Origin of the sequence: Orenia marismortui DSM 5156, from assembly GCF_000379025.1 — a bacterium.
GTDB lineage: Bacteria > Bacillota > Halanaerobiia > Halobacteroidales > Halobacteroidaceae > Orenia > Orenia marismortui.
Genome location: NZ_KB900623.1, coordinates 1 through 46,233 on the forward strand (window position 1 = coordinate 1; position 46,233 = coordinate 46,233).

The window sequence follows — 46,233 nt, forward strand, 5'->3', positions numbered from 1 at the left end:
CACCTGTTCCCATTTCGAACACAGCAGTTAAGTCCTCCAGCGCCGATGGTACTGCAGGGGCAGCCCTGTGGGAGCGTAGGTCACTGCCAGAATGTTTTAGCTACTAGCCTCTTGCTATTGCTGTTAGCTTAAAATCTTTTAAGATCTTAACCAGCACTAGAAGCGAGTAGCCAATAGCTAACGATGGGATGTCGCCAAGCGGTAAGGCACAGGACTTTGACTCCTGCATTCGCTGGTTCGAATCCAGCCATCCCAGCCATTTGCCCCCATCGTCTAGTGGCCTAGGATAACGGGTTTTCATCCCGTCGACAGGGGTTCGAATCCCCTTGGGGGTACCAACATACTTTAAGATTTCACGAAGGGTTTTTGTTTTGAAAAACCCGAAGGGGTACCAAAATGCTTTATAATTCCAGTTAGTGTTTTAGATTTGTAAAGCACGGAGGGTAGTGGTAAAATTATAATTCTATTAATATTAGATGATAAAATGGATTTATTACTTGACAATTAAGGTTGAAAGGTATAAAATATTAATTGTATGTTGTAAAAAACCATTAAAAACAAGGGCGAATAGCTCAGTTGGGAGAGCACCTGCCTTACAAGCAGGGGGTCACAGGTTCAAGTCCTGTTTCGCCCACCATTTATTTAGCCATTAGCTACTGGCTATTAGCTTTTAGCAAAATCTTAAAAGATTTAGCCAGAGGCCAACAGCTAGAAGCCAAAAGCTAACAATACGGGGATGTGGTGGAGTTGGTTTACCACGCCGGCCTGTCACGCCGGAGGTCGCGAGTTCGAGTCTCGTCATCCTCGCCATTTACGAGCTAACTTAGCTCAGCTGGTAGAGCAGCTGACTTGTAATCAGCAGGTCGTCGGTTCGACTCCGACAGTTAGCTCCATTTAATTAAGGGCCATTAGCTCAGTTGGTAGAGCATCTGACTTTTAATCAGGGTGTCGGAGGTTCAAATCCTCCATGGCTCACCATTTTAAATTAAATAATTTAATGTCGCGGGGTGGAGCAGTTGGTAGCTCGTCGGGCTCATAACCCGAAGGTCGTTGGTTCGAATCCATCCCCCGCAACCAAAATGATTTTTATAATGGGAATGTTCTAGGTTTAACTGAATATATTTTATTGGAAGTAACCTAGTTTAAATTAATTCCTACTAATTAAAAATTAAATATTAAGCGGGAGTAGCTCAGTTGGCTAGAGCACCAGCCTTCCAAGCTGGGTGTCGCCGGTTCGAGTCCGGTTTCCCGCTCCAAAATTATCGGAGCATGGCGCAGTTTGGTAGCGCACCTGGTTTGGGACCAGGGGGTCGCAGGTTCAAATCCTGCTGCTCCGACCATTTTATTTTTTGTAGTCTCTACTTATTGTAGAGGCTTTTTTTATTTTAATGTAAATTTAGTTTTACATTTAGGGCAAGATTAAATTCAGTTTAAAAAATATGAAGGTAATACAATATTAGTTAGAGAATTATATTATATTCCTATTATTGGAATTATTATAAACTTATAATATAGTCATAGTTTGAATATATATGAGAGAGAATAGTTTATTTGGGAGGTGACAGAATGGATTACTATATTTATGCAACCGATCATGCGATTGAGAGATATCAACAACGCCAAAAAGCAATTAGTCGCCAGAAAGCGATTCATAATATAGTAGAAGGAGTAAAAAGAAGTAGACTAATTGGCTTTGCCAAGGGAAAGAGAGAAATTAGAGAACATCGTGGAGTTATATTTGTTTGTGAATTAGAAGGTGAAACTATGAATGTAATTACTATTTTAAATAGCAAGGCTGAGTTAAGATTTATTGGCTAAAGTAAGTATTTTAATTAAATAATGATAAAAAATATATAATTAGTAGTAAGTATAATTAATAATTATACATAATATAGATATTTTGAATTATTGATATTTCTAATATAAATTTATTAAAGGAGATATGATTATGATAATAAAAGATAATTCTTTTAAAAATATTTTGAAAATTTAAATTATTGATGTGTTAATTTAAATTTTCTTGATTTAAATATTGGAATTTAGTATAATATTAATAATTAATTAAAAAGAGCAAATAGAGGAGATGAGAAGAGTGAAGTTGAGAAGAGTGATTGAGGCAAGTTTATTATTAGCAGGTGGTTTTGTTTTACATCAAATAATGCCACCATTAATAGCAGGAATGAAACCGGATATGAGTTTATTGATGTTATTTGTAGTAGTATTACTATATCCAGAGAAGAAACTAACATTATTATCAGGCTTGGTTACTGGGGTTATATCAGCATTAACAACTACTTTTCCAGGTGGGCAAGTAGCAAATATGATTGATAAACCTATTACTGCATTTTCTGTTTTATTTATGATTTTATTAGCAGAGCATTTAAAGCTTCCAATGAAATTTAAATTGAGTGTGATAGGAGTGTTAGGTACTATTATAAGTGGAAGTGTTTTCTTAGGAGCAGCATCAATGATGGTTTCATTACCACAGTCTTTTGTAGTTTTATTTATGTCTGTTGTTTTACCAGCAGCATTACTTAACACAGGTTTCCTATATGCTATATATCCTATAGTAATACAGGTAAAAAAATTACTTCCTGAATATGATATGGGATCTGAGAAAGAAGCAGCTTAAAAGCTGCTTCTTTTGTATTATAATTATATTTTTAATTTAAAAGATCAATTATATAAATTATTAAAAAAGTAGAATAAAACTTATATATTTGTAAAAAATAATTATGGCAATCCTATCTAATAAATCCTTCAGGAGGTTTGATAGATGATAAAATATCCGAAAGTTAAGGAATCTGTCCAAAGAATTATTACAATTTTGGGGAAATTATATAATTTAAGTGTAGTAGATTTAGATTATTCAGAATCAATTAAATTATATTGCGAGATTATACCTCAAGATAAAAAACATTTAAAGATAAAGGTATGGTTAACAGAAGAAAATCAACTATCTATCTATGAAGATATTAATGGAGGTTTAGAACATAAAGAATATGTTAGTGATATGGGCAGGTATTTAGAAATAGTTGGTAAGCTAGATCTTGGAGAAATTAGAATTGAGAAATGGGATCATAAAGCTAAGAAATATAAAATAGATAAGGAAATATTAAAAAATAATTGTTTTGCCTGTTACTATCGTACTCGACGGGGTTTTTGTGATTTATTACAAAATTGGCATCCTAGAAAAGAAAGTAACTCTGCTTGTGCTTATTGGACTAAAAGAGAAGAATTAGTTATTTAATACTCTAACATTAATCCTAAACTATTCTTTTCTAATTGATTTATAATAAACTCTATTATATAATAATAAAGCATTTCAAATTTTAATTTCATATAATTATAACTTATTGTGAGTTCTTTATAAGGCTCACTTTTTCTTTTGAAATATAATAAAAAGGAGAGTTAATAATGGATTTATCTGTAGACTTAAATGATAAGCAACTAAAAGCAGTAAAAACCACAGAAGGACCGGTATTAGTGTTGGCGGGAGCTGGAAGTGGTAAAACTAGGGCATTGACTTATAGAATTGCTTATTTACTGAATCAAGGAGTTGATCCTTATAATATTTTAACTTTAACATTTACTAATAAGGCAGCTAGTGATATGAAAAGGAAAGTTAAAGAACTGATAGGTAAGATTTCAACTAAGATGTGGATGGGAACTTTTCATAGTGTTTGTGTAAGAATAATAGGACAAAATTTAGAAGAGTTAGGTTATGAAAAAGGATTTGTTATTTATGATCAAGATGAGAGTAAGGCTTTAATCTCAGATATTATTCTAACTTTTAATTTAGATACCGATAAATATGATCCAAAAATAGTTTTGAATATAATTAATAAAGCTAAAATGAATATGTGGAATAAAAGAGATTTAGTTAATAATTTTTTGAAAAATGAAGAAGGTAGTCAAGAATATTATAAAAATATTGCTGATATATATATAAAATATAACGAAGTTTTGAAAGAAAATAATGCATTTGATTTTAATGATTTAATAGCTAAGACCATAGAATTATTTGATAACAATAAAGAGATACTAGAAAAATATCAAAGTAGATTCAAATATATTTTAATTGATGAGTACCAAGATACCTCACCATTTCAATATAAATTAGCTAGTATGTTAGCTAAAAAACATGGAAATATATTCGTAGTTGGGGATGATTATCAGAGTATATATAAGTTTCGTGGAGCTGATATGAGTAATATACTTAATTTTAACCAAGATTATCCTAATTGTACAACTATAAAGCTTGAACAGAACTATCGATCTAAAGCTAATATAATTGAGGCTTCTAATGTTTTGATTGCTCACAATTATCAACAATTTGATAAAAAAGCATGGACTAATAAGGATTCAGGAGAACCTTTAATTATATGTGAGGCTATTAATGAATACAGTGAAGCTGATTATGTAGCAGAGGAGATTGATAATCTAGTTAGATTTAGTGGATACAATTATAATGATATTGCCATTCTTTATCGTTCTAATCATCAGTCAAGAGTATTAGAAGAAGCTTTTATTAGAAGAAGAATACCTTATCATATTGTAGGTGGTCTAGGATTTTATGACCGTAAAGAGATTAAAGATATTATTAGCTATTTAAAGGTAGCTGTCAATCCCCAGGATACTATTGCTATGAAAAGGATTGTTAATGCTCCCAAAAGAGGAATTGGAGCTAAGACTTTGGATAAGTTGATTACTCATGCTCAAGAATATGTACCAGAATTTAATCTTTTAAGCTTTGCTCAAGAAGATAATAATTTAGGGTTATTTGATATAATGAAGGATCCAAGTGGTGTATCAGGTATTGGAAAAGCTACTGCTAACAAGATTAAAAAGTTTAGAAGGGATTTAGAAGATATAATAACAGTCAAAGAATCTAGACTTTCTTTACCAGAGCAAGTGGATAAAATTTTAAAGGTTAGTGGTTATCAAGCTATGTTAGAATTAGATGGATCTGAAACTGCCCTGAATAGGCTAGAGAATTTAGGTGAATTTTTATCATTGACAGAGAATTATTATAATAAAAATCAAAATAGAAATTTAGAGGATTTTGTAAGAGATATAAAGTTGTTATCAGACCAAGATGATATTAATAGTTCAAATCAAGTTAAAATGATGACTGTACATTCATCTAAAGGCTTAGAATATCCAATTGTATTTATAGTAGGTTTAGAAGAAGATAATTTTCCTCATTATCGTAGTGTTAAAACAGGCTTATTAGATGAAATAGAGGAAGAACGCAGGCTATGCTATGTAGCAATGACTCGAGCAGCTGACAGGCTATTTATGAGCTATGCAAGAGAAAGACAGCGTTATGGAGAGACCAGAAGTATGGCTCCATCAAGATTTCTAGATGAGATTCCAGTAGAATATACTTTAGAAAAAGTTCATCATAGAGGTTTATAAAGTAGATTAATATTCTAATTTAGGGAGTAAATATTCTTGAATTTGGGAACATAAGTATAATATAATATTAATAACAACCATAATTCTCTAAGAATAGGAGGATATTAATGGAACAGACTTTAGTATTAATTAAACCAGATGGAGTACTTAAGAAGGTAGCTGGAAGAATTATTAGCCGTTTTGAGGATAAAGGTTTAAAAATTGAGGCTTTAAAAATGGTTTGGATAGATGAGGAATTAGCCAAATCACATTATGAAGAACATATTGGAAAGAGCTTTTTTCAGAGGTTATTATCATATATTACCCAAGCACCATTAATTGCAATCGTAATTTCTGGTCCAGAAGCCATTAAAGTAGTCAGGAATTTAGTAGGAAAGACTAATCCAGTGAAAGCAGAACCGGGCACAATTAGAGGTGATTTAGCTTTAGATTTAGAATCTGGAAATATAGTTCATGCTTCTGATTCTCAAGAAAGTGCTGCTAAGGAAATAGATTTATTTTTTAGCGCTGAAGAAATTTATAGTTATTAGCTAATTATTTTTATATTTCAATTCAAGTAAAAAAGATTATGGATATATCCATAATCTTTTTTACTTTCTCTTTATAATCATAATTAAATCTATTAAAAAGAAATATTATATATAAATAAGATTATAAAATAAGATTAAAGGAATACAATTTATAATAATAGACTAAAATTATGGTTTTAATTTATGCTAAGATAACTTATTTACTAATAAATAAAGGAAAACTTCAATTAGTCTAGAATTTAGAGGAAGAGTAGAATAGAAGGAGGATTTTAAGATGTCATTAAAAGACGAAGCATTATCATTACATAAGAAAAATCAGGGAAAGATTGCTGTAAATAGTAAAGTAGAGGTGAAGAGTAAAGAAGATTTAACTTTAGCTTATAGTCCAGGGGTAGCAGAGCCATGTTTAGAAATTGTAGAGGACAACGCTAAAGTATATAACTATACAGCAAAGGGTAATTTAGTAGCAGTTGTTTCAGATGGAACTGCTGTATTGGGTTTAGGGGATATTGGACCTGAAGCTGCTATGCCTGTTATGGAAGGGAAAGCAGTTTTGTTTAAAGAGTTTGCTGGTGTTGATGCATTCCCTATTTGCCTAGCTACTAAAGATGTTGATGAAATTGTAGAGACGGTTAAGAGGTTAGAACCTACTTTTGGGGGGATAAATTTAGAGGATATTTCAGCTCCAAGGTGTTTGGAAATTGAGGAGAGATTAAAAGAAGAGCTTAATATACCTGTTTTTCATGATGATCAACATGGTACCGCTATAGTTGTTTTAGCAGGATTAATTAATGCTACTAAATTTGTTGACAAGAAATTATCAGATTTGAAAATAGTAGTTAATGGTGCTGGTGCTGCAGGTTTAGCAATTACTAAATTATTATTAAAAGTAGGAGTAGAGGATATAATATTAGTAGATAAATTTGGTGCTTTGGCTCCAGGAGTTGAAGAGATGAATTCTGCTCAGTCTGATTTAGCTGAAGTAACTAATAAAGAAGAAAAAAGAGGAGACTTAAGTCAAGTTATTAGTGATAGAGATGTCTTTATAGGGGTTTCAGCTCCTAATATATTAACTGAGGATATGGTAAAAAGTATGGCAGAGAATCCTATTATTTTTGCAATGGCTAATCCTACTCCAGAGATTAATCCCCCAGTGGCTAAAAAAGCAGGTGCTAAAGTAGTTGGAACTGGTCGTTCTGACTATCCTAATCAAGTTAATAATCTATTAGCTTTTCCAGGGATATTTAAAGGTGCACTAAAAGTGCAAGCATCTGAAATTACTGATGAGATGAAGATCGCTGCAGCTTATGGAATAGCTGATTTAATTAAAGAAGAAGAGTTAGAATCAGAATATATTATTCCTGATCCATTTAATAGAGAAGTTGTAAATAGAGTTGCTTTAGAGGTAGCTAAAAAGGCTGTTGAAGATGGTTTGGCTAATATTGATTTGAATTTAGATGAGTTAGAAGATATATTCAGTAGTTAAAAATAAAAAAGTAAGGACTTATGAATAAGTCCTTACTTTTTACTTGATTAGTATGCTCTTTCTACTTTTCCTGCTTTTAAACAAGAAGTACATACTTTGATTCTTTTAGGAGAACCATCAACAATTGCTTTAACTTTTTGTAGATTAGGTCTTTGTTTTCTGTTTGCAATACCAGTTACATTACGACCAACTCCACCTTCTTTTTTAGCCTTACCTCTACGAGTTACTCTGTTAGCATTATTAGATCCTTTACCACAGATTTCACATATTCTTGCCATCTATAATTGCACCTCCTTTAATCTATATCAAACTTATTATTTTAGCATTAGATCAACCACTTAAACATTTTAACACAAAAGGTGGTCAAGTAGCAAGGATAATTTTTCATTTTATATTAATAAAGAAGGATTTTATTAGCTTGTATTGAATAATAATCAGGTAGGAGGATAGATATGAAGGTTAATAAAGAAATGCCTATATTGGAAATTTTACAAAAGTATCCGGAAGCTAATGAAGTTTTTATATCTCATGGTCTAGGTTGTGCTAAATGTTTAGCTGCTAATTATGAGAATTTAGAGACAGTAGCTAGAGTTAATGAAGTAGATATAGAATTATTACTACAAGAATTGGATAATTTAATTAAAAATAATTGATTTAATACTGATTCGATAAGGAGGAATAAAAGATGAAAACTGGGCAAGAGTTGACAAATGAATTAGGAATGGTTAAAATATCTGAGGATGTTATTTCAATTATTGCTGGTTTAGCTGCTATGGAGTGTTATGGTTTAGTAGGGATGGCCAGCAAAAGTTTTCAAGAAGGTTTAGCAAAATTATTAGGTACAGAACACTTAAGTAATGGTGTTGAAGTTGAAATTAATGAAGAGGGAGTTAAAGTTGATCTATACATTATTGTAGAATATGGAACAAAGATATCAGAAGTAGCACATAATGTAATTGATCGGGTAAAATATACTCTAGAAGAGATGACAGGAGTTAGTGTATTAGAGGTTAATATTAATGTACAAGGAGTGAGAGTGAATAATGCTACCTGAGTCATTAAAAAGGGAAGTTAAAGAAATCAATGCAGAAAAATTTAAACAAATGTTATTAGTAGCTACAAATGTTTTAAAAGAAGTAGAAAATGAAATTAATGATTTAAATATATTTCCTGTTCCAGATGGAGATACAGGAACTAATATGTATTTGACATTATCAAATGCAGTAGAAGAAGTAGAGAATACTACAGAAGATTCAGTAGGGATTATAGCTAATAATTTGGCAATGGGAGCTTTAATGGGTGCCAGAGGAAACTCAGGGGTAATTTTATCTCAACTTTTACGAGGGTTATCTGATGGAATTGGCGATGCGAAAGTATTAACTGCTGAAGTCTTGGCCGATGGATTGGAAAAAGCTGCTAATAAAGCTTATCAAGCAGTTATGAAGCCAGTTGAAGGAACAATATTAACTGTAGCTAAAGATGTAGGAAGAAGAGCACAAGATTTAGCTCATGAATTAACTGTAGCAGAGTTACTAATAGAAGCAGTAAAAGAAGCAGAGAAATCGGTGCTAAAAACTCCTGAATTATTAGATAAATTAAAAGAAGCTGGAGTAGTAGATGCTGGTGGTAAAGGGTATCAAATGTTTTTAACTGGATTATTACAAGGATTAACATCTGATGGTGCAGTTATTACTACTAAAGGATTGACTGGAAAGAAGATACCTGATAGAAAAGAAGGAAGAACAGAATCTGAATTTGGTTATTGTACAGAGTTTATTATAAAGGGTGCTAGAATTGAAGATGATGAATTTAAAGAAATATTGAATAAATATGGTGATTCTATTATTGCTGTTAAATCAAATGACATTTTAAAAGTTCATGTTCATGCTAAAAATCCAGGATTAGTATTAGAAGAAGGATTAAAATATGGACAATTGACCAGAATTAAGATTGAAAATATGTCTGAGCAGCATGAAGAGAGATTAAAAAAAGAGATTGAGAGTGAAGTAGAAGATAAGCAATTACAAAATCTTGATGGAATAGGAGTATTAGCTGTAGCAGCTGGTGAAGGTTTGGAAACTATATTTAAAAAATTAGGTGTGAGCTATGTTTTATTAGGCGGTCAGTCCATGAATCCAAGTATTCAAGATTTATTAGATGGTGTAAATAGGGTTAATACTGATAAAGTTATTATTTTACCTAATAATAAAAATGTTATTTCAACAGCTGAACAGATAAAAGAATTAACAAATAAAGAGGTTGAAGTCATTCCAACTAGAACTATTCCTCAAGGAGTAACAGCAATGATGTTATTTAATCCTGAAGGAGACCTAGGTGAAGTAAGTTCAGATATGAAAGAAGAGGTCGAATTCGTAAAGACTGGTGAAATTACATATGCTGTTAGAGATACTAAGATTAAAGAGATAGAGATTAATAAAGATGATATATTAGGTCTTAATGAAGGAAATATAGAAGTAGTATGTAATGATTATAATCAAGCTACTTTAGATTTATTAGAGGAAATGGTAGAAGAGGATGATTCTTTGATTACTATTTATGTTGGTGAAGAAGTATCAGATAATGATAAAAATGAATTAATTGATAGCTTAGAAAAAACTTATGATGAATTTGATATTGAGATCTATGATGGGGGTCAACCCATTTATTATTATATTATTTCTGTAGAGTAGGAGTGTTATTGATGGGAAAAATAGCAGTTGTAACTGATAGTACAGCCGATTTATCACCAGAATTAATAGCTAGATATAATATAAATGTAATTCCTTTAAAAGTAAGGTTAGGGGAGCATGAATATGAGGATGGCATTGATATAGCTAGGGAAGATTTTTTAACTGAGCTAGAAGAAAGTGATATAATGCCTTCAACATCACAGCCACCTATTGGAAGTTTTCTTGATCTATATAAAAAATTAGCAGAGGAGCATGAGCAAATTTTATCTATACATTTTTCAGAAAAACTGAGTGGAACTATAAAGACTGCTCGTTTAGCTGCTAATATGTTAGAGGATATTGATATTAAAGTTGTTGATTCTAAAACTGTAACAGGGGCTTTAGGACTAATAGTAATTGAAGCTGCTAAGGCTATATCTAATGGTAGTTCCTTAGATGAAACTATTAATTTGATATCTCAATTAAAAGAAAATATTAATACCTATTTTACTATAGATGATTTAAGTTACCTAGAACGTGGTGGTAGAATAGGAAAAGCTACTGCCTTTGTAGGTAATTTGTTTAATGTTAAGCCTATACTTACAATAGATAATGGAGAAATTACTCCTTATAAAAAGATAAGAGGAGAAAGAAAATTATACAAAACATTAACAAAATTAGTTAGAAAAGAGCTTGATGATAATAAAGGACATAAATTAGTCATATTATATGGAAAGTATTTAGATAATGCAAATAAATTAAGGGATATTTTAACAGATGAGTTTGAATGGGAAGAAGTTAGTATGTTACAGTTGGGTTCAATAGTTTCTGCTCATGTTGGCCCAACACCTTATGGAATGGTTATTTATAAATAGATAAATAATAACTAATTATAATTAAGCTATCATATAAGTTATTAACTTATTGACTTATTTTTTAGAAGAATGCATTATTAGAGATTCCTAATACTATAGTATTAGGATTTTTTTCTACTATATAATTATATTATATAGTTTATTTTCTCCAGAAATTGTATTAGGAGCTGAGAAAGATGGATGATGTAAAAAATATATTGAAAAAGATAATTAAACCAATACCAATAGAAATCAAATTACAAGGTTTAAATACATCTGTTTTTGGTGGGTTTGATAATTATATTCTAGGCTGGAGTAAAAAATTAATAGAGAGTACTGAGGATGATATGGTTAAAGAATATGCTCAGAACTTACATAATTTATTTATTGATTATAGTAATATAAATTTAAAGGAAAGACATAATAGGTTAAAAGAGTCTTTAGATATTATAAATAAATTAAGCCAAAAAATAAATGGAAATCAGATTCTTGATTTAAATGATAACAAGCTGCAAATACTCAATAACAGAGTTGATAAGAAGAAAATCATAAGAAAAGATAATGATTCTCAACAGATATCTTTAGATTTAAGAAAAAAGACAAAATTAAAAGACAATAGTAAAGTGAAAAAACAAGTAAAGAAAAAAGAATCTGATAAGCAAGATACAGTATGGAAGCAACCGATTCAATATATCAAAGGAATAGGTGAGTATTGGGCTAAACGTCTAAAAAAATTAGGCATTGAAGAGGTAAAGGATTTACTCTATTATTTTCCAAGAGATTATAATGATTGGAGTAAATTTAAAAAAATATCACAGCTAAACAGTGGAGAGCATATTACTGTTCAAGGGAAAATTGTTAGCATCAATGAAATTAAACCTAGATCAGGATTGAAGATTATTAAAATAGGTATTAGTGATGGAACAGGAGTTTTATATGGTGTTTGGTTTAATCAAGCTTATATTAAAAAGGTATTTAAAAAAGGTGATCTCTTTTTATTTAGTGGTGAAGTTAAGTATAGCTATGGAAATTTTGAAATAAATAATCCCCATTATGAACAGGTAGATTTTCAAGATAATTTAAATACAGCTAGAATAGTACCGATTTATCCAACAACAAAGGGTATTACTCAGAAAAAGTTAAGAAGGGTTATTAAGAATACTCTAGAGAAATATTTAATAGAGGTTGATGATTTTTTACCTGACATGATTATAGATAAGTATGAATTTATAGCTTTGAATGAAGCTATTTCTACAATTCATTTTCCAGAGTCTAAAAAGAAATTAAAAAATGCTAGAAAACGTTTTGTTTATGAAGAATTGTTTATTTTACAGTTGATTTTAGCTTTAAGAAAATCTGAAGCTCAAAGTGAAAAATTAGGAATTAAGCACTTAAAAGAAGATCATTTAGTTGAAAAATTCTTATCCAACTTACCCTTTAATTTAACCGATGCTCAAGCTAGAGTTTGGCAAGAAATTAAGTCAGATATGGAATCTAATAAGAATATGAATAGATTATTGCAAGGGGATGTAGGAGCAGGGAAAACTGTTATAGCTACCTTAGCATTATTAAAGACTGTAGAGTCTGGATTTCAAGGTGCATTGATGGCTCCAACTGAAATTTTGGCAGAGCAACACTATTTGGGATTAAAAGAAGAATTAGAGTTTCTAGATATAGAAGTTGGTTTGCTTGTTGGAAGTCTAAAAACTAAAGAAAAAAGAGAGTTATTAGAAAAGATTAAAAATCATGAAATAGATATTGTAATTGGGACTCATGCCTTAATTCAAGAGGGAATCAACTTTTCTAATTTGGGATTAGCAATTATTGATGAACAACATCGTTTTGGTGTTAAACAAAGAGCTACTTTGCAGGAAAAAGGTAATAATCCTGATGTATTAGTTATGACTGCTACCCCAATACCTAGAACTCTTGCTTTAACTGTATATGGTGACCTTGATGTATCTGTGATTGATGAATTACCTCCAGGTAGAAAGCCTGTTATTACAGAATGGAGGACTCAACAGGCTAGAGATAAGATCTATTCTTTTGTAAGAGAAGAGGTTGAAAAAGGAAGACAAGCTTATGTAGTATGCCCTCTAGTAGAAGAATCAGAAAAGTTAGATATTGAATCTGCTACAGAATTATCTATTAGATTGCAAGAAGAATATTTTCCTGATTTAAAGGTTGGTTTACTTCATGGAAAGATGAAAGCTAGTGAAAAAGAAGAGATTATGGAAGAGTTTAGAGTAGGTAATATTAATATTTTAGTGTCTACTACTGTTATTGAAGTAGGTGTTAATGTTCCTAATTCTTCAATTATGATTATTGAAGATGCTCAACGTTTTGGATTAGCACAGTTACATCAATTAAGAGGGCGAGTTGGAAGGGGTAAATATCAATCCTATTGTATATTGGTATCAGATCCTTCTACAGAAGAAGGAGTAGAGCGTATGAAGATTATGACAAAGTCTACTGATGGTTTTGTTATTGCAGAGGAAGATTTGCATTTGCGAGGTCCTGGTGAATTTTTTGGTACTCGTCAACATGGTATGCCAGATTTAAAGATAGCTGATATTTTGCGAGATTATAAAATATTAGAAATAGCTAGAAAAGATGCTTTTGCTTTGATACAGGATGATCCTAAATTAAAGAAACCAGAAAATAAAAGATTAAAGAAGATATTAACTGATAACTTTAATTATGATTTTGATTTAATTGATATAAGCTGAAAATAATTTATAATTGATAGTTAACAATTTATAATCAAGTTTATTATTAGCTATATGATATAAGTTGTTAGTTAGCTTTTCGGAGGTGCTAGAATGAGAATTATTGCTGGAAAAGATAAAGGAAGAAGGTTAAAATCTTTAAAGAGAAGAGATGTGCGACCTACTACTGATAGAACTAAGGAGTCTATATTTAATATTTTAGGGCCTAATATAGCAGGTACTAGATTTTTAGATTTATATTCTGGTTTTGGTGGTATAGGTATAGAAGCTTTAAGTCGTGGGGCTAAAGAGGTTGTTTTTGTTGAGAAGGATCGAAGGAATATCAAGGTTATTAAAGATAATTTGAATTTAGTAGATTATGAAAAAAATAGCCAAATAATAAATAATGATGTTTTGAGAGCGTTGCCAATATTAAGTGGTGAATTTGATCTGATATTTATGGATCCACCTTATGAAGAAACTGAACTATATACTAATACTTTAAATAAAATAAAATCTTATAATTTATTATCTGATAATGGAATTATAATTATTGAATATGATGCTAAAGATAAAATAGAAATTCCTGAGGGATATAGTATAATTAAACAAAAAAGATATGGAAAAGCAGGTATTATATTAGTTAAAGAGATAAAAGGAAAGGATGAATAGTATTGAGTAATATAGCTGTTTATGCAGGAAGCTTCGATCCTGTAACTAATGGTCATTTAGATATTATTAAACGGGCCAGTAGAATTTTTGATAAAGTAATTGTTGCAGTTTTTCATAACCCAAATAAAAATCCTCTTTTTACGATGGAAGAGAGGATGGAAATCTTAGAAGAGGCTATTACAGATTACGAAGGGGTAGAAGTAGATGGTTTTGAGGGATTATTAATAGATTATATCAGAAAGCATAAAGCAAAAGTTATTATTAGGGGTTTGCGTGCAGTTTCTGATTTTGAATCAGAATTTCAAATGGCTTCTATGAATAAGAAGTTGGCACCTGAAATAGAAACTTTATTTATGATGACTAGTACAGAAAATGCATATTTGAGTTCAAGCTCTATTAAGGAAGTAGCTAGTTTTGGTGGTTGTATAGAGGGGTTAGTACCTGATCCTGTTATCCCAAAACTTATTAATAGGCTAAGAGAAGAAGATAAGATGATATAAATTAATTTTTACTAAACTAAAAAATGATAAGCCCAAGTTTTAAAACTTGAGCTTATCATTTTTTAATTCTTTTCTTAATTTTTTAGTAATTCTTTTAACTCCTACTCTTTTACTGATCTGTAGAGCTTTTTCAAAATTTTCTAAAGCTTCTTTCTTTTTATCTAATTCTAGTAGGATTTCACCGATATATCGATAGGTTCTAGCATGTTTATACTTAACCTCTGTTATATCTTCATAATTTAGTAATTTTTTTAATTTTTTCAAATTGCTTAAAGATTCTTCTTTCGATAATTTCTTTAATCTTGTTTTATTTTCTTCTTCAAGTTCTTCAAATAACTCAGAAGGATCTATATTAGACCAGTCAATATCATTATCTTTTTCTATGAATTCTAATTGATTATTAGATTTACTATTTTCTGATAATTCTTCTTCCCATTGCTCTTGATCTAGAAAATCACCACTAAAATTATAAGAATATTCTTTGTGATCTTTATATATTAGAGTTATTATTTTATTTTCTGTGTCAAAAATATAAGATTCTGCTGGGCCAGGAATAGGAGTAGTTTTCCAAAGCAGTTTATTCTCAATTAAGTCAAAGAATAATAGTTTGTTTGAATCTGCTTCATACTTACTTTTGCAAGTTTGACAAATAGCATATCTACCATCATGGGATATTCCACTATTATAAATATTGGCCTTCAATTCTTCTTTTATGATTTTTACTCCTTGTTTATTGAAAACAGTAAATATTGCACGTAAATTACTAGAAACTCCCCAATTATTTATTATGAAATTACCATTATTAGCTACTAAAGCATGACTAGGTCTTTCAATATTACCATGAATTAAAATTTCTTCTTTTTTTATAAGAACATATTTATTTTTCGGATATTCAGAATAAGCTAGTATGTAAATATTATTGGGGGATTTATTAAATTTCCCGAAAAAATCTAGTTCATCTATATCAATATACTCTCCATGAAATGTTATGTTTTTACGATAAGGTAAATTTCTTCTTTTTATATTACTATTTTGGTTAATTTTATTATTATTTTCGGGGTTTGATATTGATTTATTTTTTTCTTTGAAATCTTCTGTTCCTGTAATTTTTTTAACAGGGTTTTTAACTTTTTTCTTAATGTCTTTTTTATTATTTTTTTTATTGATAAAAAATAGAACTAACACTATTAATAATATTATTAACAGTATTCCTATTAGTAATAGCATCTCTAAGATAACCTCCTATAGAAATAAATTATCCAAAAGAAAAAATCCTTATTAAAGGATTTTACAGTATAGAAAATATTTTTATTATTTGTGTAAGCCAATATTTAATTTTTATTTTCGGTAGAATTTTTTATGTCATTATTTGTTTGATTCTTCAAAGAGTTAATAAAGTTTTCAAATTCATCACTTTGATAAGTTCTATTAAAATTATCTTTCTTACTAATTATATTTTTGTTTATTAGATAGAAAAAAAGCAATATACCAATAATAACTATAAGCAAAACAGATGGACTCATATTTAATCACTTCCTTAGAATTATTTTGAGGATAGGAAGCTTGTACCATTTAATGATAAGATTGTAAATTGATTAATTGTTATGATTATTATTTGGACTAAAAGAAAATAAAAGTTTGCAACCTCCTCTCTTATTTATATATATAATTAACTTTATTATTTTATATTCCTCCTAATATATATAGTATAAAACTTTCCAACATTTTTCAACTATTATTGTCAAAAAAGAAATTTAGGTATATGTTAATAATATAACAGTTAAATTTTGATTATTATAGTCTAGATTCTAAATAAAAGCTTAGGATAAATATTTATCCTAAGCTTTTATTTAGAATGATGAAAAATTACAATTTGTATTTTTCTAATAAAATAAATAGTTAAAGAAGTAAATATTAAAAATCCTATAGCTAAGAAAAGACCAATTGACATCTTTGTGAAATGTGATAGATACCCAATACTATAGTTAAATTGTTCAATATTAGATGTAACAGGTATAATTAGATTTGATGAGATAGCTTCTAAGGGATCAAATAAAAAGAAAGTTATTATACTGGCTGTTATTCCGTGTAGTATTCTAGCCCAAATATAAGGTTTCATTCTTAAATCTGTACCATTAATCATAGTAGCTACTTGAGCATGAACAGAAAGGCCACTCCATGCTATAATACCACTTGTAATAATTAATTTCTGGCTTAAAGGAGCTACAGCTTGGCTAGCAAGGTGAGATCCATTAGTAATTTCAAATAATCCGCTAATAAGTGGTAATACTAGAGATTGTTCAAATCCAAAAGGCTTTAAAATAAATACAATTCCACTAGTGATGATTTTAGTAAAGCCTACTAAAGCTAAAACTCTGGTTAAAACAGAAAATAAAATAATATATCCACCAACTAATAATAAGGTATTAATCGATTCTTTAATTGAATCTCCAATTAATTGTCCTAAGCTTCGGCCATCTTTCTTTCTAGCTTGATATAGTTCACTAAAGGCACGATAAAATATATTTTTATCTTGGTTGCTGCTACTAACTACATCCTTATTATCATTCTTAGGATTATAAAACCTCAATACTACGCCTACAATTAGACAAGAGATGTAATGGGCTAAGGCTAAGGTAGTTCCTAATACAGCATTCCCAAACATCCCTACTGCTACAGCAATGGTAACATGGTTATAAAAAAATTAAGTCTTAAATATGATTTTCATTAAATCTTGTCTCTTAGATAGCTGTATCTCGCTAATGGCTTGGATTAAGATGTTCTTTTTTTTATTAAGAGAGATATCATCATTTTCTAGAGTGTGAATTAATCTGTTTATTTGCTGCTTAAAGCCTTCGTGATCAGTAGAAGTGCTATTAATTGCATCTTCTAATTCGGCTATTCTATCCTCAATTTCTTCTTTTTCTTCCTTCAATCTCTCTTTATATCCTTGCAGCTGTTCTAAATCAATTACTCCAGCTTCAAAGGCTTGCATTTGTTTATCGAAGCGATTATCAAAGTTTTCATATTTCTGTTCTAATTGATTAAGTTCTTTGATCAAATCATTATTATTAGTTTTTGTAATTTGAAGGGTGGATATATCAACTTTATCCCTAATAATTTCTTTTAGATAACTTACAAGTCCTTGCTCAACTTCTTCCATACTCCAATAATTAGGGTAGCAATCCTTAAATCGAACATGTCGAGTACACCTCAGTTTCCTTGTTATTTGCTCCTTATCTGCTCCTACAGGCTTATATCTTTGAGTTAGTTGTGATAGGTTACCTTCGCACTCCATGCATGTCACAAGTCCTTTTAAGAGGTAATCCTTGCTCGCGTTCTTCTTTGATTTTTTGTTTCTTTTTAGTAGTTCCTGGACTAATTCAAATTGATCTTTATCAATAATAGCCGGGTGGTTATTTTCTATCTGAGTATCATTCCAAATATAATTACCTATATAAACTTCATTAGATAAAGTATTACGGATAGTTTTAGGAGCCCAGCTAATCTTTTGGTCATTATGTTTTCCTTTATTATCGATAGCTTTAGACACTTTAAGAAGGGCAGAGTCGCCAAATAAATTCACTCCATTTGCTCTTAAGTCTACTCCGATCTCTCTTAAACTATTACCTTTAATATATTGTTTGAAGATATATCTTACCACTTTAGCCTCAGGCTCATATATTTTGTATTTGCCGGTCTCTCTATCAATAGAGTACCCATAGGGTGGCTCTCCTAAAGCAACTCCTTTCTTGGCTTGCTGATTCATTCCTTTCATAACTTCCTCTGATAGGTTAGCAGAGAAGTATTCAGCAACGGCATCCATCATTCTTTCAGCAAACATACCATGAGGAGTATTGGTATCTATATCTTGAGTAACACAGATTAAATCTATATTTCTATCTTCACGAAGTAATTTCTTATAGACTACAGCATCATACATATTTCTGAACATTCTATCGCCTTTATGGTAGAGGATAACATCAAAAGGCTTAGGATCTTTCTTAGCTTCGGCTATCATTTTTAAGAATTCATCTCGTTTATCTGCTGTTTTCGCAGAGATTCCATCATCTATGTATTTCTTAACTATCATTAAATTATTCTTACTAGCATACTCATGTAGTTTTTCTAATTGAGCAGGGATAGAAATATCTTTATTTGCTTGCTCATTGGAGGATACACGAGCATATATTGCAGCTTCTCTCATTGGAATCACTCCTTTATCATGATTATAAAACAATAAATATAAAAAGAAAACCCCTAAAATGGGGGTTAAAATGTTTATTTAACTTTCTTTGACTTTTTTTATTAGTTTTATCAAATTAAATATAGACTTTATAAAAAATACTATTCCAAAGATAAGGGATATTCTTTCTATCAAAATCAAATTATTATTTGAAACCATTAGCAATAGTAGGACTGATGCAATTATTGAAATAAAATGAAATAGCATGCTTAAATATATTGCGTTATAGTATTTATCTAGATATCCATTTTCATTTAATCTTGCAATTCTAGGTTTATCTGAAACACTTATCATTATACTAAGTCCTGTAAATAAGAAACCGGCAAATATCGAATTAATTGTCAGGAGGTTAAAGTGATAACTACTTTTATTTATTGTGCAATTTAAGTCTATGATATTCTTTTTTATTGCAAAAATAAAGAATAAAGCAGTAATTATCAGGTAAAAGATGTTACCTTTATTTTTCCTTATTGAAGTTTTTAAATCTTGCAAGACATACACCTCCTTAAAGTTAGTCTGCAATGTTTGGTCTTGTATATTTTAGAAGTTCATCTTCTTTTGATATATATATTTCTTTTAACTTGTTTAAGATTCCTTCATTATTATCATATTTAAAAGTAGCTTTTTTTGTTATTTTATTTCGTAGTATATCATATTCGTCTAATTTTTCACCATGATCTTTTGCTTTTATTTTACACTTACTTATATGTCCTCTACTAGTATTAAATACACTTGAAATAAATTCTTTTATTTTCTGAGCTGGTAAATTTTCAAATATACTTCGGTTTCTATTAGAAATTAATTTAACAGAAACTTCTTGTTTTTTTAAATTTCCCGTGTGAATTTTATCAAATTCTTTTTCATTTAAACCAATCTCTTTGTAGCCTAAAACTTCATCTGATGGAAGAGCTACAGAAAATTGTATATTACTAATAACACCTTTTCCCTTTATAATATCTACAACATCTTTGGTTAATATAGGAAGTATTTCTGTTCCTATATTTTTCTGTGATACAAATTGTGTTATCAAGTCATTTAGGACTGTTATACTAGGAGCAGATAAGGTGTTTATAAAAGTTACTATTCCGGTTTTAAAGTTTAATAAAAAGTATGTATAAATTTCTATATCCTGATTGTCTTCTTTTTCTATTTCAGCCGGTTTAAGGTCTATTCTATCTCTTAGATGAACAGCAGTATCGTTTTTAGTTTTTCCTAATCTAGCAAATAAATACTCATCATTAAAATCAATGACTTCTAATGTCTGTTGCCTAGGAGTTCTTTTGATTACCAAACAAGAATTGGTTAAATTCTTTTCATCAAGTATAAGGTTATATATATCCTTGATTCTTTTTCTATCTAGATATTTTTGTTTGCCTTCTTCATTTTGAGCAATATTTTTGAAAATTTCCATTTGGTAAAAATAAACTGTTCTTTGAGCCATAATTAATAATCTCTCCTTTAGTTTTAATAGTAAAATATAAATCTAATTATCTTTATCTACTATTTCTTTGAGTAGCTCATTAGTAACTTCAGTTTGCTTATTTAGAATAACAGTTTGTTCATGTAAACTAAAAAACAAAATTGAATATTCATAGCTTATTCTAGCGACTATATTACCTACAAGTATTATAAGTATTTTCCCTAATACACCTTCGTAATTTAAACCTATTAAAGTAATTGCAATAACTAAAATCCAATAAATCAATTCATGAAAAGCATAAGTTATAAATGTTTTATCTTTTACTAAATTTGGGGCTTCAATATTAGATTGTTCTTCAGATACATCTTCTAGATCATGAAGGTTTTTTAATTTTTCATGGCAATACGGACATTCTTTTTTCTCCAAGACTGCCTCAGTAAGTCTAATTATATTGTTACAATAAGGACATTTTTTCAAATTGTTTTCTCCTTTCTTTTTTAAAAGACAAATAGTAGACATAAATCCCAGTTGACTTCCTAATATAGACAAAATTTGCGCATGAAGCAAAAAATAAAAAGATTTAAGCTTAAGTGTGGTGATGTAGAAGCTACCTGGAAGGGTAGTTTTATCTATTGTTTGTCTAATAGATCCCTTACTATTGATTTAAATCTTTTTAAAAACTTGTCCACAATTTTTACAAACTTTTCTTCCCTTTAAAAATATCGAGGTTAAAGATAATATAATACCAAAGCTTATTCCAATTAAACTGAAGGGTATATATATTAAAAATTTAAAGCTAATTCCAATCAAAAGAACACCAATAGCAAAAAAATAAAAAGAACCTCTTGATTTGTAGTTGTCACTTCCACAGTTAGGACACTCATTTGCTATCTCCATTAACAACACTCCTTTTTTAATTTTTTCATCATTATACACCAAAATTGCTAAATATATCTGACGTATCTATAAATAAAAACCTAGCATTAAGCTAAGTTTAACTGTTGTAAAAAGTTAAAGACTTCGTTACATTTCTTAAAGAAATCCTTATCTAGACCGTACGGTCTTCTTATGGTTTGCCTACACTGACCAATTAGAATTAGAAGTAGAAAGAGAATAAGAATAAGAATAAGAATAAGAATATAAAAGACATAGTTCGGACTCTGTCACGAACTTCCTCTTAACATTAACCATTATAGTTAAATATTTCCCAAACTAATAAAAAATAAAAAGGGTAATTAACCCTTTGTAATTATTTCTTTTTCCAATTTCTCATAACTTCACTGCCGAGCTCCAACCAATCTTGAACGTTATCTTTTTTTAAAATTTGATTATTTTCATTAACTTGTAGGGCGATAGCTTCATTTTGAGCTTCAATATTGGCGGTCTTTCTTTTTAATTCTTTAATATCATTTGCCATATTATCAAGTCTGCTATCCATACCATCAAGCCTATTACCCATTCCATCAAGTCTATCGTCTATACCGCCAAGTCTATTATTAATTTTACCAACTTCGCTAACCAGCAACTCCAACATTTCTTTTTCAGTCATATTTATTCACCTCGATTTATAGTTTAGTCTTAACTTCAACCGCCTTGCCAATTATTTTAACTTCATTGGCAGAGTAGATCATAGGGTCATATTTATCATTGTCAGCATGCAATATAATAAATTCCCCTTTTTTGTGTACTCGTTTAAGAGTAGCTTCATCTCCATTAACCATCACTACAGCAATTTCTTTATTCTCAACGTCCTCCTGTTTGCGTATAAGGACTAAACTGCCTTCTCTGATGTTAGAGTTCACCATGCTATCACCAGTGGCTTTAAGATAGAAATACGTGCCTCCATTGATATCCTGCTTTCTTACATATTCATAGCCAATAATATTTTGTTCAGCTAATACAGGAGTACCACAAGGGATTGTCCCGATAACAGGTATCTCAATCATATCTTTTTCAAAATCTACTGGGATAGCTCCGGGAGGCAGGGGAGTTCTCATATCTGTTCGACCTAAAAGATAGTCGACTGATACATCGAAGAAGTCTGCTAGTTTAGCTAGCATTTCATTATCAGGACTTCTTTTTCCTTGTTCATAATGACCTATAGCTCCTCTTGTGATACCTAATTTATCAGCCAGCTCTTTTTGTGTTAAATTCATTTCCATTCTTAATTTTTTTAGTACCTTTCCAGCATCCATTGGCAAACCTCCTATGTTATTATTTTAATTATACTACAAATAGTATCGCCAATAAACAAACGATACGAAATGGTTCAAAAATTTCAAAAAAGTCTTGACAGGTACGTTTTGTATCGCGTATAATAAGAATAACAAAGATACAATTCGTCTCTTAAAAAGGGGGTGTTTTAAATGAGGGAAGAATTAATTAAATTGCGTAAAAAAGAGGACTTAACTCAAAAAGAAGTGGCAGAATTGCTTGATATAACTAGAGGTTACTATGGACACATAGAAACAGGCAGGAGAAATCCTCCTTTGAAATTAGCTTTAAAAATAGCTAATTTGTTTGAGAAGAAAGTGGAGGATATTTTTTTAATCATTAACGAGACGAATTGTAGCGACAAAACTCGAAAAGCCAGTTAATATTATGACCGAAAGGAGTGATGAAAGTGGGGATGTTAAGTGTTAGAGGGCTGTCTATGAAAGAGCAAGGCGAAAAACTTAAGAAAGCAAGAGAAGTTGAGGGGCACATTATAGAGAGATTAAAAGAAACCAATTTTACTGTTAGAGACTGCATAGTTATTTTAGATGAGGCTAAAGCAACTATACAGTCAGCTTCAAAAGAACAAACTATTGAATCATTGAATTTTTAAAATTTCCTTTGTTCTTTCATTTCATTGATTCGGTCTTGGTGTTGCTTTAATTTTCTGTCTCCATTTTTATATAAATCTTCATAATTCCAATGATAGATTATATATAAAATTTGGTGGTCTTCAAACCCGCTAAATATCGGGGGATATTCTGTGGCTTTAAATTCTTCAAGTTCAAATTTAGCCGATAGCAAAGCTATTTCGTGACATATTTTTTCTTTGTCCAAATACGACACCTCCTTCCGATTACCAATATTCTACAGAAGGAGAGCGAAGACCTGCAACCCAAAAAGCCAGTTAATAGTATCCCCAAGATTGCTAGTTGGTATGTTAGGAGGTGAGAGTTGTGGAGATATCAGAAATATTAGAGAAACAATTGAAAGGGCTGTGTGAGATACAATCGAAAGCAATTGAGAATTTAAAAGACAATAAAGCAAGTCAAATGGATGTAGAAATTTTAGAATTTTCAAATAAGTTAATAGGTGAGAAAATGGATCAGATACAGAATGCAAAACACATGTATTGAGAGGGAGAGGTTTAAGATTATTTAGAAGAGCCTATGTGTATATCTTTTATTGGTGTATTATTTGTTTCGGCGACAGACTTGTAAATTGTTTTATAAAATTTAGCTACTTCATTAGCTAAATTCTTATTAGCCTCTGAATCGTGATTTAATAAAGAACTTGTATTTTCATTACGATCTAGAACTTTTAGAGTTAATTGCAAAGCAATTTCTTCTGGTTTCATTTTACCACCTCATGTTTAGTTTTAACCTCTCCCTCATGATTGGTTATTCTAGATAAAATAGGAAAAACCTGCAACATAAAAAGCCAGCTAGGGGGTGAGAGTTGTGAGTGATGATATTTCTAAAGAAAAGCTAGAATGGATGGAAGAAGTGGGAATGAAAAGATTTGATGAGCCAATGGAATATCATTTGTTTGGTCATATATTTTCTGAAGGTTATTTAAAACGTACCCCTCTAGAAGTTTTAAAAGAGAGGCACGGAGATAAAGATTGTTAAGAATTTTTATAGATTATTTTTAGCATAATCTATCCCAATATCAGAAATTTGGACATTGTAAGCTATATTATCAGCATAAAAAACATCAAGAAAGTTGTTTTCATCTAATTCTCTGCAAAGTTCATCAACAACTTCAAAAGAATATTGTGAGGCAATAGACTTTTGAATATCTTTAGAGCTACCAAACATTTTGGCTTTTGGTTCAGAAATACCATTTTTAAGTTTTTGGCAATATTCATTATAAAGCAACTGAAGTAAATTATTTGATTTAGACACAAGTTACACCTCCTTCTGATTACCAATATTCGACAGAAGGAGAGCGAAGACCTGCAACCCAAAAAGCCAGTTAATAGTATCCCCAAGATTGCTAGTTGGTATGTTAGGAGGTGAGAGTGATGAGTGAATTAGAGAAGAAGATCTCAGATTTAGAAAAGAGAGTGGCTGAACTGGAAGGGCGAGTTCCAGAACAGCTAAATGATACAACCAAAATAGCAAAAGAGAGTAAAAAAACTATTAAAGAAATGTATCAAAGAGAAAAGTTAAACTCCTAATAAATCTTTTTTGATTAATTTACTAATTTGCTCCTTTTCTTCATCAGATAATTCAGTTAAATCAATATCTGAATTAATTAAAAGAGCCAGTTTGATGGATAGATTAGAATTAAGCATTGCAAAACGAGAAGTTATTGTTGCTTGAGGATTGTCAGGATTATCTTTTTTAAATTTTTCTATAGCTTCGATAAAACAATCCTTAATTAAAGGTAAAAGAACTTTTTCATACTCTTTGATTTGATTTTCTAATTTTTCTAGATCCAATATAATTACCTCCTTCCTATTACCAATATTCGACAGGAAGAGAGTAGTGACCTGCAAATAGAAAGGAGACAAGACAATGAGTGATTTACAAATTTTCAATAATGATGAATTTGGCAAGATCAGAGTAGTTACGATTGATAATGAACCTAGTTTTGTAGCAAAAGACGTTTGTAATATTTTAGATTTAGGTAATACGAGCGAAGCAATGAGAAGAATTAAAAATAGGTGGGTCAGAAAAGTTGAGGTACCTCATCCTCAAAGTAAAACTAAGACTATGAAAGTCAATTCAGTTACAGAAGCTGGTCTTTATAAGTTGGTTATGAGGAGCAATAAGCCAGAAGCAGAAGATTTTACAGACTGGATAGCAGAAGAAGTATTACCGAGTATCAGAAAACATGGAATGTATGCTAAGGATGAAATTTTAGACAATCCTGACTTACTTATAGAAGTTGCAACTAAGCTTAAGAATGAAAGAGAAGAGAGAAAGAGATTAGAAGTTCAAATCAGGAAGAAAGATCAATTAATAGGTGAGCTTAAACCTAAGGCAGACTATACAGATACTATCCTTAAGAACAAAAGCTTAGTGACTATTACCCAAATAGCTAAAGATTATGGGATGAGTGGCAGAGCTATGAATAGTTTATTACATGAATTGGACGTACAGTATAAGCAAAGTGACCAATGGTTGTTATATGCAAAATATTCAGGCAAAGGTTATACTCATTCATCAACTTTTAACTACAATAGATCAGAAGGAGCTACAGGTGTAAGCGTGACCACTAAGTGGACTCAAAAAGGTAGATTGTTCTTGTATAATCTGTTAAAAGAGAATGGTATTGTTCCAACAATTGAGCGAGACCAAGAGCTAAGATTAGTTAGTTCAAGTTAGGTTAACAATTATATCCAAGCATAGGACAAACATTTTAAGTAATACCTTTTATTAGAGGGGGGGGCGGTACTTATGAAAGTTATAGGCTGTTATAGAGATGAAAAGGGAGAAATCAAGGAGCTGGATGAGGAAAGAATGAAGAAGATAGCGAAAAAGCTCCTTGAAATTCAAGCAAAAGCAATTGGCTATGAGATAGCCTGGACTGGATAAAAGAGGAGAGAGGATCTCCTCGAACAGATAATTTGGACAATCATGACAAGCAAGTTAGCGAGGAACTAACCAGAAAGGTTTATCAACTATCTTACTTATATTATAATGTTCAACCTACTGGAATATCTAGAATTATATTCCAGTGTTAATGGAAATATTGGGAGGAGATGAGAAGAGTGCATCCGAGATATAAAGAAAAGTGGTTAGAGAGAAAGAAAAAATTATCGCTTAAGCTTAAGAAAGCAGAAGAGCAAGGCAATGAGGATAGAGTAGAATATTTAGAGAGATTAATCAGAGTAGCAGATAGAAAATTAATCAGCTAATAAAAAATGAGGAGGTTGCTAATTATGTGTGTAGCTAGCGAGCTTAAGAATGTTAGAGAGTCATTAGGAATGAGCCAAGGAGAGTTTGGTGCAATAGTTGGATTTGGAAGAACTTCAATCTCAAACATGGAGAAGAAGGAGAAAGATATTCCTGATTTCGTAGTAGAACAGGTAGTTAAGAAAACTAAATCTTGGAAATTAGCAGTAGAGAAGTGCCAAGAGTGCCGAACCAATATATTTTGTGCTCCATACTTAGATAGTGCTAATGATAATCCATTTTCAGTATTGGTTAAACTCAAAGAGGAATTATCAGAGGCTATGGATGCAGTAGACGAGCTGATGACTATGGGCATTATCAACAAGAGGGGACGAGAGGATTTAAGTGATAGAGAGTTTCAAAAAACGGGAGATTTACTAGAGCAAGTTTATGATGTTGGTCCTGCAAGTCAATTTACTATATTGAGATTTGCTGAGGAATATGATCTAGATCCAGTAAGAATTAGATCTAGAAATAAGATGAAGTTAGAGAAAAATGGTGCTATAAAAAGAAAGAACTCACCTGCGCCAACAGATGAGTATAATCATTCGCTTATTTAATTAACTTTATTTTATTATATCAGATACTGGAGGGATAATCAATGACAAGTTACTTATGTGCTACAGCCAAGAGAATCAACAGGAACCTTAATCTTATCAACAAGGATTTTAATGTTAATGAAGTTACATTGGGGCTTAAAAAATCCCAGATACCTTCTGAATATTATATTCTAGATGAAGATAATAATGTGATCACAACTGTTAAACATGGTATAGAGAAAGAAATTTTAGCTCAAGAGTTAAAGAGGATTAAAGAAGAAGAACTTTACGTTATAAAGCAGGTAAAAGATAGTGGAGAAACGATTGATATTGGCTTTGATGAAGGTTGTTTATTGGATTTGATTATTTGTGTAGAGATTGGAGATTTAGTTTTTCACAAAAGAGAAAGATATCCAAATGGAAAGCATCATCATGTACTAGAATTTGAATTTGAGAACGGATCGAAAGCAAGATGGGATATATATGAGCAAGAAACTCCTGTATCGATTAAGGAGTTGATATAAGTGAAGGTCCAGGTATTATTCAGATATGGTGAAATAGAGGTTAGCATGAGTGATACTGTACTCGTAGAGCAACTAGAAGATTCATTGAACAGAAACCAGGGCTACGATAGAAAATATCCCTGGAGATATCGTAGAAGGAGGACGAATTAATGGGAAGTGAGGCTTGTGTTGAATGGATTGCGCAAAATAGCTTTGTAAGAGTCGGTTGGGATTGGGTAGTTGATTCAGAAGAAGATTTAAGTTGTACGATATATTATTGCCCTTTTTGTGGCAGTGAATTAAATGGATACGGATGCACTAAATATAAGGAGGCTGAAAAATGAAAGAAGTTAGATTGATTAGCCTAAAATTGAAGAATTTCAAAGGGATTAAAGACTTTGAGATTTTAGATTTTTCAAAGAATACTAAAATATTAGGTGATAATGGTACAGGTAAGACTAGTTTGTTTGATGCTTTCAGCTGGTTGCTATTTGATAAGGATAGCCAAGGGAATTCAACTCAGTCATTTGATATTAAGACTTTAGATGAAGATGGACAGGTTATACATGGCTTAGAGCATGAAGTTGAAGGCATATTAGACGTTAATGGTAAGATCCTAACTCTTAAAAAAGTCTATTATGAGAAATGGACTAAGAAACGCGGATCAGCAGAAAAGAATTTTACAGGGCATACTACAGATTATTTTCTCAATGAAGTTCCAGTTAAGAAGTCTGAGTATGATGCTCGAATTAGCGAGATAGTAGATGAGGATATATTTAAATTGCTTACTAATCCAGCTTACTTCAATGAAGAACTCCACTGGAAAGAGAGAAGAAAAATTCTTATGGAAGTTTGCGGTGACATTTCTCCTGAAGAAGTAATTGCAGCTGGTGAAGGGTTAGATGATTTGAAGAAGATATTAGGAGATAGATCAGTTGAAGATCATAAGAAGATTATACATTCTAAGAGGAAGAAAATTAACAAAGAGTTAGAGAAAATTCCAGTTAGGATTGATGAGGTTCAAAATAATCTTCCTGATGTAAGTGAGTTTAATAAAAAAGAAATTGAAGATGAAATTTCCGGTTTGAAAATGAGAAAGTCTGCTAAAGAGAAGAAGATCAGCAATATTGAAAATGGAGGTGAGATTGCTAAGAAGAAAAAGGAACTTGCAGAGCTTCAATGTGAACTTATGGAGATTAAGAATAATCATAAAAGTAGTTTTGATGATGAAATCGAAGAGAACAGAGATAAGCTGGAAGATTTAAGAGACAAATATAGAGCAGTTAATTCTGATATTAAAGCTAAAGAACAAGAGATTAAGACTGGCAAACAGAGAATAGACCAGCTAGATAAAGAAATGTCTAATCTTCGTACTAAATGGCATCAGATAAATAAAAGAGAGCTAGAATTTGAGCAAGAAGATGTTTGTCCTACATGTGGGCAAGATGTTCCTCAAGAGCAATTGGAAGAGGCTAGAGAGAAAGCAATTAAGGAATTCAATCTAGATAAGTCTAATCAACTAGCAGAAATAAATTCAGATGGCAAGAGCAAGGCTGAATATAAAGAGAATGTAGCAGAAAAGAACGAAGAACTTAATGCTGAAATTGATGAATTAGAATCTAAAGCTGAAAAGTACCAGGAAGAAGCAGAGAAGATTCAAGCTAAACTTATCGATTTAAAATCAAAAGCTAAAGCAGTAACTGAATCAGAAGACTATCAATCTAAGCTAGAAGAAAAAGAGAAGCTTGAAGAGGAAATCAAACAGCTCCAGGAAGATAAATCACATTCTATAGATGAAGTTAAAGAGCAGATCTATCTATTAGAAAAAGAGATAGAGGCTAATGAGAGAAAGCTGTCTCAACTAGAACAGCATGAGAAAGGCCAAGCAAGGATTCAAGAGTTAACAGATCAGGAGAAAGAGTTAGCAAAAGAATATAGCAGACTCGAGAGGGAGTTATATCTTGCTGAAGAGTTTATTAAGACTAAAGTTGAACTGATGGAGGATAAAGTCGAAGGCGAATTTGATCATGCTCAATTTAAACTCTTTGAAGAACAGATAAATGGAGGGTTAAAAGAGTGTTGCGAAACCCTTTACCAAGGAGTTCCATATGGGTCTTCACTTAACAATGCTGCAAGAGTCAATGTTGGGTTAGATATTATCAATACTTTGTCAGCTTATTATGGATTTAGAGCTCCAATCTTCGTGGATAATGCTGAGAGTGTAACCAAACTGATTGATGTTAATAGTCAAATGATTCAATTGATTGTAAGTAAGCCAGATAAAGAGTTGAGGGTAGAGTTAGAGCAAAAGGAAATGAAGGAGGCGGTTTAGATTGAGTAAATTTAAGATTGAAATTGAAATTCCAGATAGTAACTTGCCTAATGATAAAATTGACAAACTTTTTCATACTGATAATTGTATCAAGATAGCATTACATGAATTTCAAGAAGACCATGGAGATTTAGAAGGAATTAGAGTTCATGACACTATAATAATTGATTCTTTTGAATCTGAATAATAAATAAACTTAAGGAGGAATTAGATAATGAGTAATAATGAATTAGCAGTAGTAGGTCAAAAGATTGTGGATAAGGTTTCTAGTAGGGTGCAGGACTTGCAACAAAAAGGAGATTTAGTATTACCTAAAGATTATTCAGCAGCTAATGCACTGAGGTCAGCGTGGTTGGAATTGCAGGATACAAAAACCAAAAACAAAAAACCAGTTTTGAGTGCATGTAGTCAAAATAGCATAATGAACACTTTGTTAGAAATGGTTACAAAAGGACTTAATCCGAGCAAAAAGCAATGCAGTTTTGTAGCGTATGGTAATAAATTAACTTGTCAAGTAGAGTACCCAGGTAATATAAGAATGGTTAAATCCATGGCAGGGGCTGATGATGTTAATGCTACAGTTGTTTATAAGGGTGACGAATTAGATTACGAAAAGATAAAAGGGAGAACGGTTATTCATAGCCACAAAACTTCTCTTGAAAACAAAATAAATGGTGAAATAATAGCAGCTTATGCGACTATTGAGTTTCCTGGAGAGAAGCCAGATTATAGTGAAATTATGACCTTACAGCAGATGAAACAGGCTTGGAAGCAAGGAAATATGTACAAAAATGAAAACAGCGACAGTTTTCATAATAAATTTTCTGAGGAAGCTTGTAAAAAGACAGTAACCAACAGAACTTGTAAGACTTATATTCGTAGTAGTGATGATGTTAACTTGCTCATTGCCAAAGCTAATGAAGCTGGGATTAAAATGTCAGAAGATATTCAAGCAGAGCAGGAAGTGCAAGAAGAGATTGAGGAGAATGCTAATAGTCAAGTGATTGATATTGAACTTGAAGAACAGGATCAAGAGGAAAAATCAACTTTAGTTTCTGGTCCTATGAAAAATTTAGATGAAGCAAAGAAAATAAAAGAGAAAGCGGATGAAGAAGTTAAAAATATGCCAGAGGAGCCAGATTTTTAATGATTGATATAACTACACTAGCCTCTGGAAGTAAGGGGAATTGCTACTATATAACTGATGGTAGCACTCCCTTGCTCCTGGAGTGTGGAATATCAATAAAAGAGATAAGAAAGGGTACAGAGTTCAGGCTTGGAGAGGTTGAAGGGTGCTTGATTACTCACGAGCATGGCGATCATATTAAAGCAGCTGTTGATGTCGCTAGAGCTGGAATAGATTGTTATATGTCAAAGGGTACATTTGACAGTTATGGGTTTGGTTCTCATAGGTTTAACATTGTTGAATTACAACATGTTAGTGGTAAACAAAAGATTTATAAGCCTTTTAAGATAAAAACATGGACTGTAAAGCCTTTTGAAGCACAACATGATGCTTTACAACCTTTAGGGTATTTATTAGTTAATCAAGCAGGAGATAAACTTTTATTTGCTACTGACACTTACTATTTAAAATACAAGTTCCAAGGACTTACTCACATTATGATTGAGTGCAACTATAGCTTAGATATCTTAAATGAGAATATTAGGTCTGGAAGAGTTCCAGCAGTGCAAAAGAAGAGATTATTGAAGAGTCATTTCAGTCTTGAAAATGTCAAGGAGTTTTTAAAAGCTAATGATTTAAGTCGAGTTAAAGAGATTCATTTATTGCATTTGAGTGACAGGAATAGTGATGAAGAGAGGTTTAAGAGGGAGATCCAAGAATTGACGGGCAAAATTGTTTATATAGCTTAGGAGGGATTAATGGTGATAGAAGTTATTAATAAAAATTTACATTCAACACACGTATATGATAATGATGATATTTCGATATCTTACAATAGCAAGGGAGAGCTAGCAATTAAAATAACCTATGATGAAGGCGGCAAAGTGTCAATAGTTTGTGATGAAGGTGCATCAAAAGAGATTATTAAGTTTTGCAAAGATAAGATTGCAGACTTTCTTGAAGTTCCATTTTAATTGTCTCAGAAAGGAGGAAGAATATGCAACTCAAAAACAGATTGGTTAAAGCTGATTTTTGGACTGACACAGGATTAATAAGAAAATTACCAGCAATGGGCAGAATGATGTACCAGGGTCTTTGGCAATTAGCAGAAGATTCAGGAGTAATCGAAGCAGATCCTCTAGCTTATAAAATGCTCTTATTCCCTTTAGATAATATTTCAATAGAAGATATAGAAAAATGGGTGAATGTTTTAGTGGAGGAAGAAAAAATACTTCCTTATGGCGATGGCCAATATTATTACATTAAAAACTTTCATAAGCATCAGTCACTTAGAAGTCCAGCTAAACCAAACCTAACGTTACCTAAGTGGATAACATATGTTCCTAACAATAAGAAGAGACAATCTGGAGGATATATTATAGATTACAAAGCTATGCCAAACAGTTCCGAACATAACCAAATAGAAACTATGGGGAGTGTTAGCGATACTGTATTAAAAGATTATATTGATAGTAAGGAAAGCGAAGGGAATAGCCTAGATAATAGTAAGGAAGAGGTGGAAAATCCAAAGGGAGACCGTACGGTTTCTAACGGTCAAACTACGGACACCAATAAGAACTTGAACTTGAAAGAGAATAAGAACTTGAATAAGAAAGAGAAAAAGAAAAGAAAAGAAGATGATGTGTCGGATTATAAAAAAGTTAGAGACTATGCGCTTAAGAAAATAATTGCCATTGATATTACAAAGACTTATTTAATCAAAGAGGATCTCGAGAATCACTCGGTAGATGTATTGAAAAAAGCAGTAGATCTAGCAGTAGCTCAAAAAGAGGAGAATGGAGACTGGAAAGGTGGCACTAAAAAAGCTGGAGTTAATATAAGCAGTTATAAATACATTAGGTGCTTTATACCAGAGGCTAAAGAATTATTAGAGGGGGTTAGTACAAATGGGAGTAGAGGAATTTCAAGAGATAGCCAGGAGAATGATGAAGAAGGCGAAAGTTGGTCAGATAGAACAGAGAGAGAAGCACTTGAAATTTTCGAGCAAGCAGAGCAAGGAAAAGGAGTGCCATAAGTGCGGAGGAACTGGGTTTGTTACATTTGAAGAAGAAGGCAGAATAGTAGCGAAAGAATGTGAGTGCTTAGAGCAACAAATAATTGATAGCAAATTAGACTTTGCAACAATAAAGAAAAAGTTTAAAAATACAATTATCGAAGATTACAAAGACAATTCTAGTCATTATCAAAGCCCTAAGTCTATAAAATCAGCTAAAATGTGTAAAAAAGCAGCTGAACAGTATGTAAAAAGATTTAAAGAATTAAAAATTAAGGGTCAAGGATTATATTTCTATTCTAAAGTTGCTGGCAGTGGGAAAACAATGCTTATATCAGCTATTGGCAATGAGCTTATTAAAAAATATAAGGCTAGAGTTAAATTTGCTACTGCTGGAGATCTATTAGATGCAATAAGAAAAACTTATAATCCTAATTCAGAAATAAAAACTCACGAATTAATAGATGCAGCAAAAGAAGTTGAAGTTTTAATTTTAGACGATATGGGCCAACAGTCAGTAAAAAAAGATACTAATGACCAGTTATTTAAAATCCTTAACTCTAGAATGGATAAGCCAGTAGTGACTATATTCTCTAGTAATTGCAAAATTGAAGATTTGCCTTATGATTATCGAATTAATAGCAGAATTAAAGACATGGCCGTTCCTATTCATGCACCAGAAGAGTCTGTTAGAGAAAATTTAACTGATAAGAAAAACAAAAAGATTTTAACTGAGTTACTAACAGGTTAGAGGTGATATGTGATGCCTGATTTTTATCCAATAAAAACCAAAGAAGGATATGAGACTTATGTTATTTGCCCGATCAATAAGCAAAAAATTAAGTATTTCAACAATTCATATAGATATAATTTCGACTTCCAAACTAAAGATTTCATAGGCAAAAGTTGCCGAGGGTCTTCTGATCCAAGAAGTGACAGAAATTGCCCTTACTTAGTGTGGGGTGCAGGCAAGAACGATAAGGATCAAGACTGCATTAAGTGTAGCATTCCATCCGAAAAATTGAATAGGATTACTTTAGTAGATGATGGTACAGGTCAGTTTAAGATGGCGTTGTGAAAGTGGCTACCCATATCCTTTTACGTCTTTCAGGACTGGGTGGCTCGAAGGACAGTATAGTTTCAGAGCATGGAATAACAGGTTTGCACAGTGAGTGGCTAGTGTGGTGGCTAGCTGCTCAACTCAAAAGGAGAGTGAGAACATGTTAATTAAGATAATTGCAGCGTGGTTGTTGTTGAATATATTGTTTGTACTGATAATGCGGAAGAGAAGCAAGAGAAGACAAAGATATGGTTATGTAGATGTTGGCAAGATTATGAGAGAAAGAGGCGAAGAAATTGGAGAAAAATGATTTATACCAAAAAGCAATTGATAAATGGGGAATAGAGTCTCAATTATTACAAGTAGTAGAAGAGTGTTCAGAACTAAATAAGGCTATCATTAAACATGTTAATCGAGATGGTGATTTCTTAAAAAATATAATAGAAGAGGCGGCAGATGTTGAAATTATGCTAGAACAGTTAAGGGTAATGACTAATGATGGTATTCCTATAGATAAAGTCAAAAAGAAGAAGTTAGATAGATTAGAAAAATTATTGAGGGGTGATTAAAGTGGCCGATTATATGAAGGATGATGGAAAAGTTAGAGAAGTAGCAGAGAGAGTTATAAAAAATAATATGCCTAATCTGGCCAACATCGAAATAGGTTATCAATTCTTAGACAAGGCTAGAAATAGCAAGGGCAGAACTATATACGCGGAAATAAACAAAGTACCGGGTAAGCTAGAAAACTTCATAGATTACGATCTAATACTTACAGTAGCAGAAGATAAATGGGCTGCAGCTAAAGAAATCAAGACAAGAGAAGCGATAATTGATGATGTACTAAGGACTGTTCACTTAGAAGAGAAAGAAGGAACTGCAGGGTTTCCAAGAAGATTGGCAGATGATTGGTATTTGTTATCAGATGGAAAGAAAATCAAAGGCCAAAAGGCAGCAGAAGAAGCCCAACAGAATATATCTGACTATGATATTAAGATTTATGGTTATGAGGTCCAAGCTAATCCAGGTAACTTCAAAAAGTATGGAGCATGGAGAAAAGATTTGGAGAAGATGAAGACAACAGTGTTACAACCAAATTTGCCACTTAAGGCAGTAGGTGAATAGTATGGCTATTAATTATGGAGGGAGAGGCCAANAATTAGAAGAAGAGATCGAATTAACCAATAAAGAATATCTGCGTCGGGGCTTAGCTCTGGTGCAGAAGATTGCAACACCTGTTAAGGTATTAAACATTAATGACCGAACCGGTAGAATCACTAATGGTTTTTACGAGAAAAAGTCTACAGTTGATTACATTGGCGTTTACGATTGTATACCAATAGCTTTTGATGCCAAAGAAACCAAAGTGTCTACTAGGTTTGATCTTAGCAACGTAAAGGAACACCAGTACTTGTATTTGACTAGCTGGGTATCAAATGGAGGAATAGGGTTTTTGATAGTTCAGTTTGTTACTCGTGATGAAACTTATTATCTTCCTTATGAAGTTTTAGATCGATACTGGCAAGGCATGTTGTCAGGAGGAAGAAAATCAATTCCTTATGATGTAGTAGCCCAAGAACAATATAGAATCAAGCAAGGCAAAGGTATGATGTTAGTTGATTATCTAAGCGTAGTTGAGGATGTGATTGATAGTGAATGAGGAATTTGAAATATCAAAAGAAATAATGAATTTCCTTACTGAAGAATTCGAGCCAATAGAGAAGTTACCGACATGTCCGATCTGTGGTGAACATTGGAGCTTTGATTCAGAGGAAGATGATGAATTCTATGGACTTATTCCAGTAGCTATAAGAACTGTAGAATGTAAGATGTGCAAAGTTAAAGCTAAATTATTAGTAGAAAATAATGCTCAAATAAGTATAGAAAGGGCTAAAGAAAAGATTAAAAAAGAACTAAATGAAGCTAAACAAATAAGTCTTTTTTAAGGATGTGAAAGCATGAAGTTAGGATTAGCAAAACAGATTTGTAAGTTACAAGGAATTAATTTTAATATCAAAGTCCCAGTGATCTGTCCGTTTTGTGAGTGTAAACAAGCTTTAATTGATAGCAATACAGGAAAATGGATGATATTGCTTGATTATTTGGGAACTTTAAAAAGAAACTTGGTAAGCACTAATGAAATAAAGGGGTGATTCTGTGATACAGAGCATTAATTACAAGAAAGCTCATAGCATGGCTAGTCGTGGTGGATTGACCAAGAAGAATATAAAATTATATGAAGTGTTATTTTCTTGGTGTACAAAAGGTTATAGAACTCCTACTATTCAGGAACTTGCTGAAGAATTAGATTGGACTGAAAGTGCTGTTAGGTATCATTATGATAGATTAAAGTATTATGATATTATCACAGAAAGATAGTGATATTATGATTACCATAAAGGAAGTGGTGAGAAGTGGATTTAAAAACTATAAAGCAGATATGTGAATTGCAAGGTATAGAAATGAAGTTGTTGGCTAGAGTAAAATGTCCTAGATGTGATTGCAAAACATTGCTTATAGACCTAAAGAAAGAATATGGTCATTGCTACAAATGCAGCTACAATGCCAGAGAGGAACATATCAGAACTATAGCAGAAGATGACTTTTTGTACAGGAAGAAAAAATACAACAATATGATGACTAGTTCAAAAGGGATTAGTTATTAAAATAAAAAAAGGACAAGCCACTAGGACCAGTCCTCTCGATTAACTCCACCAAGTTAATTATATCATTAAGAGGGGGCTGGGTAAAGTGGAACAAGTAGAAGAAGTATTGTATTCATATAGAAGTTTGAAGAGGGCTAGCAAGAGGTTGAGAAGAAGAGCATGTACGATTAATGATGGATTGAAGAGTAACTATTCAGCTGATAAGAATGTAGCTAAGATTGGTAAGAAATATTATAGAATTACACCTGGTCGAGTGAGTGCTAGTTATAATCAAAGTAATATTGTTGAGGATAATATAATAAGAAATGATGATTTGCTTTGCAGGGCTAAGAGAGCAGATGAATTAAGAAAGATAATTCAAGAAGATGTAGAGGAGTTAAGGAAAGACGATCCAGAAGTGGGAGAAGAAATGGCCAAGGTAATTGAATTGAAATACTTCAAGAAATATAAGAACAGGAAGATAGAGATTGAATTGGCTATTAGTGATGCTACTTTATACAGGAGGAGAGTAAAGGCGTTAGAGTTGTTAGAGCAGAAAGGATTACAACTTTTATTTGGAGAGATCATGAGTATAATATAACATGAAGTAAATGTGAAGTACTTTTGAAGTGAAGTTGAAGTAAAAAATTTAAAATCTGTGCTATAATCTATATAAGGAATATTGAGTTTATACGCAAGTGTATGGGGTATATGTTTTTATATCTCATATGACATACAAGAGTATATATCGAGAGAAGCACTCGGCAGGAGCTGGGTGCTTTTTATTTTTATGAGGTGATAAATATGAGTATTAAAGAATTAAATAAAGAAGAATTGGCCAATGATCTGTTATGTAATTTAATGATAGTAGATCTAGAGATGCAGAAAGAAGATATAGATTTAGAAATAATAAAAAATAAAGTTACAAAGTCGATTAGTAACTGTAAAAGTATTATTGGATTAAGTGTAGATGTAGAAGAGGTTGCTAGAAGAAGGTGATATTATTAATCTTCCTAAAGAATTATTGGAAGCAATTAAAGCTAGTGATGTAAGAAAGTTTTATAAGAGTGCAATTTGGCAAGCAGTTAGAAAGCAAGTATTGATCAGAGACAATCACGAGTGTCAGAAGTGTAAAGAAGAAGGGAGATATTCTAAAGCTGATTGTGTTCATCATATCAAGCATTTAAGAGAGTTTCCTTTATTGGCTTTGGTATTAAGTAATTTAATTTCTCTTTGTAATGCTTGTCATAATGAAGAGCATCCAGAGAAGCTTAAGAAGTATAGAGCTGGTCAGAAGGAATATATTACAGAGGAAAGATGGTGATTGAAGAATGGAAGTTAAGATGGTTTGTGAGGATTGTGGTGCTGGTGCTCCAATAAACGAGGAACAAAGCAACGAGAACTGGAAGGTGTATAAGAATAAATGTGATAAATGTGGTGGGAAGATAGAACCAAAGCTTGAATAAATAACACCCCCGGGTCTAAAAAATGAAAATCCCTGAGAAAACAGGGGACCGGAGAGGGGGACACGACAAAAGAAATAAATCAAAAATCTCACATGAGGTGTGGGGGGGTGGGGTGTAGTGTCAAAAAGAGAAGAAATTAGACAAGATCTAATTGACAAGTTAGAGCGAAATGGAGTTCATGGTGAACATTTTTTAGATTTAATTGAAGATTATATGGCTTTGTGGGATATTAAAAATGAGCTTATAGCTGACATTAGGGAGAAAGGTGTTAGCATTAAATACCAAAATGGAGAAAATCAATTTGGCTATAAAAAGAATGATAGTGTTACTAATTTACACAAAACAAATGGTCAAATGTTAAAGATATTAAATGATCTTGGTATTAAGCCTAGCCCTCAAGAAAGTTCAGACATACCAACAGAAATGTAAGAATAAAATTTTGATTGTGGAGGTGGTGAGTAATGTAGATGGCTTACAAATACCACAAATATATTGATGAATATATTCAGAAAATTAGAAGTGGGAAAAGAGTATCTTCTAAGGAAATCAAGCAGGCTATGAATTATATAGAATCAAAGCTAGATAATCCAGACGTAATTATAAAAGATGATATGATAAAGAAAGCTATAGAGTTAATAGAAAAGTATTTCCCTTTTAAGCTCCTTGACTGGGAGCTTTTTGTTTTAGCACTAACTCATTGTTATTATAAATCAGATGATACAGTTGTATTTGATGAAATATTTCTAATGGTAGCAAGAGGGAACGGCAAGAATGGATTTGTATCCCCATTGGTCTGGTATTTCACTACTCATTATCATGGGATTAAGGGTTACAATGTAGATATTGTCGCCAATAATGAAGACCAAGCCAAAACTTCATTTGACGATGTGTATAATGTGCTTGAAGATACTTGGGAAAAGTCTAAGCATTTCTTCTACAAAACTAAAGAAAAAATAACTAATCTCAAAACTAAGTCTTACATTAAATACAATACTTCTAATGCTCGTACCAAGGATGGCAAAAGGTCAGCTTGTTTGATTTTTGATGAGATACACGAGTATGAAGATTATGAAAGTATAAAAGTTTTCACTAGCGGATTTGGTAAAAGGAAACATTCCAGAACCTTCTATATAACTACAGATGGTTATGTTAGGGGTGGAGTTCTTGATGATATGAAAGAACTTGCAAAAAAAGTATTAAGTGGAGAAATTAAAGACCTTGGTTTACTACCTTTGATATATAAGCTCGATGAGAAAGAGGAGGCACAGAATATTGATGCAATGGTCAAAGCTAATCCTTCATTACCTTATTTCCCTAATTTGAGGAAAGAAATAGAGAAGGATATGACCAAGATGAAGTATCAACCTCATAAAGCTCAAGACTTTTTAACGAAGAGGTGTAATCTTCCTGCTCAAGATAACTTTACAGTGGTAGCTCCTTGGGAAAAGATAATGGCTACTAAGCAGCCAATTCCTTATGAGAAGTTAAAAGGGTTAGAGTGTATTGGGGCAATAGATTATGCTCGTACAACTGACTTTGCCTCTTGTGGACTATTATTCAAATATCAAGGCAAGAGATATTATATTGAACATACCTTTGTATGCCACAAAGCTCTAGAAATAGAAAGTAGACCTATTAAATTTCCAGTTCAGGAGATGGTAGATCGTGGACTGATTACAATCATAAGAAGGGATGCAATCAGTGCTGAAGATATGGCTAATTGGTTTTTAGAGCAAGCCAAACTATACAATATAAAAAATATAGTCTGTGATAGTTACAGAGCGAGCTTATTAAAGTCTAAGTTTACAGAGTTAGGATTGCCTCTTCAAGAAGTGCGTAGTGGTCCAATAACTCATGCTAAAGTGGCTCCTCTTGTTGAAAATATATTTTCAGAAGAAACTTTAGTATTTGGAGATAATCCAACTATGAGGTGGTATACAAATAACACTTGTATTGAGGTTGATAAAAAAGGTAATACAACTTATTTAAAGATTGAACCAAAGACTAGAAAAACTGATGGTTTCTTTGGTTTTATTCATGCTTTAACTCAAGATGATGAATTACAAGAACAGAATAATAACTTTATGAGTTTAGATGTTTACACCTATTAATTAGGTGTTATTTTTATTTGGAGGGGGTGAATTATGGCGGTATGGGATTGGTTTTTTGGTTTATTCAATAAAGACACTGGAACATTGGGGCTTGATGCTTATGTAGGAGAATTGGCAGGAGAAGTATTCTTTAAGGAATTAGCTGTGCAGGCCAGTATTAATCTAATTGCTAATGCAGTATCCAGAAGTGAGTTCCAAACTTTCGAGAATGGTAAAGAGGTCAAGAAAAATAATTATTATCTTTTCAATGTGGAACCAAACCCTAATAAATCAGCAAGTAAGTTTTGGCGTGATGTAGTAGCTAAACTGGTTCGCAATAATGAGTGCTTAGTAATACAGCAAGGTTATGATTTCTATGTAGCTGACGATTTTGCTGTTGAAAAATTTGCTTTCAAAGATTATATCTATCACGACATAGTAATTGATAATTATCAGCTGAGAAATTCATATATTCAGTCTGACGTGTTTCATTTTGAATTACACAATGACAAAATTCAAAATGTGATTGAGGGTTTGAATAGATCTTATTCTAAATTAATTGAAGTTAGCCAAAAAAATTATAAGAAAAACAACTCAAGAAAGATGAGTGTAAATGTGCCGACTAATTATCCTCAAACCGATAAAGCTCAATCAGATTTAAAAGAATTATTTGAGAAAAAATTTAAAAAGTTTTTTGAAGCAGAAGGCGAAGCAGTTATCCCTTTTACGAACGGAATTGAAGCAGAAGAGTTTTCTAGTAATATTGGAGTAAAAGGTGGAGCTGACAACAAAGAAATAAGATCATTCATTAATGATATTTTTGATTTTGTTGCTATAGCTTTTCAAATACCACCACAGCTAATCAAAGGAGAGATAGCAGATATTGAAAAGTTAATCGATTATTTTCTTACTTTTTGCGTTAATCCTATAGCTGAACTTATTACTGATGAAATAAATCGTAAGCTATACGGCAGAAAAGATTATCTAAATAGAACATATATGAAATTGAACACTTCAATGATCAAAGCAGTTAATATTAAAGATATAGCTGGATCACTTGAAATACTTTTGAGAATTGGAGCTTATACAGTTGATGATTGTTTAAAATTACTTGGAATGGAACCACTTGAAACTGAATGGAGTACAAAGCGTTTTATGACCAAAAATTATGAAGAGATAGAAAAGCGAATTAGAGGAGATGATTAGATGAAGAAGAGATTATGGCAACTTAAACAAGTGGCAGATAATCCAGAAGAGTTAGATATGTATATTTATGATGATATCCAAGGAGATACTTTTGATTATTGGACTTGGAGCATGACAGAAAGTGAAACATCTGCTAATTATTTTAGAGAGCAATTAGCTAAATATCCAGATGTTAAGCAAATAAATTTATATGTAAACAGTTATGGTGGTTCTGTATATGAAGCAATGGCTATTAGAAGTCAACTTTTAAGACACTCTGCTAAAGTTATAGCGATTGTAGATGGGTTTGCATGCTCAGCAGCATCTTTTATTTTGACAGGTTGCGATGAGGTTAAAATGTATTCTAACACTATGCAGATGATTCATAATATGTGGGATGTTGTAGCTGGCAATGCTAATCAGCTAAGAAAAGCAGCTGATGACTTAGATAAATTAATGGAAGGTAATAGACAAGCTTACCTTGAGAAATCAGGTGGTAAAATAAGTGAAGAGGAACTTATCGAGTTATTAGATAATGAAACTTGGCTTACTGCTCAAGAGTGCTTGGACTATGGTTTAGCAGATGAAGTAATAGCTGAAGAAGCTGATTTAACAGAAGCTAAACAGTTGTTACAAAAAGCTAATAAGACATTAGAGCAACAGTTAAGTTATAGCAGGGCTTTATCTGCACAAATTAAACAATTATCCCAGAAGCCAAAAGAGGCAGAACCAAAACCTGATCCTAAGCCTATTCCTAATGATAATAATGACCCAGAACCGCAAGAAAATAAAACAAAAAATTTATTTATGGCGTTATTCGTCAATAAGGAGGAAGATTAATTATGAAAAACATGGATAAAGTTTTACAACAGAAAGCAGAAATAGCTAATAGGTTAAACCAAGCTATGAAAGATGGTGATGAAAAAGCTTTTGCTCAAGCATTTACAGAATATACTGATATCCTTCAAGAAGCAGTTATGGCAGAAGCAAAAGGTTTAGTTCAAGCGGCTGACAACCAAGTATTAGTTGGAAGAGGGGTTAGAGCCTTAACTAGCAACGAGACTAAATTTTATCAAGCATTCGGCGAAGTAATGGGTTCTTCAAATCCAAAACAAGCTATTGCTGAAGCTGATATGGATTTAGTATTACCTGAAACTGTTATTGAATCAGTGTTTGAAGATTTAACAGAAGAACATCCTTTATTAGATGCAATTAATTTCATGCCAACAAGTGTACTTGTTAAAATGATTGTTAATGAACAAGGTAGACAACTTGGACAATGGGGGAAATTAACATCAGAAATAGTAAAAGAATTAACTGGTGGATTTAAAGAAATGGATTTAAGCCAGAAAAAACTTTCTGCGTTTATTCCAGTTTCTAAATCTATGATTGATTTAGGTCCACAATGGTTAGATAGATATGTTAGAACTATTTTATCTGAAGCTATTGCAAATGGACTTGAAGATGGAATTATTAATGGTACTGGTTTAGAAGAGCCTGTTGGAATGAGAAAAGATCCTAATTCTGCACTAGATCCAGCAGATGGTTTTCAATTGTTGCCTATCAACCCTCTTAATAAGATTGATACAGTTTCATATGGTAATATCCTTGCTGATTTGTCAAAATCTCCGAATGGATTAAACAGAAAGATTAGCCAGGTATTATTATTAGTCAATCCGGTTGATTATTTTAGAAAGATTATGCCAGCTACTTCAATGAAAAGAGAAGATGGTACTTATGTTAATAACGTTTTCCCATTTCCAACAAATCCTATTCAATCAGTTCATATACCTGAAGGGGAAATTGTAATCGGTATTGGAAATCGTTATTTCATGGCCTTAGGAACTTCAAAGGGTGGCAGAATTGAATATTCTGATGAATATCGTTTCTTAGAAGATGAAAGAGTGTATTTAACTAAGCTTTATGGTAACGGAAAGCCTCTTGACAGTGTATCATTCAAGAGATTTGATATTGCCAATCTACAATCTTATATTGACCAGGTGGAAGTAGTCAATATTGGTGATGCAAGATTAGCTGACTTAAGCATTGGTAGTTTGGATTTAGATCCAACATTCAATAAGTCTACTCACTACTATACTGCTGCAACTACTGACGCCACTAATACTATTACTGCTACACCTATTGATGGTGAAGCTACAGTTGAAATTGATGTTGATGGAACTGCTGTGGACAATGGTTCTGCTGCCACTTGGGCTTCTGGAGATAATACTGTTACAATTACAGTCACTCTTGGAGCAGAAACTGAGACTTATACTGTAACTGTTACTAAATCATAATTATAAATAATTAAGAGGCTGGTTGATTCCAGTCTCTTTTTAATTAAGTAGGTGGTGAAATGACAGAGTTAGAGGAAATCAAAGAATATCTCAAAGTGACCTGGGATGATGAGAATGATGCAATCCAAGGAATAATTAACAGAAGTAAAGACTGGATTAATCAGTTAATGGGTGTGGAATTAGATTATACACTAGATAATCAAGCTAAGTCATTGCTTTTTGATAGAGTGAGATATGTGTATAATAATGCGAGTGAGATTTTTGAAGAGAACTATCAAAGAGAATTATTAAGATTGCAACTTAAAACTGGTGTAGATCTACTGCCAGAGGATGATGCATAATGATTAAATCTAAAAAAGAAGTTATGAAAGATTTAGCTACTAAGCCACGTAGAAAGATAATCATTCAAAAGAAAACCATAACAACTGATGAGTGGGAGAATCAAGTTGAGGATTGGGTAGATTGGAGAATTATCTGGGGTCAGAGATTAGAACTTTTTGGTTCAGAGTATTATGCAGCTGCACAAATAGGAGAAGAAAAGACTATTAAATTTAAGATTAGATATGTTACTTTCTTAGAAGAAGTTGACACTGTAAAATTTAGAATCATCTATAAAGATAAAGAGATTTTTGATATTAAAGATACTGATAGCCTAAATGATGATGGAATGTGGTTTATTATCAAAGCTGAGAAGAGTGGTGAATTAAATGGCTCGAACAGTTAGTGTTGATGATCTAGCAGATGCAATTGTTGAAGAAGTTAAGACTTATACTAATGACGTCTCACAAGGTATAGAAAAAGAAGCTAAAAAAACTGCTAATGAGGCTAAAAATGAGCTAAAGCAGACTTCTCCTCGTAGTGATAACGATGGCGAGCATTATGCAGATGGTTGGAGTAGGAAGAAAACTGGTCGAGGTGATGAAGTAGGTCACACAGTCTACAATAAGGAAAAACCTCAGTTGACACATCTTTTGGAGGATGGTCACTTGAATAGGGATGGTTCAAGAACACCAGGGCAAAAACATATAGAACCTGTAGAGAAAAAATATAGTGAACTATTTGAGCAGAGGGTTGAGGAAGTCATTAAAAAAGGTGGGGAGTAGATGGATATAGCTATAACGATACCTAAGAGTGAAAATTGGAAAAAATGGTTAGAAGAATGTAAAGAAGTAGAGGAAAAAGAATTATTACTTAACTATTTCCTAGGGGATAGAGGTCTCCCTAGGAAAGCTCAAGCAGGAGATAAGTGTTTTGTGGTATATGATGGCTATATTCGTGGATATCACCTTATAGCAGATTTAGCTCATAAAAATAGGTTTGTGTGCCAGACAACAGGCAGAGTATGGAAAGCAGGAAATTATATAATTAGAAGTGGCGAGTTTCACGAAATAGAACCTGTGAAAATGAAAGGTTTTCAAGGTTTTAGATATGTTAGGTAGGTGATTAAATGACTTACTTAGATTTGATTAATGCTATAAAATCACTAGGCTTACAATGTGCCTATAGAAAATTCAAAGAGCCAACTTCTCCGCCTTTTGCAGTAGTCCTTGAAGATGATAATGATGATCTATATGCCGACAATACTAACTACAAGAAGATAACTGACTGTAGTATAGAGTATTACAATACTATCAAACATCCTCCAACCGAGGAAGCGATAGAAGGCAAGTTAAAGGAATTAGGTTTATCTTATGGTAAGCGAGAAACTGATATTGAAAAAGAGGATATGATTCAAATTGTGTATGAAATTCAATTAATTTAAGGAGGAATAAATTATGAGTCAAAATAAAGTTAAATTTGGTCTTAAAAATGTGCATATAGCCCCAATCGGAGTATCGCAGACGATCAAGATAAAGGTGACTGATCCACCAAGTACAGATGGAGAAATTGGGTTAACAGTAACAGCAGATACTTTGCTAGGGGTTGATTCTCCTGCTGGTGTTGTAGTTCCTCTTGCCTCTGAAACTCACACGAATGTATCGAAGGTAGCATCTGCAATTGTTAACATCTTGAATGATGACGATATAATTTCTGGAACTTTTAGGGCTTGGCATGATGCAGGAAATGTCTATTTGGCTACAAAAGTGTCACAGGCTAATGATACTACGTTAGATGTTACTTTTGCTGATACAGGAACTACCGGAGCGACTATGGGAGCTGCTCAAGATGTAGTAGATGGAACAACAGGATATGGAGTTCCTCGAAAAGTACCCGGGGCAGTCAATTTGTCGATGGATCCTGAAGGGGATAAGACAGAATTTTATGCAGACGATACTCGTTACTTTATCTATACTACTAATAACGGTTATTCTGGCGATTTAGAGATGGCCAATATTCCAGATGATATCTTA

Annotated in this window: 66 protein-coding genes, 9 tRNA genes, 1 rRNA gene and 1 pseudogene; 63 read left to right on the plus strand and 14 right to left on the minus strand. The window is 32.1% G+C overall.

Features of this window, described 5'->3' with window-relative positions:
* The 16 genes from rrf to OREMA_RS0113535 form a co-directional block, all read left to right on the plus strand.
* Nucleotides 1-92, plus strand: a 5S ribosomal RNA gene (gene rrf, locus OREMA_RS18480); the annotation flags it as partial.
* A gap of 92 nt (nucleotides 93-184) precedes the next feature.
* A tRNA-Gln gene (locus OREMA_RS0113465) sits at nucleotides 185-259 on the plus strand.
* A gap of 3 nt (nucleotides 260-262) precedes the next feature.
* Nucleotides 263-338 (plus strand) — tRNA-Glu (locus tag OREMA_RS0113470).
* A 223-nt stretch (nucleotides 339-561) separates the two neighbouring features.
* Nucleotides 562-637 (plus strand) — tRNA-Val (locus OREMA_RS0113475).
* Nucleotides 638-732: 95 nt separating this feature from the next.
* Nucleotides 733-810, plus strand: a tRNA-Asp gene (locus OREMA_RS0113480).
* A gap of 7 nt (nucleotides 811-817) precedes the next feature.
* Nucleotides 818-893 (plus strand) — tRNA-Thr (locus OREMA_RS0113485).
* Between the two features lie 9 nt (nucleotides 894-902).
* A tRNA-Lys gene (locus tag OREMA_RS0113490) sits at nucleotides 903-978 on the plus strand.
* A 23-nt stretch (nucleotides 979-1,001) separates the two neighbouring features.
* Nucleotides 1,002-1,077: transfer RNA gene (locus OREMA_RS0113495), tRNA-Met, on the plus strand.
* Between the two features lie 102 nt (nucleotides 1,078-1,179).
* Nucleotides 1,180-1,256: transfer RNA gene (locus OREMA_RS0113500), tRNA-Gly, on the plus strand.
* A gap of 7 nt (nucleotides 1,257-1,263) precedes the next feature.
* Nucleotides 1,264-1,340, plus strand: a tRNA-Pro gene (locus OREMA_RS0113505).
* Nucleotides 1,341-1,566: 226 nt separating this feature from the next.
* Entirely contained in the window at nucleotides 1,567-1,818 is a 252-nt protein-coding gene (locus OREMA_RS0113510; protein ID WP_018249789.1) for a hypothetical protein, read from the plus strand.
* Between the two features lie 265 nt (nucleotides 1,819-2,083).
* The gene (locus tag OREMA_RS0113515) at nucleotides 2,084-2,632 is read left to right on the plus strand and encodes a tryptophan transporter (protein ID WP_244871510.1); all 549 of its coding nucleotides are present in this window, start codon (nucleotides 2,084-2,086) and stop codon (nucleotides 2,630-2,632) included.
* Nucleotides 2,633-2,776: 144 nt separating this feature from the next.
* Nucleotides 2,777-3,250 carry a hypothetical protein gene (locus tag OREMA_RS0113520; protein ID WP_018249791.1) on the plus strand — a complete coding sequence of 158 codons (474 nt, stop codon included), beginning with the start codon at nucleotides 2,777-2,779 and terminating at the stop codon, nucleotides 3,248-3,250.
* Between the two features lie 167 nt (nucleotides 3,251-3,417).
* Nucleotides 3,418-5,421, plus strand: a complete 2,004-nt coding sequence (locus OREMA_RS17855) for an ATP-dependent helicase (protein WP_018249792.1) — start codon at nucleotides 3,418-3,420, stop codon at nucleotides 5,419-5,421.
* A 107-nt stretch (nucleotides 5,422-5,528) separates the two neighbouring features.
* A complete protein-coding gene (gene ndk / locus OREMA_RS0113530) occupies nucleotides 5,529-5,951 on the plus strand; it encodes a nucleoside-diphosphate kinase (RefSeq protein WP_018249793.1) in 423 nt (140 codons plus the stop codon).
* 274 nt (nucleotides 5,952-6,225) lie between these two features.
* The gene (locus OREMA_RS0113535; RefSeq protein WP_018249794.1) at nucleotides 6,226-7,437 is read left to right on the plus strand and encodes an NAD(P)-dependent malic enzyme; all 1,212 of its coding nucleotides are present in this window, start codon (nucleotides 6,226-6,228) and stop codon (nucleotides 7,435-7,437) included.
* 47 nt (nucleotides 7,438-7,484) lie between these two features.
* On the opposite strand, the gene rpmB is transcribed toward OREMA_RS0113535, so the two are convergent.
* A complete protein-coding gene (gene rpmB, locus OREMA_RS0113540; protein WP_018249795.1) occupies nucleotides 7,485-7,715 on the minus strand; it encodes a 50S ribosomal protein L28 in 231 nt (76 codons plus the stop codon).
* 174 nt (nucleotides 7,716-7,889) lie between these two features.
* Here rpmB and OREMA_RS0113545 point away from each other — a divergent pair, with 174 nt between their 5' ends.
* The 7 genes from OREMA_RS0113545 (at nucleotide 7,890) to coaD (ending at nucleotide 14,840) form a co-directional block, all read left to right on the plus strand.
* A complete protein-coding gene (locus OREMA_RS0113545; RefSeq protein WP_018249796.1) occupies nucleotides 7,890-8,090 on the plus strand; it encodes a DUF1858 domain-containing protein in 201 nt (66 codons plus the stop codon).
* Nucleotides 8,091-8,122: 32 nt separating this feature from the next.
* Nucleotides 8,123-8,491 (plus strand): Asp23/Gls24 family envelope stress response protein, encoded by a 369-nt coding sequence (locus tag OREMA_RS0113550; RefSeq protein WP_018249797.1) that lies wholly within the window; start codon nucleotides 8,123-8,125, stop codon nucleotides 8,489-8,491.
* Entirely contained in the window at nucleotides 8,481-10,127 is a 1,647-nt protein-coding gene (locus OREMA_RS0113555; protein WP_018249798.1) for a DAK2 domain-containing protein, read from the plus strand. The genes OREMA_RS0113550 and OREMA_RS0113555 overlap by 11 nt, the downstream gene beginning before the upstream one ends.
* Nucleotides 10,128-10,138: 11 nt before the next feature.
* Nucleotides 10,139-10,981: a DegV family protein gene (locus OREMA_RS0113560; RefSeq protein WP_018249799.1), complete on the plus strand. Its 843-nt coding sequence runs from the start codon at nucleotides 10,139-10,141 to the stop codon at nucleotides 10,979-10,981.
* A 176-nt stretch (nucleotides 10,982-11,157) separates the two neighbouring features.
* A complete protein-coding gene (recG, locus tag OREMA_RS0113565) occupies nucleotides 11,158-13,689 on the plus strand; it encodes an ATP-dependent DNA helicase RecG (RefSeq protein ID WP_018249800.1) in 2,532 nt (843 codons plus the stop codon).
* A 93-nt stretch (nucleotides 13,690-13,782) separates the two neighbouring features.
* Entirely contained in the window at nucleotides 13,783-14,340 is a 558-nt protein-coding gene (gene rsmD / locus OREMA_RS0113570; protein ID WP_018249801.1) for a 16S rRNA (guanine(966)-N(2))-methyltransferase RsmD, read from the plus strand.
* Nucleotides 14,341-14,342: 2 nt separating this feature from the next.
* Entirely contained in the window at nucleotides 14,343-14,840 is a 498-nt protein-coding gene (gene coaD, locus OREMA_RS0113575) for a pantetheine-phosphate adenylyltransferase (RefSeq protein WP_018249802.1), read from the plus strand.
* A gap of 39 nt (nucleotides 14,841-14,879) precedes the next feature.
* On the opposite strand, the gene OREMA_RS0113580 is transcribed toward coaD, so the two are convergent.
* The 9 genes from OREMA_RS0113580 to OREMA_RS0113625 all read right to left on the minus strand — a co-directional run bounded on the left by OREMA_RS0113580 (nucleotide 14,880) and on the right by OREMA_RS0113625 (nucleotide 22,701).
* On the minus strand, nucleotides 14,880-16,067 hold the full coding sequence (locus OREMA_RS0113580) for a tetratricopeptide repeat protein (RefSeq protein WP_018249803.1): 1,188 nt from the start codon (nucleotides 16,065-16,067) through the stop codon (nucleotides 14,880-14,882).
* A gap of 619 nt (nucleotides 16,068-16,686) precedes the next feature.
* Entirely contained in the window at nucleotides 16,687-17,505 is an 819-nt protein-coding gene (locus OREMA_RS17860) for a hypothetical protein (protein ID WP_018249805.1), read from the minus strand.
* 39 nt (nucleotides 17,506-17,544) lie between these two features.
* Nucleotides 17,545-19,047: a recombinase family protein gene (locus OREMA_RS18485; protein WP_018249806.1), complete on the minus strand. Its 1,503-nt coding sequence runs from the start codon at nucleotides 19,045-19,047 to the stop codon at nucleotides 17,545-17,547.
* Nucleotides 19,048-19,125: 78 nt separating this feature from the next.
* Nucleotides 19,126-19,578 carry a hypothetical protein gene (locus OREMA_RS0113600; RefSeq protein ID WP_018249807.1) on the minus strand — a complete coding sequence of 151 codons (453 nt, stop codon included), beginning with the start codon at nucleotides 19,576-19,578 and terminating at the stop codon, nucleotides 19,126-19,128.
* Between the two features lie 19 nt (nucleotides 19,579-19,597).
* Nucleotides 19,598-20,527 (minus strand): hypothetical protein, encoded by a 930-nt coding sequence (locus OREMA_RS0113605; RefSeq protein WP_018249808.1) that lies wholly within the window; start codon nucleotides 20,525-20,527, stop codon nucleotides 19,598-19,600.
* Nucleotides 20,528-20,569: 42 nt separating this feature from the next.
* Nucleotides 20,570-20,983, minus strand: coding sequence for a hypothetical protein (locus OREMA_RS0113610; RefSeq protein ID WP_018249809.1), 414 nt, complete (start codon nucleotides 20,981-20,983; stop codon nucleotides 20,570-20,572).
* A gap of 186 nt (nucleotides 20,984-21,169) precedes the next feature.
* A complete protein-coding gene (locus OREMA_RS0113615) occupies nucleotides 21,170-21,403 on the minus strand; it encodes a hypothetical protein (RefSeq protein ID WP_018249810.1) in 234 nt (77 codons plus the stop codon).
* Between the two features lie 352 nt (nucleotides 21,404-21,755).
* Nucleotides 21,756-22,055: a hypothetical protein gene (locus OREMA_RS0113620; RefSeq protein ID WP_018249811.1), complete on the minus strand. Its 300-nt coding sequence runs from the start codon at nucleotides 22,053-22,055 to the stop codon at nucleotides 21,756-21,758.
* 16 nt (nucleotides 22,056-22,071) lie between these two features.
* Entirely contained in the window at nucleotides 22,072-22,701 is a 630-nt protein-coding gene (locus OREMA_RS0113625) for a LexA family protein (protein ID WP_026189013.1), read from the minus strand.
* Between the two features lie 171 nt (nucleotides 22,702-22,872).
* Here OREMA_RS0113625 and OREMA_RS0113630 point away from each other — a divergent pair, with 171 nt between their 5' ends.
* Nucleotides 22,873-23,103: a helix-turn-helix transcriptional regulator gene (locus tag OREMA_RS0113630; protein WP_018249812.1), complete on the plus strand. Its 231-nt coding sequence runs from the start codon at nucleotides 22,873-22,875 to the stop codon at nucleotides 23,101-23,103.
* A gap of 26 nt (nucleotides 23,104-23,129) precedes the next feature.
* On the plus strand, nucleotides 23,130-23,333 hold the full coding sequence (locus tag OREMA_RS0113635) for a hypothetical protein (RefSeq protein WP_018249813.1): 204 nt from the start codon (nucleotides 23,130-23,132) through the stop codon (nucleotides 23,331-23,333).
* Here OREMA_RS0113635 and OREMA_RS0113640 read toward each other — a convergent pair.
* Nucleotides 23,330-23,557: a hypothetical protein gene (locus tag OREMA_RS0113640; RefSeq protein WP_018249814.1), complete on the minus strand. Its 228-nt coding sequence runs from the start codon at nucleotides 23,555-23,557 to the stop codon at nucleotides 23,330-23,332. The two genes, OREMA_RS0113635 and OREMA_RS0113640, sit on opposite strands and share 4 nt — an antisense overlap.
* Before the next feature lie 119 nt (nucleotides 23,558-23,676).
* Between OREMA_RS0113640 and OREMA_RS0113645 the strand changes: the two genes are divergently transcribed.
* On the plus strand, nucleotides 23,677-23,856 hold the full coding sequence (locus OREMA_RS0113645; protein ID WP_018249815.1) for a hypothetical protein: 180 nt from the start codon (nucleotides 23,677-23,679) through the stop codon (nucleotides 23,854-23,856).
* Between the two features lie 17 nt (nucleotides 23,857-23,873).
* Here the strand turns inward: OREMA_RS0113645 and OREMA_RS0113650 are convergent, their stop codons facing one another.
* Nucleotides 23,874-24,077 (minus strand): hypothetical protein, encoded by a 204-nt coding sequence (locus OREMA_RS0113650; protein WP_018249816.1) that lies wholly within the window; start codon nucleotides 24,075-24,077, stop codon nucleotides 23,874-23,876.
* Nucleotides 24,078-24,180: 103 nt separating this feature from the next.
* Between OREMA_RS0113650 and OREMA_RS18910 the strand changes: the two genes are divergently transcribed.
* Nucleotides 24,181-24,351 (plus strand): hypothetical protein, encoded by a 171-nt coding sequence (locus OREMA_RS18910; protein ID WP_018249817.1) that lies wholly within the window; start codon nucleotides 24,181-24,183, stop codon nucleotides 24,349-24,351.
* A gap of 6 nt (nucleotides 24,352-24,357) precedes the next feature.
* On the opposite strand, the gene OREMA_RS0113665 is transcribed toward OREMA_RS18910, so the two are convergent.
* Nucleotides 24,358-24,627: a hypothetical protein gene (locus tag OREMA_RS0113665; RefSeq protein ID WP_018249818.1), complete on the minus strand. Its 270-nt coding sequence runs from the start codon at nucleotides 24,625-24,627 to the stop codon at nucleotides 24,358-24,360.
* 119 nt (nucleotides 24,628-24,746) lie between these two features.
* Here OREMA_RS0113665 and OREMA_RS18915 point away from each other — a divergent pair, with 119 nt between their 5' ends.
* A complete protein-coding gene (locus OREMA_RS18915; protein ID WP_018249754.1) occupies nucleotides 24,747-24,902 on the plus strand; it encodes a hypothetical protein in 156 nt (51 codons plus the stop codon).
* Here the strand turns inward: OREMA_RS18915 and OREMA_RS0113675 are convergent.
* A complete protein-coding gene (locus OREMA_RS0113675; protein ID WP_018249819.1) occupies nucleotides 24,891-25,166 on the minus strand; it encodes a hypothetical protein in 276 nt (91 codons plus the stop codon). The two genes, OREMA_RS18915 and OREMA_RS0113675, sit on opposite strands and share 12 nt — an antisense overlap.
* Nucleotides 25,167-25,242: 76 nt before the next feature.
* On the opposite strand from OREMA_RS0113675, the gene OREMA_RS0113680 reads away from it, so the two are divergent.
* The 35 genes and pseudogenes from OREMA_RS0113680 to OREMA_RS0113870 all read left to right on the plus strand — a co-directional run.
* Nucleotides 25,243-26,055, plus strand: a complete 813-nt coding sequence (locus OREMA_RS0113680) for a phage antirepressor (RefSeq protein WP_018249820.1) — start codon at nucleotides 25,243-25,245, stop codon at nucleotides 26,053-26,055.
* Between the two features lie 72 nt (nucleotides 26,056-26,127).
* Nucleotides 26,128-26,265, plus strand: coding sequence for a hypothetical protein (locus tag OREMA_RS18920; RefSeq protein ID WP_018249821.1), 138 nt, complete (start codon nucleotides 26,128-26,130; stop codon nucleotides 26,263-26,265).
* Nucleotides 26,266-26,432: 167 nt separating this feature from the next.
* Nucleotides 26,433-26,588, plus strand: a complete 156-nt coding sequence (locus tag OREMA_RS18925; RefSeq protein WP_157280088.1) for a hypothetical protein — start codon at nucleotides 26,433-26,435, stop codon at nucleotides 26,586-26,588.
* A 24-nt stretch (nucleotides 26,589-26,612) separates the two neighbouring features.
* The gene (locus OREMA_RS0113695; protein ID WP_018249823.1) at nucleotides 26,613-27,185 is read left to right on the plus strand and encodes a helix-turn-helix domain-containing protein; all 573 of its coding nucleotides are present in this window, start codon (nucleotides 26,613-26,615) and stop codon (nucleotides 27,183-27,185) included.
* Between the two features lie 41 nt (nucleotides 27,186-27,226).
* Nucleotides 27,227-27,688: a hypothetical protein gene (locus tag OREMA_RS0113700; protein WP_018249824.1), complete on the plus strand. Its 462-nt coding sequence runs from the start codon at nucleotides 27,227-27,229 to the stop codon at nucleotides 27,686-27,688.
* A 149-nt stretch (nucleotides 27,689-27,837) separates the two neighbouring features.
* Complete coding sequence (locus tag OREMA_RS18930; protein ID WP_018249746.1) at nucleotides 27,838-28,011, plus strand: hypothetical protein; 174 nt, start codon at nucleotides 27,838-27,840, stop codon at nucleotides 28,009-28,011.
* On the plus strand, nucleotides 28,008-29,999 hold the full coding sequence (locus tag OREMA_RS0113715; RefSeq protein ID WP_018249826.1) for an AAA family ATPase: 1,992 nt from the start codon (nucleotides 28,008-28,010) through the stop codon (nucleotides 29,997-29,999). Before OREMA_RS18930 ends, OREMA_RS0113715 begins: the two co-directional genes overlap by 4 nt.
* Nucleotide 30,000: 1 nt before the next feature.
* The gene (locus OREMA_RS0113720) at nucleotides 30,001-30,186 is read left to right on the plus strand and encodes a hypothetical protein (protein ID WP_018249744.1); all 186 of its coding nucleotides are present in this window, start codon (nucleotides 30,001-30,003) and stop codon (nucleotides 30,184-30,186) included.
* Nucleotides 30,187-30,213: 27 nt separating this feature from the next.
* Nucleotides 30,214-31,146, plus strand: a complete 933-nt coding sequence (locus tag OREMA_RS0113725) for a RecT family recombinase (protein ID WP_018249743.1) — start codon at nucleotides 30,214-30,216, stop codon at nucleotides 31,144-31,146.
* Nucleotides 31,146-31,874, plus strand: coding sequence for an MBL fold metallo-hydrolase (locus OREMA_RS0113730; protein WP_018249827.1), 729 nt, complete (start codon nucleotides 31,146-31,148; stop codon nucleotides 31,872-31,874). Before OREMA_RS0113725 ends, OREMA_RS0113730 begins: the two co-directional genes overlap by 1 nt.
* Before the next feature lie 12 nt (nucleotides 31,875-31,886).
* On the plus strand, nucleotides 31,887-32,099 hold the full coding sequence (locus tag OREMA_RS0113735) for a hypothetical protein (protein WP_157280089.1): 213 nt from the start codon (nucleotides 31,887-31,889) through the stop codon (nucleotides 32,097-32,099).
* Between the two features lie 23 nt (nucleotides 32,100-32,122).
* Nucleotides 32,123-33,160, plus strand: a complete 1,038-nt coding sequence (locus OREMA_RS19255) for a hypothetical protein (protein ID WP_018249829.1) — start codon at nucleotides 32,123-32,125, stop codon at nucleotides 33,158-33,160.
* 199 nt (nucleotides 33,161-33,359) lie between these two features.
* The gene (locus OREMA_RS19260; RefSeq protein WP_276324748.1) at nucleotides 33,360-33,890 is read left to right on the plus strand and encodes a DnaA ATPase domain-containing protein; all 531 of its coding nucleotides are present in this window, start codon (nucleotides 33,360-33,362) and stop codon (nucleotides 33,888-33,890) included.
* Between the two features lie 469 nt (nucleotides 33,891-34,359).
* A complete protein-coding gene (locus OREMA_RS19070) occupies nucleotides 34,360-34,509 on the plus strand; it encodes a hypothetical protein (RefSeq protein WP_018249833.1) in 150 nt (49 codons plus the stop codon).
* Nucleotides 34,496-34,768: a nucleoside triphosphate pyrophosphohydrolase family protein gene (locus tag OREMA_RS0113765; RefSeq protein ID WP_018249834.1), complete on the plus strand. Its 273-nt coding sequence runs from the start codon at nucleotides 34,496-34,498 to the stop codon at nucleotides 34,766-34,768. Before OREMA_RS19070 ends, OREMA_RS0113765 begins: the two co-directional genes overlap by 14 nt.
* A gap of 1 nt (nucleotide 34,769) precedes the next feature.
* Nucleotides 34,770-35,324 carry a putative metallopeptidase gene (locus OREMA_RS0113770; RefSeq protein WP_018249835.1) on the plus strand — a complete coding sequence of 185 codons (555 nt, stop codon included), beginning with the start codon at nucleotides 34,770-34,772 and terminating at the stop codon, nucleotides 35,322-35,324.
* Between the two features lies 1 nt (nucleotide 35,325).
* On the plus strand, nucleotides 35,326-35,859 hold the full coding sequence (locus OREMA_RS0113775; protein ID WP_018249836.1) for a Holliday junction resolvase RecU: 534 nt from the start codon (nucleotides 35,326-35,328) through the stop codon (nucleotides 35,857-35,859).
* The gene (locus OREMA_RS0113780) at nucleotides 35,852-36,145 is read left to right on the plus strand and encodes a hypothetical protein (protein ID WP_018249837.1); all 294 of its coding nucleotides are present in this window, start codon (nucleotides 35,852-35,854) and stop codon (nucleotides 36,143-36,145) included. The genes OREMA_RS0113775 and OREMA_RS0113780 overlap by 8 nt, the downstream gene beginning before the upstream one ends.
* 12 nt (nucleotides 36,146-36,157) lie before the next feature.
* Nucleotides 36,158-36,352, plus strand: a complete 195-nt coding sequence (locus OREMA_RS19135) for a hypothetical protein (RefSeq protein ID WP_018249838.1) — start codon at nucleotides 36,158-36,160, stop codon at nucleotides 36,350-36,352.
* 4 nt (nucleotides 36,353-36,356) lie between these two features.
* The gene (locus OREMA_RS0113790) at nucleotides 36,357-36,578 is read left to right on the plus strand and encodes a hypothetical protein (RefSeq protein WP_018249734.1); all 222 of its coding nucleotides are present in this window, start codon (nucleotides 36,357-36,359) and stop codon (nucleotides 36,576-36,578) included.
* A gap of 372 nt (nucleotides 36,579-36,950) precedes the next feature.
* Nucleotides 36,951-37,445: a hypothetical protein gene (locus OREMA_RS0113800; protein WP_018249839.1), complete on the plus strand. Its 495-nt coding sequence runs from the start codon at nucleotides 36,951-36,953 to the stop codon at nucleotides 37,443-37,445.
* A 203-nt stretch (nucleotides 37,446-37,648) separates the two neighbouring features.
* Nucleotides 37,649-37,843, plus strand: a complete 195-nt coding sequence (locus OREMA_RS0113805) for a hypothetical protein (protein ID WP_018249840.1) — start codon at nucleotides 37,649-37,651, stop codon at nucleotides 37,841-37,843.
* Complete coding sequence (locus OREMA_RS0113810) at nucleotides 37,827-38,168, plus strand: HNH endonuclease (RefSeq protein ID WP_018249841.1); 342 nt, start codon at nucleotides 37,827-37,829, stop codon at nucleotides 38,166-38,168. The genes OREMA_RS0113805 and OREMA_RS0113810 overlap by 17 nt, the downstream gene beginning before the upstream one ends.
* A 7-nt stretch (nucleotides 38,169-38,175) precedes the next feature.
* On the plus strand, nucleotides 38,176-38,310 hold the full coding sequence (locus tag OREMA_RS19335) for a hypothetical protein (protein WP_018249842.1): 135 nt from the start codon (nucleotides 38,176-38,178) through the stop codon (nucleotides 38,308-38,310).
* Between the two features lie 117 nt (nucleotides 38,311-38,427).
* Nucleotides 38,428-38,739 (plus strand): P27 family phage terminase small subunit, encoded by a 312-nt coding sequence (locus OREMA_RS0113820; RefSeq protein WP_018249843.1) that lies wholly within the window; start codon nucleotides 38,428-38,430, stop codon nucleotides 38,737-38,739.
* A 38-nt stretch (nucleotides 38,740-38,777) separates the two neighbouring features.
* On the plus strand, nucleotides 38,778-40,421 hold the full coding sequence (locus OREMA_RS0113825; RefSeq protein ID WP_026189015.1) for a terminase TerL endonuclease subunit: 1,644 nt from the start codon (nucleotides 38,778-38,780) through the stop codon (nucleotides 40,419-40,421).
* Nucleotides 40,422-40,454: 33 nt separating this feature from the next.
* On the plus strand, nucleotides 40,455-41,606 hold the full coding sequence (locus OREMA_RS0113830; RefSeq protein ID WP_018249844.1) for a phage portal protein: 1,152 nt from the start codon (nucleotides 40,455-40,457) through the stop codon (nucleotides 41,604-41,606).
* Nucleotides 41,607-42,425: a head maturation protease, ClpP-related gene (locus OREMA_RS0113835; RefSeq protein ID WP_018249845.1), complete on the plus strand. Its 819-nt coding sequence runs from the start codon at nucleotides 41,607-41,609 to the stop codon at nucleotides 42,423-42,425.
* Nucleotides 42,426-42,427: 2 nt separating this feature from the next.
* Nucleotides 42,428-43,882, plus strand: a complete 1,455-nt coding sequence (locus OREMA_RS0113840; protein WP_018249846.1) for a phage major capsid protein — start codon at nucleotides 42,428-42,430, stop codon at nucleotides 43,880-43,882.
* Nucleotides 43,883-43,941: 59 nt separating this feature from the next.
* Complete coding sequence (locus OREMA_RS0113845; RefSeq protein ID WP_018249847.1) at nucleotides 43,942-44,223, plus strand: head-tail connector protein; 282 nt, start codon at nucleotides 43,942-43,944, stop codon at nucleotides 44,221-44,223.
* A complete protein-coding gene (locus OREMA_RS0113850; protein ID WP_018249848.1) occupies nucleotides 44,223-44,606 on the plus strand; it encodes a phage head closure protein in 384 nt (127 codons plus the stop codon). The genes OREMA_RS0113845 and OREMA_RS0113850 overlap by 1 nt, the downstream gene beginning before the upstream one ends.
* On the plus strand, nucleotides 44,590-44,985 hold the full coding sequence (locus OREMA_RS0113855; RefSeq protein ID WP_018249849.1) for an HK97 gp10 family phage protein: 396 nt from the start codon (nucleotides 44,590-44,592) through the stop codon (nucleotides 44,983-44,985). The genes OREMA_RS0113850 and OREMA_RS0113855 overlap by 17 nt, the downstream gene beginning before the upstream one ends.
* Nucleotides 44,986-45,321 (plus strand): hypothetical protein, encoded by a 336-nt coding sequence (locus OREMA_RS0113860; RefSeq protein ID WP_018249850.1) that lies wholly within the window; start codon nucleotides 44,986-44,988, stop codon nucleotides 45,319-45,321.
* 8 nt (nucleotides 45,322-45,329) lie between these two features.
* Nucleotides 45,330-45,644, plus strand: coding sequence for a hypothetical protein (locus OREMA_RS0113865; protein WP_018249851.1), 315 nt, complete (start codon nucleotides 45,330-45,332; stop codon nucleotides 45,642-45,644).
* Between the two features lie 13 nt (nucleotides 45,645-45,657).
* Nucleotides 45,658-46,233: pseudogene (locus OREMA_RS0113870) on the plus strand (hypothetical protein); the annotation flags it as partial.

Bases quoted from the DNA above. Each gene is read 5' to 3' on its own strand.
- OREMA_RS0113830 (WP_018249844.1), top strand. From the start codon at position 40,455: ATGGCGGTATGGGATTGGTTTTTTGGTTTATTCAATAAAGACACTGGA.
- OREMA_RS0113535 (WP_018249794.1), top strand. From the start codon at position 6,226: ATGTCATTAAAAGACGAAGCATTATCATTACATAAGAAAAATCAGGGA.
- OREMA_RS17860 (WP_018249805.1), bottom strand. From the start codon at position 17,505: ATGTTTGGGAATGCTGTATTAGGAACTACCTTAGCCTTAGCCCATTAC.
- OREMA_RS0113835 (WP_018249845.1), top strand. From the start codon at position 41,607: ATGAAGAAGAGATTATGGCAACTTAAACAAGTGGCAGATAATCCAGAA.
- OREMA_RS18915 (WP_018249754.1), top strand. From the start codon at position 24,747: ATGAGTGAATTAGAGAAGAAGATCTCAGATTTAGAAAAGAGAGTGGCT.
- OREMA_RS0113855 (WP_018249849.1), top strand. From the start codon at position 44,590: ATGGCTCGAACAGTTAGTGTTGATGATCTAGCAGATGCAATTGTTGAA.
- OREMA_RS0113520 (WP_018249791.1), top strand. From the start codon at position 2,777: ATGATAAAATATCCGAAAGTTAAGGAATCTGTCCAAAGAATTATTACA.
- recG (WP_018249800.1), top strand. From the start codon at position 11,158: ATGGATGATGTAAAAAATATATTGAAAAAGATAATTAAACCAATACCA.
- OREMA_RS0113515 (WP_244871510.1), top strand. From the start codon at position 2,084: ATGAGAAGAGTGAAGTTGAGAAGAGTGATTGAGGCAAGTTTATTATTA.
- OREMA_RS0113680 (WP_018249820.1), top strand. From the start codon at position 25,243: ATGAGTGATTTACAAATTTTCAATAATGATGAATTTGGCAAGATCAGA.
- rpmB (WP_018249795.1), bottom strand. From the start codon at position 7,715: ATGGCAAGAATATGTGAAATCTGTGGTAAAGGATCTAATAATGCTAAC.
- OREMA_RS0113555 (WP_018249798.1), top strand. From the start codon at position 8,481: ATGCTACCTGAGTCATTAAAAAGGGAAGTTAAAGAAATCAATGCAGAA.
- OREMA_RS0113865 (WP_018249851.1), top strand. From the start codon at position 45,330: ATGACTTACTTAGATTTGATTAATGCTATAAAATCACTAGGCTTACAA.
- OREMA_RS0113700 (WP_018249824.1), top strand. From the start codon at position 27,227: ATGACAAGTTACTTATGTGCTACAGCCAAGAGAATCAACAGGAACCTT.
- OREMA_RS17855 (WP_018249792.1), top strand. From the start codon at position 3,418: ATGGATTTATCTGTAGACTTAAATGATAAGCAACTAAAAGCAGTAAAA.
- OREMA_RS0113650 (WP_018249816.1), bottom strand. From the start codon at position 24,077: ATGAAACCAGAAGAAATTGCTTTGCAATTAACTCTAAAAGTTCTAGAT.
- OREMA_RS0113715 (WP_018249826.1), top strand. From the start codon at position 28,008: ATGAAAGAAGTTAGATTGATTAGCCTAAAATTGAAGAATTTCAAAGGG.
- OREMA_RS0113840 (WP_018249846.1), top strand. From the start codon at position 42,428: ATGAAAAACATGGATAAAGTTTTACAACAGAAAGCAGAAATAGCTAAT.
- OREMA_RS0113860 (WP_018249850.1), top strand. From the start codon at position 44,986: ATGGATATAGCTATAACGATACCTAAGAGTGAAAATTGGAAAAAATGG.
- OREMA_RS0113825 (WP_026189015.1), top strand. From the start codon at position 38,778: ATGGCTTACAAATACCACAAATATATTGATGAATATATTCAGAAAATT.
- OREMA_RS18920 (WP_018249821.1), top strand. From the start codon at position 26,128: ATGAAAGTTATAGGCTGTTATAGAGATGAAAAGGGAGAAATCAAGGAG.
- OREMA_RS0113845 (WP_018249847.1), top strand. From the start codon at position 43,942: ATGACAGAGTTAGAGGAAATCAAAGAATATCTCAAAGTGACCTGGGAT.
- OREMA_RS0113560 (WP_018249799.1), top strand. From the start codon at position 10,139: ATGGGAAAAATAGCAGTTGTAACTGATAGTACAGCCGATTTATCACCA.
- OREMA_RS0113725 (WP_018249743.1), top strand. From the start codon at position 30,214: ATGAGTAATAATGAATTAGCAGTAGTAGGTCAAAAGATTGTGGATAAG.
- OREMA_RS0113605 (WP_018249808.1), bottom strand. From the start codon at position 20,527: ATGGCTCAAAGAACAGTTTATTTTTACCAAATGGAAATTTTCAAAAAT.
- OREMA_RS0113510 (WP_018249789.1), top strand. From the start codon at position 1,567: ATGGATTACTATATTTATGCAACCGATCATGCGATTGAGAGATATCAA.
- OREMA_RS0113615 (WP_018249810.1), bottom strand. From the start codon at position 21,403: ATGGAGATAGCAAATGAGTGTCCTAACTGTGGAAGTGACAACTACAAA.
- OREMA_RS0113550 (WP_018249797.1), top strand. From the start codon at position 8,123: ATGAAAACTGGGCAAGAGTTGACAAATGAATTAGGAATGGTTAAAATA.
- OREMA_RS0113730 (WP_018249827.1), top strand. From the start codon at position 31,146: ATGATTGATATAACTACACTAGCCTCTGGAAGTAAGGGGAATTGCTAC.
- OREMA_RS0113850 (WP_018249848.1), top strand. From the start codon at position 44,223: ATGATTAAATCTAAAAAAGAAGTTATGAAAGATTTAGCTACTAAGCCA.
- ndk (WP_018249793.1), top strand. From the start codon at position 5,529: ATGGAACAGACTTTAGTATTAATTAAACCAGATGGAGTACTTAAGAAG.
- OREMA_RS19260 (WP_276324748.1), top strand. From the start codon at position 33,360: ATGTGTAAAAAAGCAGCTGAACAGTATGTAAAAAGATTTAAAGAATTA.
- OREMA_RS0113580 (WP_018249803.1), bottom strand. From the start codon at position 16,067: ATGCTATTACTAATAGGAATACTGTTAATAATATTATTAATAGTGTTA.
- OREMA_RS18485 (WP_018249806.1), bottom strand. From the start codon at position 19,047: ATGAGAGAAGCTGCAATATATGCTCGTGTATCCTCCAATGAGCAAGCA.
- OREMA_RS0113620 (WP_018249811.1), bottom strand. From the start codon at position 22,055: ATGACTGAAAAAGAAATGTTGGAGTTGCTGGTTAGCGAAGTTGGTAAA.
- OREMA_RS19135 (WP_018249838.1), top strand. From the start codon at position 36,158: ATGAAGTTAGGATTAGCAAAACAGATTTGTAAGTTACAAGGAATTAAT.
- OREMA_RS0113805 (WP_018249840.1), top strand. From the start codon at position 37,649: ATGAGTATTAAAGAATTAAATAAAGAAGAATTGGCCAATGATCTGTTA.
- OREMA_RS19335 (WP_018249842.1), top strand. From the start codon at position 38,176: ATGGAAGTTAAGATGGTTTGTGAGGATTGTGGTGCTGGTGCTCCAATA.
- OREMA_RS19070 (WP_018249833.1), top strand. From the start codon at position 34,360: ATGTTAATTAAGATAATTGCAGCGTGGTTGTTGTTGAATATATTGTTT.
- OREMA_RS18930 (WP_018249746.1), top strand. From the start codon at position 27,838: ATGGGAAGTGAGGCTTGTGTTGAATGGATTGCGCAAAATAGCTTTGTA.
- OREMA_RS18925 (WP_157280088.1), top strand. From the start codon at position 26,433: ATGAGAAGAGTGCATCCGAGATATAAAGAAAAGTGGTTAGAGAGAAAG.
- OREMA_RS19255 (WP_018249829.1), top strand. From the start codon at position 32,123: ATGCAACTCAAAAACAGATTGGTTAAAGCTGATTTTTGGACTGACACA.
- OREMA_RS0113695 (WP_018249823.1), top strand. From the start codon at position 26,613: ATGTGTGTAGCTAGCGAGCTTAAGAATGTTAGAGAGTCATTAGGAATG.
- OREMA_RS0113625 (WP_026189013.1), bottom strand. From the start codon at position 22,701: ATGGATGCTGGAAAGGTACTAAAAAAATTAAGAATGGAAATGAATTTA.
- OREMA_RS0113630 (WP_018249812.1), top strand. From the start codon at position 22,873: ATGAGGGAAGAATTAATTAAATTGCGTAAAAAAGAGGACTTAACTCAA.
- OREMA_RS0113545 (WP_018249796.1), top strand. From the start codon at position 7,890: ATGAAGGTTAATAAAGAAATGCCTATATTGGAAATTTTACAAAAGTAT.
- rsmD (WP_018249801.1), top strand. From the start codon at position 13,783: ATGAGAATTATTGCTGGAAAAGATAAAGGAAGAAGGTTAAAATCTTTA.